Raw genomic sequence first — 54,586 nt, forward strand, 5'->3', positions numbered from 1 at the left:
GAGGCCCAGTGCGAGACCGACCTGGGGGATCGACCCGAAGAGCCCGCGCTTGCCCTTCGGGCTGTGCTCGACGGAGAGCAGCACCGCGCCCGCCCATTCACCACCGATCGCGAAACCCTGTGCGACACGGAGAATCAGCAGCAACAGCGGTGCCAGGACACCGATCTGCTCGTGCGTCGGGAGCACACCCATGAGCGCCGTCGCGATGCCCATGAGGAACATCGTGAGCGCCAGCGTCTTCTTGCGGCCGATCCGATCGCCGATGTGACCGAAGACGACACCGCCGATCGGGCGCACGACGAAGCCGACGGCGAACGTCGCGAACGCGAGCATCGTTCCGACGAACGAACTCTCGTCCGGGAAGAACAACTGGTTGAACACGAGCGCGGCGGCGGTCGCGTAGAGGAAGAAGTCGTACCACTCGACGGTCGTCCCGAGCAGGCTGGCGGCGGTGACGGTGCGGAGCCGCTTGCGGCGTTCGTACTCGCTCTCGCCCTCCGGCTGTGTGGACCGGGTGGTGACAGACATGGAAGGAACCTCGTCGGAGTCGGCGGGTGATGACCGGCCGACGCTACGAGTGCGTGTCTCCGCATGTCGAGAGTAGAAATCATCGTGAACACAACCCTCGCCTCGCGCGCGTCGGTGGTGGTCTCATGATCGGGTGTCTGCACATTTCCACTGGTTCCTGCCCACGTACGGCGACTCGCGCAATCTCATGGCCGGCGGCCACGGAAGCTCGATGTCCGGCGATCGCCCCGCGACGCTGCGGTACCTGAACCAGATCGGGGCGGCGGCCGAGGTGAACGGCTTCGAGGCCGTCCTCACGCCGACCGGTGCGTGGTGCGAGGACGCGTGGCTGACCACCGCGATGATGATCGACACGACCGAGACCCTGAAGTTCCTGGTCGCCGTGCGTCCGGGACTCATGAGCCCGACGCTCGCCGCGCAGATGGCCGCGACCTTCCAGTGGCAGTCGCGTGGGCGGCTCCTGGTCAACGTCGTGACGGGTGGCGAGGACCACGAACAGCGACAGTTCGGCGACTTCCTGGGCAAGGACGCGCGTTACGCACGGTGCGGCGAGTTCCTCGACGTCGTGCGTCGGCTGTGGGCGAGCCCGGATCCCGTGAGCTTCTCGGGCACGCACGTCACCGTCGAGAACGCGCAGTTGCAGCGTCGTCCCGACCCGGCCCCGCCCATCTTCTTCGGCGGGTCGTCGCCGGCCGCGGGCACGGTAGCGTCGCAGTTCGCCGACACCTACCTGACCTGGGGCGAGCCGCCGGCGCAGGTCGCGGGCAAGATCGCGTGGATCCGTGATCTCGCGGACGCCGCAGGCCGCACCCTCGACTACGGAATCCGTCTGCACGTGATCAGCCGAGACACCTCCGAGCAGGCGTGGGCCGAGGCGGACCGGCTGCTGTCGGCGCTCGACCCGAAGACCGTCGAGCAGGCGCAGGCGGCGCTCGCGCGCTCGGCGTCGGAGGGGCAGAAGCGCATGCTCGCGCTGCACGGTGGTGGCGAGGGTTTCCGCGCGGGCGTGGACGCGCGCCACTTCGAGATCGCACCCAACCTGTGGTCGGGCGTCGGGCTCGTGCGCGGCGGCGCGGGGACCGCACTCGTCGGATCGCACGAGGAGGTCGCGGACCGCATCGCCGAGTACGTGTCATCGGCCTCGACCACTTCATCCTGTCGGGATACCCCCACATCGAGGAGGCGTACCACTTCGGTGAGGGCGTGCGGCCGATCCTCGAACGACGGGGCATCGCCGCGCCGTCCGGCGTCGTCGACGAGTTCGGCGGTGCCGGGGCCTTCCTCGCGTCGTCGCGCTGACCGCGGCCTCGTCATCGAAGTATTCGGATATCTAGTTTCGTTGCTAGAGAGCTGAATACTCCGGTGTGTTCGGGGTCGGCTGAGGGTCAACCCCGAGTCGAAGACCGGGGCCGAGCCTGGATGCGGCGGGAATCCGCACGCACGACGCTGGATGAGTGCCCACTTCGGATCGTGTCAGCCGTTACCGGCCCTACGCGGCCGCCGTACTGACCCTCGCGGTCGTCGTCGGCGCGGGATGGTGGCTGTGGACGAGCCGCGACACCGTCGTTCGGGCGGTCGACGTCGTGCGCGGCGCGGGATGGCTGTGGATCGTCGCGTGCGCCGCTGCCGCGGCCGTCTCGATGATCGCTGCGGCGGCGGTGCAACGCCATCTGCTCGTCGCGGCGGGAGTCGTCACGCCGCGACGATGGAACGTCGGCCTGGTCTTCGCGTCCAACGCGTGGTCGGTGACACTGCCCGCAGGCGGGATCATCGGGACGGCGACGACCTTCCGCTTCACGCGCATGTGGGGCGCGTCGCGCGCCGTCGCGTCGTGGCAGGTGTTCGTCGCGGGGATCTTCTCGAGCGCGGCGCTCGTCGTGCTCTGCGTGGTCGGGCTGATCGTCCTCGGACCCGATCGGGGAGTCACGGCCGTCCTCGTCAGTGTGGCAGTGCTGTTCGCGCTCGTCGCGCCACTCGTGATCGTGGCTCGCCGGACCGCGGGCGTCCGCACCCTCGCGGCAGGTGGGGCCGTGCGCGTGGCGCGGTGGCTACGCCGGGACGAGGCGTCGGCGTCGGAGACGGCAGGGGCGTTCGTGGATCGGCTCGCCGAGGTCCGCGTTCCGATGCGGACCGGTGGTGCGGCGCTCGGGTGGTCGATGGCCAACTGGGCGTTCGACTTCGCGTGTTTCGTGTTCGCCGTCGTGGCCGTGACCCGGGCACCCGATCTCGGCGTGCTGGCCGTCGCCTTTCTCGCCGCCAAGGTGATCGCGTCGGCGCAGATCACACCGAGCGGCGTCGGTCCGGTGGAGACGGTGCTCACCTCGACGCTGATCGGCGCGGGTGTCGCGCCTGCCGCTGCGCTCGCGGGTGTCGCCGTGTATCGCGCCGTCGCGACCTTCGGCGTCGGGATCGTGGGGTGGGTGATCTACGTCGGGTGGTTCCGCGGGGCATGGCGCAGCACCGATGCGCCGGCCGTACCGGCGCGTGTGGCAGCGGCGCATCCGGAACCCGCGCCCGTCGCGGTGTGGGCTCACGCTGCGCACAGCGGTCCGTGCGCGGAGCGTGTCCGTCTCGGTGGCGGCTCGAATCGTGGTGGCGCGCCGGGGTCGATCGTGATGGACCATTCGCTGTGATGCAGGTGCCGGTGGTGGTGACCGCAGAGCAGCACCAGATTGTCCAGATCGGTGGAACCGCCGTCTGCCCAATGTATTACGTGGTGCGCGTCGCACCAGGGTGACGGTGCACCGCAGCCGGGGAAGGCGCATCCCTTGTCTCGGACGGTGAGCGCGCGGCGTTGTGCCGGGGTGACGAGGCGGTGTGTGCGCCCCATGGCCAGCGGGACTCCGCGATCGCCGACGAGCACCGGCGTCACCTGGGCGTCGCACGCGAGTGCGCGTGAGGTGCGGGGCGAGAGGGTCGTTCCCCAGTGCGTCCAGGGGAGGTCGCGCGTCAGCGTGTCTGCGACCGTCTCCGCGACAGGACCCTCGGGTGAGCGAAGGTCGCGATCGTCGACGATCAGAGTGACGTGGGGGCGTTCGCCGCCCTCGAATCCCGCAGCGCCGGAGGCGAGGAACGAGTTGCACACCTCGACCAGTGCGTCGGCGCGGCGTTTCGACGGCGTGCGGTCGTCGCGTGTGCCGCCGTCGGCGGGGCGCGGTGCGGAGAGCTTCGAGAGTGCCGTCTTGACGATGTCGCCCGCGACGGCGTCGAGGTTGCCGTGGATCACGACTCGCCCGTGGAGAGTGGTGCCGACGGAGAGTTCGTTGATCTCGTCGCGTTCCTTGGTCGTGGGCCCGGCCCCGGCCTCGCAGTCGAGGCGCTGTTCGAGCTTCTCCTTGGCGGTGCGGACCGTTCGAGTCGAGGTGGTCGGGCTGGGTGCGGCTGCGGCGAGCAGCGCGTCTCGGCATGCCGACCGCACGGCGTCGTACTCCTCCGGATCGGTGTTCTCGAGGGCCCGCAGGGCGGTGGGCGGCTTCTCGAAGAAGTGGCACAGGAGACGTGCGTGCTCGGGCGACAGTGCGGATTCGGCTACGGCAGCGGCGATCTCGGGCTCGTCGGCGAGGCTCCGGGCGAGGGTGACGGCAGCGCGTGCGGGACCGATCTCGAGGAGGGTCCGTTCGGTGAGCCAGGAGGCAGTGTCGCGGTGTCCGGCCTCACCGGCGAGGCCACGGCGGTCGAAGTCGCCGAGGAAGGCGATGCGCTTGGCTTCGAGGGCGGCGACGGCTGCGGACATCTCGAGGATCGCGTCGGCAAGTGCGGCGTCGCCGAGTCGTTCCGAATCCTCGGGCCACGACGCCACGTGCAGACCGGCGACGTGTGATGCCGCGATCCGCGATGCGTGTGATGTGTCCCCCGACCCCATGAAAGAACCCTACCTAGAACACGTGTTCGATGCAAGAGCTTTCTCGTTATGGTGGATGGCGTGGCTCCTCCGGTGTCTCGCCGTGACGTGACGGCGTTTCGGCTCGCGTCCCATGGTCTCACCGACCGGATCGGTGCGGGTGCGCTCGGGGACGCCGCATCGTCGTGCGGAATCCAGGACAGCCCACCGGGATCGGCACTACTCGCCCTGCATGCGCGTGTCGAGGACGTCACCGCCGCCGCCGTGGACGATGCTCTCGTCGTGCGTAAGTCGTTGCTGCGCACGTGGAGTATGCGGGGTGCGCCGTACGTCGTCCCCACCGCCGATGCGGCGGTGTTCACGACGGGCGTGTTGCCGCCGAACGAGAAGGCGCTGCGACGATTCCTCGCTGGCGTCGCGCCGGCGGTCGACGAACTCGGCATGACGATCACCGAGGCGGCCGCGCTCACCCGCGAGCACGTCGGCGCCGTGCTCACTGGCCGTCGGCTCGCGATCGGCGAACTCGGTGCCGAGATCGCGGAGCGGATCGCCGCGACGCTCCCGGCCGGGCAGCGTGCGACGTGGGAGCGTGAAGGTCCGTACGCCGCGGGGCAACCGCTCGGCGAGGGCGTCGTCCACTTCTGCCTCAGGATCCTGACCCTCGAGCAGGTCGTCTGTTTCGCCGAACGCGACGGCGGCACAGCACCGTTCGCCTTGACGGAGGAGTGGCTGGGTCACGCTCCGGCCGAGCTCGACCCGGCGGAGGCGCGCGCCGAACTGCTGCGGCGATATCTGCACTGCTGCGGCCCGTCGACGCGTGCGGGGTTCGCGGCATGGATCGGCATACGTGCGGGCGACGTCGAACCGTGGTGGAGCGCCGTCGCCGACGAGATGACCGAGGTCGAGTACGACGGTGCTGCATGGATTCTCGCCGACGACGCGGAGGAGCTGCGCTCGCCGCCCGCTCCGCGTGGCGTTCGGCTGCTGCCGCCCGCGACCCCTACACCCAGCTCCACGACAGGGCGACGATCGTGCCCGAGCGGCGTCGTCGCGACGTATGGAAGACGATCGGAGAGCCGGGGACCGTCCTCGCCGACGGTGAGATCGCGGGAATCTGGCGTCCCCGCAAGAAGGGGCGATCGCTCACCGTCACGGTGACGGTGTTCGGGACGCTGTCGAAGCGGCAGCGCGAGCTCGTGGAGCACGAGGCGGAGGCGGTCGGGGCGTTGCGCGGCGCGTCGGCCACGACCGTCGACATCGAGAAGGGCTGAGGCTCACGCCATGCTCCGGCGAGCGCGATGCCGGCGCACCGCGTCCCGGTTGGCGCAGCCGGGCGAGCAGTAGCGTTGTGCGCCGCCGCGAGAGGTGTCGGCGTAGACGCGAGTGCAGCCGTCCGCCGTGCAGCGGCCGAGCCGGTGCATGCCACGTCCGACGAGGTGCAGTGCCGTGCCGACGGAGAACAGTGCCGCGAGCACGTGGCCGAGCGGCTGGTGCTCGTCGCGATAGTGCAGATGCCAGCCGTCGCCGGCGTGATCGGTCATGCGGGGATACGCCGAGGCATCTGCGAGCATCGCGTTGACCGCGGTGGCCCGCTCCGCGTCGTCGGGCGCGTCCACGATCCCGAGCCAGCGCTCGACGACCGCAGCGCTCGTGGCGAGGTCGTCGTCGACGACGGGGAAGTCGATGACGAGGCCGGCATCGAGGCAGCGCTGCACCAACTCGTCCAGCGATTCCGGCGGCTCGTTGGCGAGTTCGGTGGCGAGCTTCACGGCGTACTCGCTGTAAGGGTTGAGCTGCACAATGCCATTACATCATCCTCGAGTCATGAACAGCATCCCCGCGACATCGACCACCCCGTGCACCCACCGCTGGCGGGAGGCGTCGCGTCACCGGACGAGCGAGGGCGTCGTCGTCTACTGGTCCTGCCCGTGCGGCGAGCAGGGCGTCACGCTGCGCCGGATGTCCGATGACGTCGTGACGCACGTCGGCCGACCTGCCTCGTGCTAGCGCCGTCGAGTCGTCTCTAGGACACGCGCTAGACGTCCGCAGAATCTCCGATGCGGGTTGTTACCGTCCCCGCATGGACCCGGTGCGCAACCCGTACGCCCCCGGCGCGGGGCAGCGTCCCCCCGAACTCGCGGGACGCGAGAAGCAGCTCGAATCGTTCGAGGTGGTGCTCGAACGGGTCGCGCGCGGACGCCCCGAACGCAGCGCGGTGCTCACGGGCCTGCGTGGCGTCGGCAAGACGGTGCTGCTCAACCAGATGCGATCCGCGGCGATCTCGCGCGGCTGGGGCACCGGCAAGATCGAGGCGCGGCCCGAACAGGAACTGCGACGGCCGCTGTCGTCGGCGCTGCACATGGCGATCCGCGAGATCGCCCCCGCCCACCGCGATCCCGACCGGGTGGAGCAGTTCCTCGGTGTGCTCAAGGCGTTCGCGCTGCGGGCCACCGCGGACAAGGGGATGCGCGAGCGCTGGCAACCCGGCATCGACGCCCCCGCCGTCAAGGGCCGGGCCGATTCGGGCGACATCGAGATCGACCTCGTCGAACTGCTTCTCGACGCGTCGTCGCTCGCCCGCGACGTCGGCGTCGGCATTGCGATCTTCATCGACGAGATGCAGGATCTCGGCCCCGCCGACGTGTCGGCGATCTGCGGTGCGTGCCACGAACTGAGCCAGGACGCGGCCCCGCTCATCGTCGTCGGAGCCGGACTGCCGCATCTGCCCGCGGTGCTCTCGGCGTCGAAGAGCTACTCCGAGCGGCTCTTCCGCTATCACCGGATCGATCGGCTCGATCGCGAGTCCGCCGATCGAGCACTCATCGCTCCCGCGCTGCGCGAGGACGTGAAGTTCGCGCAGGACGCCCTCGACGCGCTCTACGACAAGGCCGACGGGTATCCGTACTTCGTGCAGGCCTACGGCAAGGCGACGTGGGACGTCGCGGCGGGAAGCCCCGTCACGGCGGAGGACGTTCGCGTCGGCGCGCCCGACGCCGAGGAGGAACTCGCGGTCGGTTTCTTCGGGTCACGTTACGAGCGCGCGACGCCCGCCGAACGCGAGTACATGCGCGCGATGGCCGATCTTTCCGGTGACGACGGGCCCGTCGCGACGTCGGCCATCGCGAAGGAACTCGGCCGCAAACCGGCGTCGCTGTCGCCCGCCCGCGACGGTCTGATCAAGAAGGGCCTGATCTACTCCGCCGAGCGCGGGTCGATCGGGTTCACCGTCCCGCACTTCGGCAGGTACCTCCGCAGCCAGCACGATTGACGAATATCGCGAGTATCCGCATCTCTAGTGGATTTACTAGAGACGCGGATACTCGCCGATCGTTCGCAATCGCCGCAGCGAAACCCCACGGCGGCCCGCACCCATCTGCGACGCTGAAAGCGGAACCGGAGCGATTCCGGCACTACGCGAGGAGGCGCCATGCTGGGCTTGGGCATCATCGGGTGGATCATCATCGGCGGTCTCGCCGGGTGGATCGGCAGCAAGGTGATGGGCACCGACGAACAACAGGGGATCCTGCTGAACGTCGTCGTCGGCGTCATCGGCGGCCTGATCGGCGGCTTCCTGCTCGGGCTGATCGGAGTCGACGTCGAAGGCGCCGGCCTCATCTTCAGCTTCCTCACGTGCCTGCTCGGTGCCGTGATCCTGCTGTGGCTGGTCAAGCTCGTACGGCGCTAGTCCCGTACGTCGCTCAGTGCAGCACCTTGAGCCCGACGACGCACACGACGATCCCGCCGATGAGCAGCACTTTCGCGAGTGATGCCGCTTCGGCGCCGGTGATCATCGCGTAGGCGACGGTGAGCGTCGCGCCGATGCCGACCCACACCGCGTAGGCGGTGCCGGTCGGCAGGTCGCGCATCGCGAACGCGAGCCCCGCCATGCTCGCGACGAGCGCGACCGCGAAGACCGCGGACGGTGCGAGACGGGTGAATCCTTCGGACCGGCCGAGTGCGGTCGCCCAGACCGCTTCGAGAACGCCGGACACCACGAGAACGAGCCATGCCATGGGACGAGCCCTCCTTCACCAAGGGCACCGTCTTGTCGCTGGCCGGGTACGGTGCGCTCGTCCGGGGGCCGTATGAGCTCCGCCGTCGAGTGTACCGATTCCGCGCAGCGCAGGCCAAGCTGCGGAATCAGACTCTGGCGGTGCAGGACTCGGTTACCGTGAGCGAATGAACACGACACCCGTCCTCCTCGCGCAGGACGGCGCAGTCTCCGGCACTCCACGGCTGATCATCGCGGCGCTGATCGGCGTCGCCGTCATCGTCGCGCTCATCACGTGGCAGCGGTGGCATCCGTTCCTCGCCCTGTCGCTCGGCGCGATCGGAGTCGGGCTCGGCGCAGGTCTCGGCGCGAACGACGTACTCACGTCGTACGAAAAGGGATTCGGCGAGACGATGGGGAGCGTCGGCATCCTCATCGGTCTCGGCGCGATGTTCGGCAAACTGCTCGCGGACTCCGGCGGCGCCGACCAGGTCGTCGACACGCTGGTGTCGCGGTCGTCGCCGAGGGTGCTGCCGTGGACGATGGGCCTGGTCGGCGCGGTCATCGGTCTTCCGATGTTCTTCGAGATCGGCATCGTCCTGCTGATGCCCGTCATCATTCTCGTGACGCGCCGCTCCGGTCTGCCGCTCATGAAGATCGCGATCCCGACGCTCGCGGGATTGTCCGCGATGCACGGTCTCGTGCCGCCGCATCCGGGCCCGCTCGTCGCGATCTCGGCACTGGACGCGAACCTCGGGCTCACGCTCGCGCTCGGTGTCGTCGTCGCGATCCCGACGGTGATCATCGCGGGACCGCTGTTCTCGACGTTCGCCGCGAAGTGGGTCGACGTGCCCGCACCGGACCTCTTCGGCGCCACGGAGGGTGACGACGACACCGACCGCCGCCGACCGGCGTTCGTCGTCACCCTGATGACGATCCTGCTGCCCGTCATCCTCATGATGTTGCGTGCCTTCGAGGAGGTGATCTGGCCCGACTCGACGAGTGCCGCAGTGGCGTTCATCGGGTTCGTGGGCCAGCCGATCGTCGCGCTCGGCCTCGCCGTCATCGTCGGCATGCTCACGCTCGGCGTCGGCGGCGGAATGGACCGCTCGGACCTGCAGAAGACCTTCGGCAACGCCCTCCCGCCGATCGCCGGCATCCTGCTGATCGTCGGTGCCGGTGGCGGTTTCAAGCAGGTGCTCATCGACACGGGTATCGCGGACGTCATCGCCGACGCCGTCCGCGACAGCGCGCTTCCGGTGCTGTTCCTCGCCTGGCTGGTCGCGGCGCTCATCCGCGTCGCGACTGGTTCGGCGACGGTCGCGACCGTCACCGCCGCGGGCATCCTCGCGCCCGTCGCGGCCGATCTCTCGACGAGTCACGTCTCGCTCATGGTGCTCGCAATCGGGTCGGGCTCGCTGTTCCTGTCCCACGTCAACGACGCCGGATTCTGGATGGTCAAGGAGTACCTGGGGCTCACCGTCGGACAGAACCTCAAGACGTGGACCGTGCTCGAGTGCCTGATCTCCGTCGCCGGACTCGCGGGGGTGCTCGCCCTGAGCCTCGTACTCTGACCGCCACCCGACGAGTCGACACCGAAACGAGGAGACCATGTCCCAGAACGCCGAGCCGACCTGGACACCCCCGCAGCATCCCGTCGTCGTCCTCATGGGCGTGTCCGGGTCGGGGAAGTCCACGATCGCACTGCGTCTCGAGGAGGCGACCGGCTGGGACTTCCTCGAGGGCGACGACCTGCACCCGCAGGCGAACGTCGACAAGATGGCGTCGGGCACGCCGCTCACGGACGAGGACCGCTGGCCGTGGCTCGAGGCGATCGCGTCGTGGATCCGGGAGCACACCGCAGCCGGCCGGGCCGCCATCGTCACGTGCTCGGCACTCAAGCGCGCCTACCGCGACATCCTTCGCGTCGACGACAACGTCGTGTTCGTGTTCCTGCACGGCTCGGTGAACGAGATCGGCACGCGGGTCCGCCACCGCAAGCACCAGTACATGCCGCCGTCGCTGCTCGATTCGCAGTTCCAGACGCTCGAATCACCCGCGCCGGACGAACACGTCGTGACCGTCGACGTCGATCGCACGCCGCGCGAGATCACCGCGACGATCCTCGAGACGCTGCATCAGGATCCCGAGTCTCAGCCCTGACCTGCGGCGGGGACGCGGGGGCGCAACCACTCGACGAGGTCGCCGAGCACCGTCTCCTGCTCGGGTTCGTTGAAGACCTCGTGGTAGAGGCCGTCGTAGATCAGGACGGTGAGATCTTGCGACCCGGCGCCGTCGCGAATCAGTTCCGCCGCCGACACGGGTGCCAGCGTGTCGTCGCTGCCGTGCTGGACGAGGACGGGAAGCGTGAGCTCGGAGAGCCTCGCCGGGAACGATTCGCTCGCGCGGAGCAGGCCCGCCGCGATGCCGGCGGGGACGAGCCCGTGGTGTACGAGCGGGTCCTCGCGGTACGCCGTGACGACGGCCGCGTCCCGCGAGACGGCCGCCGCGTCGAGCTTCATGACGGGGACGCGCGGGGCGATCGCGCCCAGGACCTTGCCGATCTCGCGCACCGGACGCGGTGTCCCCGTCGTGACGTCGACGGCGGGCCCGGAGAGCATCAGCGCCTCGAGTTCGCTCTGGTGGTCCAGTGCGTACGAGAGCGCGATCGCGCCACCCATGCTGTGGCCCAGGAGGAATCGCGGTGCGCCGGGATGCTCGCGTGCGGCGATCGAGAAGAGGGCGCCGACGTCGCGCACGTAGTCGGACCAGTCGCGCAACAGCATTCGCTTGCCGCCGGAGCGGCCGTGACCGCGGTGATCGAGCGCGTACACCACGAGATCGAGTTCACCGAGCCGGGCGGCGACGTGGTCGTAGCGTCGTGCGTGTTCGCCGAGCCCGTGGCACAGCACCAGGACGCCGCGCGGCGGGCCGTCGGGCGTCCACACGTCGTAGACGATGCGCGTCGCGTCCGTCGATGTGAAGGCCGCCTCCGTGCGGTTCATCGCACCCTCCTCGTGTCGTGTGGGTGCATCATGGCACGGGAGTGGTGCGTGACACACCGATCGCGAGAGGCGACGGTCGGAGTCGGGCACATGCACCCGAGACGCGACGAAGGCCCGGAGGCTGAGCCTCCGGGCCTTCGTCAGTGGTAGCGGGGACAGGATTCGAACCTGCGACCTCTGGGTTATGAGCCCAGCGAGCTACCGAGCTGCTCCACCCCGCGTTGCGTTCTCCACTGTACACGACGTGACGAGTGGGTGACGCCAGGGTGACGTGGACGTCACCGACCTGCAGAGGTGACGGTCTCGGCGATCAGGGAGGCGAGCACTCCGGGCCCCTCGTCGGGAATCCAGTGCGACAGGCCGCGCAGCGTGACGAACCGGTAGGGCGCATCGACGTAGCGCGCCGTGCGCTCGGGCCCGGTGGCGTCGATCGCGGCGTCGCCGTCCGACCACACCATCGTCGTCGGGACCCGGACCTTCGCCGTCAGTGCGCGCGGCGACGACAGCATCATGGCGCGGTACCAGTTGACGGCGCCTCGGACGACGTCGCGATCCGACAGGAGTTCGGCATCGCGCTCGGCTTCGCGAGGGGCCTGCCCGGTGCGGACCAGAACCTTGCGTGCCAGCGCGGGGCGGGACAGTGCGAGTTCGGGCAGACGCGGGATCTGGAACGCGAGCATGTACCAGGACGACAGTGCCTGGCGCGGGTTCGTCCACGAGCGCGCCATCGCCGCCGGATGCGGCACCGACACCGCCGTCAGCGAGCGCACGCGATCGGGATGGCCCGCGGCGAGATGCCACGCGACGACCGCGCCCCAATCGTGTCCGGCGACATGGGCATTCGGGAGTTCGGCGGCGTCGAGCAGGGCGAGCACGTCTCCGACGAGCGCGCTCGCGCGGTAGTCGCGGATACGCCGCGGGCGCGCGTCGGGGGAGTAGCCGCGCTGTGTCGGGACGAGCGTGCGGAACCCGGCGTCGTGCAAATGGGCGGCGACGCCGTCCCAGCTACGGGAGTTCTGCGGGAAGCCGTGCAGCAGGACGACCGGAGTGCCGTCGAGCGGCCCCGAATCGCGCACGTCGAACCGCAGTCCGTCGTGCGTGAACGAATCCGTCCGCTGTGTCATCGCCGCTCCGTCTCGCTGTTCGTCCGGCATCGGTCGGCCGATGATGTCACGACAGCCGGAACTGGACCATGTCCACGGCGTTCTCGATGGTCTCCGCGACGGCGCGCATGCGTTCGTCGGCGCCGGGGGCCGCGAGTATCCCCTGCCGATCCGCATCGCCCATCGGCACGTACGAGGCGATCTCGTAGAGCCGTTCGCCGAGCCCGCCCGTGAACCGCGAGAGCTCCGGTGCCGCAGGAACATCCGAACCCGTCAGATCCGCGAGCCGGCCGAGGAGTCCGTACAGGTGGTCGAGTCGTTCGACGAGACCGGTCCACTCGTAGCTCGCGAGCGCCGTCCCCGTGTTCTCGTCGTCCCACACCTCGGCTCGCGCAACGGGATACGGGTCGTCGGGCAGCCACTCGAGGACGCGAATCCGCGAGCGCGTGCGGCAGAACAGTTCGTAACGTCCGTCGCCGGCGCGCACGTGCGCTTCGATCCGGGCGAGAGTGCCGACGTCGTAACGCTCGTCGCCACCGCCCACTTCGCTTCCGCGTGCGATGAGGACGACGCCGAAGGTGGGCTCGGCCGGGTTCTCGTCCAGCGCGTCCTCGACGAGACGCGCATAGCGTGGCTCGAAGATGTGCAATGGAAGTCGTTGTCCCGGAAGAAAACACGAACCCAGCGGGAACATCGGCAGCCGCTCGATCACGGGAGCCGCAATCGTGGCACGGGCAGCGGGGTCTGCAGCCGGTCGGCATCGATCTCGTACTCGACGTGTTCGAGCCACGTCGTGAGACCTGCGATATCGAGTCCGTACGGAGGATCGTTCTCGTACAGCCGGATTCGGGAGTGGGCACGGGCGAGCACGGTGCGCGCGCCGGTGACGTTGCCGCGCGCGATGTGCGTGACACCCACGGCGAGCTGGGCGAGTCCCTGCCACAGATCGCGTTCCTCGGGTGATGCGGCCTTCCAGACGCTCTCGAACACTTCGTGGGCGTGGAAGGGGCGTTCGTGATCGAGCAGGCGCTGGCCTTCGGTCACCGCCTCGTCGGGGTCGAGTTCGAGATCCTCCGGCATCGGCTCGACGCCGGGAGTGCCGTGCGGAAGCGGGCGGCCGAGACCGTCGCGCGGCCGCGCGTTGCGGGGCCGGCCGTCGTCGTCGCGATCCCGGTCGGGCATGAACCCACCCTAACGGGTCATTGCCATGCCGCCCGGGGTTCGGCGGGTGCGGCCGCGCCGCGAAGCGCGTTCGCGCAGCGAGTCGTCAGCTCCGCCCGGAGCGTCGATTCGTCTGCGCGTGTCAGCCGGACGAGATCGTCGCGGACGTACAGGTAGCGCCCGTCACCTGCGACGTCGAGCCACGTGAACTGGTCGCGGCAGGGCTCATCGGCGCCGTCGAACGGTCCGAGCAGCATCACGTACCCCGCGGCTTCGCGTCGGGCGACGATCCCGGCGAGGACGGGCGCGCCCCGCGAGTACGAGGAACGCAGGACACCCGCGGCGCCGGTCGCGGTGAGGTCGTCCGGGTGTGCGGTGACTTCGGCAGTCCGGCCGGGCGGGACGTTCGTGAGTCCGTGCAGCAGCGTGCCGGCGAGCCACGACAGGTCGGGGTCGGTGCGTCCCGACTGCGCCCAGACCGTGACGTCACCGGCGGCGTCGTCACCCTGTTCGACGACGACGACGTGACGCCCACGGATCGCGGCGCGGCGACGCAGTTCGGGAGTCGTCGCGGTGGGGGAGGCGATGAGCGACACCGACAGTTCGGCGTGGCGGAGGACGTCGATCGCCGACGCGAGCGCGGGGTCGTGGTGCGACGTCGTCCACGAGTTCAGTGCGCGGTCGATGTGCTGTTGGTCGTCGAGGGTCGCTGCCGATCCTCGGTAGTGCAGCGGATGTGGCACATGATCGAGGCCGGTGGCGCTCCAGAGGGCCGAGAACTGCTCGGACGTCAACGTCGTGTCCACGGGTCAGCCGCCGATCACCGGCGGTGAGACGGGGGCGAGGTCGCCGACGAGTTCGTTGCCGTTGTCGACGGTGACGAGGTAACTCGGCGTCTCGTGCTCGGTGTCCTCGGCGCCGTTCGCGCGCGCTCCACCCGGGGCGGCGGCCATCATCGGCGCACCCATTCCGATCGGCGGGCGTCCCATGCCGGACTTCACCATGTTCGCGCCTGCGGCTGCAGCGGCACCCGCTGCTGCACCGGGGATCGCGCCCGCGGCGGCGCCGGGGGCCGGTTCACGTTCGTCGCTCCTGCGCCGCGCCGCGCCGCCCGGTCAGCCGCCACCAGCGAAGCCGCCCCCACCGTTGTGGCCGCCGGTGCCGTAGATCCCGGCACTGTGGCTCGCGGTGCCGGGCGCTGCGGGGTATGCACCCGCCGTGCCGGCGGCCGTCGACGCCGCGGAAGTGGTGGCAGAGCCGAAGCCGCCCGCCGATCCACCCGTGGCATTCCCCGAGGAGCTCGCTGCACCTGGGGCGTCGGCACTCGCCGCCTGTGTGGTGGCGTCCTCACCGTGTGCGCCGTCGCGGGATTCGGAAATGCCGGAAGTGTTTGGCGTAGCGCCGCTTCCACCTCCCGGTGCGCCGCCGCCCGAGCCCTGTCCCCACGCCGGGGACCCGGAGGGTGTGCCGGTCGAAGCCGGGGAGACCTCGGTGGGGTGCGGCATGATCGGCACGTCCGTACCGGCGACGGTGTAGCCGGGTGCGTAGATGCTCGACATGATGCGTCGTGCCTCGTACGTTGCCGCCTGCTTGGCGGTCTCTGCGGCGGCGGCGTCGGTTGCGAGCAGCGGAAGTCGTTGTGGGGGAACGGGGATTGCGGGGATCCGAGTCTGGACTGCAGAGGCCGTCACCTCGGCGGCGATGAGCTTGCCGGTGATCTGATCGAGCCCGTCGGACAGTGCCGTGGCGTCCTGCCGGAGATTCAGCACCGAGGCGACTGCGGCCTGCTGTGCGTCGCCTTCCCAGCCTTCGGTCATCGTGGCGACGAGTGCTGCGAGTTCGGCGGAGATGTCGGCCTTCGCGGCGATCGATTTGTAGGCGTCCTTGACGGCGCCGATGTCGCCGGAGCGAATGGGCCCGGCCATCGACACGATCTCTTCGAGGGTCATGCCGATGAAATTGTCCATGTGCTGGATGTAGGGCGGATCGACCTCGCCGTCGAAGCCGCCGTCGCGGGCGCCCGACGCGTTCAGCCGCCCCTCGACGGCTGCCTCACTGTTGAGCAGGTGGGGGTGGAGCTTGACGAAGGTGTTGTCAGGGTCGGGTGCTTGAGCGCGCGCGCCCGGATCCTCGGTGCCCAACAGCCCGAACGGAAGCGGTGGCATGTCGGCCGCTGGAGTGTCCCCGGACATGTGCGATTCCCCCTGGTCGTCGGGCCCTCTCCCCGTGCCCGCTTCGCCCGATGCTACTGCACGTCACAGACAGCCGCGCTCGGGCGGTTGCGGTGTTCAGCGCGGCGCGTTCATCGCGTCGAGGATGATCTCGACGGTCTCGTCCATACCCGCGCATCGCTGTTCCGGCGTAGCGCCACCGGTCATCAGATTCTGGTCCAAGCGGTTGATGAGCACTGCTCCGAATTCGGTTGCGACGATGTCGGCGCACTCGTCTGGCATGTCGGGGTCGATCAATCTGATCGCCTCTGAACCGGCCACTGGTATCGACGTGGTGTGCTCCGAGAACCTTTCGCGTTGTTCGTCGGCGGTGAAATTGCTCGACAGCACAGTGATCCGATACTGGCGTGGATCCGTCTTCCACATGCAGCCGAGGGTCGTGTACGAGTCGGCGAGGAAATCGGTGCTCTCCTTGGTGCCAGGGTCGTAACCTGCGCTGCGCATGACTTCGTCGCCCAGGTGGTGACACGGATCGAAGGTGACGTGAGGGCGATCCGACATGTCGACATGCCGAGGCGCTTCCGTGGTGGTGGGTGTCTCGATATCAACCGCGTCTGGCGTACTGCTGCAAGCGATGGGCAGAGACGCCAGGGCGGCGATCGCACCAGCGCGCAGGACTGAGCGAATCATGACACCCGGCTCCCTGAAATGCTCCGAAGCTTGGTGCTTACGCTGCTGTCGGTATCGGCATACGCTTCGCCACCTGCGACGAAGGCTTCACGCATTGCGGTGACGGCGTCGATGAACCGGTCCAAGCATTCGCTCGTTTCGTTAGCTTTGGCGTTGTATCCAGCTGCCAGCTGATGGCTCGACACGAAGCCTCCGAAGGCACTTCCGATTTCGAGAGTTCGGGTCAGCGAGCGTGCGTCAACGAGCTTGTCGAGCATGTCGTCGCAGTGTGCGACGCATTTCTCGATGGTTCCTTCGTCGAGTCGTACTACAGCCATCGGTGCCTCCCCTGTGCCTCGGCCGTTCGGCCGCTCAGCCTAGCGTGGCGGGTTCGGCACCGACGAGTCTGGTGGCGAGGTCGGCATACAGCGTCGCGACGGCGTCGGGGTCCGTGTACGCGCCCGCCGGGAACCATCGGCACACGTCGACGCACAGCGACATCAGGGCGAGGGTCACGCCCTCGGCATCGGGGGAATCGAAATCGCCTGTCGTGATTCCCTTCTCGACGACGCTGCGGAAGAGCGCGGTGATGGATCGACGCACCTCGACCACGGTGAGGTAGTGCTCGGGGGTCAGCGCGCCGAGCTCGTACTGGACGACCTTGGCGAGGGCGTGATGCGCCGCCTGCCATCGCGTGAATGCCGCGATGAGCGATCGCAACCGGACGACGGGCTGTTCGCCGGGGAGATCCGACTCGGCGAGCACCTCCTGCGTCTCGCGGTGTCCCTCGTAGCTGATCGCGAAGAGGAGTTCTTCCTTCGACCGATAGTGCGGGTACATCGCCGCGGGGCTCAGGTCGAGGCGGGCGGCGATCTGACGCGTCGTCGTCCCGCCGTAGCCGTGTTCGGCGAATTCGGCGACGGCCGCCGCACGAATGCGCGCCGCGGCCTTCGACCTGCTCATCTCGGGTTCCATCGCGCCATCAGTCCTCTCCACGCATGCGCCGGCCTCGGTCGGCGACTGTTGACAGGAGGGTCGGTCGCGTCTCAGTATAAGCACACGCTTAGAAAATAAGCAGGTGCTTACAACGGCCCGCGGCTCGGCTCGCTGCCGGGCGACCCACGACGAAGGAGCGATCGATGCGACGCACCCTGTACGGACCCGACCACGAGGCGTTCCGCGAATCGGCACGCGAGTTCGTGACGCGCAACGTCACGCCGCTCGAGGAGAAGTTCATCGAGCAGCGGTTCATCGACCGCGACGTGTGGCTCGAGGCCGGCAAGAACGGCTTCCTCGGCCTCGAGGTCCCCGAGCAGTACGGCGGCAGCGAGGCGGGCGACTACCGCTTCAACGCCGTTCTCGCCGAGGAGCTCTCGCGCAGCAGCGCTGCGCTCGCATCGAGCTTCGGCATCCACGCGGACGTGTGCGCGCCGTACCTCGTCCAGCTGACGACCGAGGAGCAGAAGCAGCGGTGGCTGCCGCGCTTCTGCACGGGCGAACTGCTGACCGCCATCGGCATGACCGAGCCGTCCGGCGGCTCCGACCTCGCGGCCCTCAAGACGACGGCGGTGCGCGACGGCGACGACTGGATCATCAACGGCTCCAAGACCTTCATCACGAACGGCTACAACGCCGACCTCGTGATCGTCGCCGCACGGACGAGCCCCGAGAAGAAGGCGAAGGGCATCACGCTGTTCGCCGTCGAGAACGGCACCGAGGGATTCCAGCGCGGCCGCAAGCTCGACAAGGTCGGCCAGCCCGAATCCGACACGGCCGAACTGTTCTTCGAGGATGTTCGCGTCCCGAGCGAGAACATCATCGGTGAACTCGATCGCGGCTTCATCCACATGATGCAGATGCTCCCCCAGGAACGCGTCGGTGCCGCCGTCGCGAACATCGCGCACGCTGCCCCGATCCTCGAGGAGACGCTGCAATATGCGAAGGAGCGCAAGGCGTTCGGGCAGCCGATCGGCTCGCTGCAGTGGAACAAGTTCCTCTTCGCCGACCTCGTCACGCGCGTCGAGGTGACGCAGGCGTACGTCGATCAGTGTGTCGCCGCCCATGCCGACGGCGAGCTCACGGCGGTGGATGCCGCGAAGGCGAAGTGGTGGACCGCGCAGGTACAGAACGAGGTCCTCGATCACTGCGTCCAGCTGCACGGCGGCTACGGATTCATGAACGAGTACCGCGCCGCCCGGGCGTGGAAGGACGCGCGTGTCACCAAGATCTGGGCGGGCTCGAACGAGATCATGAAGGAACTCATCGGCCGCGACCTGGGCCTCTGAGCCACGATCGGACGGGCTCGTCGGCACCCACCGATGCGGTGAGCCCGTCCGGTTTGCTACACCTGTTGTGACCACGACTACACCGATGGAGTGTTGTATGTCCGTTCTCGACAAGTTCAGGCTGACCGACCGGGTCGTCGTCGTCACGGGTGCGTCGTCCGGGCTCGGTGTCGCGTTCGCGAAGGCGGTCGCCGAGGCGGGTGCGGACGTCGTGCTCGCCGCGCGCCGCGTCGACCGGCTCGAGCAGACCGCCCGCCTCGTCGAGGATGCGGGCCGCAAGGCGCTCACGGTGGCGACCGACATCGCCGATCCCGAGCAGGCCCAGCACATGATCGACGCCGCGATGGAACGCTTCGGCCGCGTCGACGTGCTCGTGAACAACGCAGGCATCGGCACCGCCGTCCCCGCGACTCGCGAGAAGCCCGAGGAGTTCCGGCAGGTCGTCGACATCAACCTGAACGGCTCGTACTGGGCCGCGCAGGCGGCGGGGCGAGTGATGAACCCGGGCAGCTCGATCGTCAACATCTCGAGCGTCCTCGGACTGACCACCGCGGGGCTGCCGCAGGCCGCGTACGCCGCGAGCAAGGCCGCGATCATCGGACTGACGCGAGATCTCGCGCAGCAGTGGGGCGTTCGCAAGGGCATCCGGGTCAACGCGATCGCGCCAGGATTCTTCCAGTCCGAGATGACCGAGACGTACAAGCCCGGTTACCTCGAGTCGATGCAGTCGCGCCTCGCGATCCCGCGTCTCGGCGACGCCGAGGAACTCGCTGCGACCCTCGTGTGGCTCGTGTCGTCCGCCGGCGGCTACGTCACCGGCCAGACCATCGCGGTGGACGGCGGCATCACCATCACGTGACCGTCCGCCCGTAGAGACAGCGGACGGCCGGAGCGGCACCACAACCGAGAGGAACCACATGAGTCAGCAGCGCAGGGTCGCGATCGTCACCGGATCGGCTCGCGGAATCGGTGCCGCCGTCGCGCAGCGCCTCGCCGTGGACGGAAACGCCGTCGCGGTACTCGATCTCGACGAAGCCGCGTGCGCGGGCACCGTCGATGCGATCAAGGCTGCCGGCGGCGAGGCGATCGCGGTGGGCGCGAACGTCGCGGACGAGGAGTCCGTCGCCGCAGCCGTCGAGAAGATCGCGACGGAACTGGGCGCGCCGACGATCCTCGTCAACAACGCCGGAATCATCCGCGACAACATGCTTTTCAAGATGAGCGTGGACGACTGGGACTCCGTCCTGGCCGTGCATCTGCGCGGCGCGTTCCTCATGGCGCGCGCATGCCAGAAGCACATGGTGGACGCGAAGTTCGGCCGCATCGTCAACCTGTCGAGCACGTCGGCGCTCGGCAACCGCGGGCAGGCGAACTACTCGGCGGCCAAGGCCGGGATGCAGGGCTTCACCAAGACGCTCGCGATCGAACTGGGCAAGTTCGGCGTCACCGCCAACGCGATCGCGCCCGGCTTCATCGAGACGGACATGACGGCGGCGACCGCCGCCCGCGTCGGCGTCCCGTACGAGGACTTCAAGAAGGGTGCCGCGTCGCAGATTCCGGTCAACCGCGTCGGCCAGCCCGAGGACATCGCCCACACCGCCTCGTTCTTCGCGAGCGAGGGCGCCGGATTCGTCTCCGGCCAGGTCGTCTACGTCGCCGGTGGTCCGAAGGACTGATCCATTGCGGGCGGGGCCGGGTGGGAGATCGTCGCCCGCCCGGCCCCGGCTCGTGTCACGGCACGCCGGATCGTCTCCACCGCGCCGGGCGCGTCGTCGAGCCACAGCAGAACTCGATCGATCGGCATCCGAGCACCCGGAGCCGAGAACGCCGGGGGGATTCGCGCCGACACCGGCTCGGTCAGCGTGATCTCGACGTTCGTTCCGTCGGTTCCGGCGAGCGTGAGGGTGCCGCCGTCGATGCCGGTCTCCGCCGACAGCGACCGGCGACGCACGACGCCGGCGAGCGAGCACACAGCGATCTCCGCGACGACCTCGCCGTGGCGTCGCAGCGTGAGTGCGGCGTCGTCGATCGTGTGCGGGTGGACGGCGTCGAGCGCGACGTGGCCCAGCAGCAACGCGACCGACCACAACGACACCCCTGCGAGAAGCACCGACAACCACAGCCACGGCACCACGAGATGGAGGACGGCGACCTCCACCGCCGTCGCCGCCGCGAACGCGGCCGGGACCGCCATCGATCCGGCGGCGCCGGGAAGCGCCACCGCCCCGGCCGCGGGACGGAACGATCTGCGCAGGGCCCACGACCACAGGGCGGCGAGCCTCCGCCACCACCCGGGCGTCGTCATCGTGCCTGCTCGCCCGCGGCGAGGATCGTGATCGCGCGTTCGATCACGGCCCGCTGCGCGGCGTCGGGTACGACGTCGGGGAGCGTGAATCCGGGAAAGCTCGGTGCCGTGTCGACGTCCGCGTGGCCAGGAATCAGTCCGTCGAGGTGCCCGGCGAGGTCGTGAGCGAGCAGCTCGATGTCGTCGGTGCGCTCGGTCGGGTTCCTTCCTTCGAGCTCGCCCCATCTGCGGAGCAGCGCCCGGTACGTCGCAGCGGAATCAGGATCGGCGAGAGCGCCGGCGAACCACGTGAACAGGTCGCTCGGTGCCTCTCCGCTGATCGCCAGCATCTCGACGAGATCCCGCTCGCGCGCGAGTGCGAGCGCAGCAGAAGGATCGGTGGCGGCCACCGACTGCTTGTCGAAGGCGTCCGCGAGGTCTCGGGGGAGTGCGGTCGGACGTCTGCCCTGGTCGACGGCGTCGAGGAGACGCTGGAGGCTGTCCAGCTTGCGTTGCAGCAGCGCGATCTGTCGGCGAGTGTCCGCGGTCAGCGCGAGCAGGTCCGTCCTGAGGTCGCCGTCGCGATCGGCATCGTCGGCGGCGCCGAGGACGGTCGCGACGGAATCGAGCGGGAGCCCTTCGGCGGCGAGCCAGCGAATGCGCATGAGCCGCGCGAGGTCGGCGATCGTGTAGTCGCGGTAGCCGTTCGAGGTCCGGTGAGGTTCGCCGAGCAGCCCCAGTCGGTGATAGTGCCGCACCGCGCGCACCGTGGTCCCTGCTGCCCGAGCCATCTGTCCGATTCGCATGCCGCCAGTCTCGACCCTGACGCTACGTCGGAGTCAACACTTGGTGCCGGTCGAATCACGAGCGATCGATCGGTCGGCCATGCTCTACCGTGAACCCATGACGACCGACCTGCCGGACTGGCGCGAGTACCGCGAGCAGGGGCTCTCGCGCGTGCTCGCCGCCGCGGCCTCGGCGTTCGTCGAGCGCGGATACGACGGCACGTCCATTCGCGAGATCGCGTCCCGCGCGGGGCTGTCGGTGCCGGGCCTGTACCACCACTATCCGTCGAAGCAGGCGCTGCTCGTCGGGCTCACCGACGCCGTCATGGACGATCTGCTGACCCGCTCGTATGCCGCGTCGGCGTCCGCAGGACAGGGGCCGAGCGCACAGTTCGACGCGATCGTCGAGAACCTCTTGCGGTTTCACATGTTTCGCCGTGAGAGTTCGCTCATCGCCTCGCGCGAGACCGAGAACATGGAGCCGGACGCGCGCGCTGCGTACATCGCGCGGCGCGACGAGCAGCAACGCATGGTCGACGACGTCGTGCGCGCCGGTGTGGCGGCGGGCGTGTTCGACACCCCCTTTCCCGAGGACGCGAGCCGCGCCGTCGTGACGATGTGCGTCGCCGTGTCGACCTGGTATCGCCCGGACGGGCCGCTCTCCCCGGACGAGATCGTGCGGCGGTATCTCGCGGTAGCCCGCAGCGCCGTCGGCGCTCGCTGACGCCAGCGCCGTCGCCACTCGCCGACGCCGAGGGATATCCCCGACCCTTGACGCGCACGGGTGGTCCGTGTCACTGTCGAAGACGACCGAGCGATCGTTCGGTCGGTCCAGTTTCGGACGACGACGCGAAGGATGGATATGGCGGTCGATCTGTCGGTACCGGTGGAGGTCCAGCGTCTGGTGGACCGCACCGAGGTCTTCGTGCGCGACGTCGTGCTCCCGGTGGAGGACGAGTTCGACGGCGACATCACGGTGGCAGGCGGCGACGACGTCCGCATCGACCTGCAAGGGCGGGCGAAGGCCGCCGGCATCTTCGCGCCGCACGCTCCCGCCGAGTACGGCGGGGGCGGACTCGGGATGTGCGACCGCGCGCCGGTGTTCGAGGCCGCGGGCTACTCGCTGTTCGGCCCGACCGCGCTCGGCATCGCCGCGCCCGACGAGGGCAACGTCCACATGCTCGCCGAGATCGCGACCGAGGATCAGAAGGCGGAGTTCCTCGAACCGCTGGCGCGCGGGGAGGTGCGGTCGGCGTTCGCGATGACCGAGCCCGCCCCGGGGGCCGGATCCGATCCGGCCGCCCTGACGACCCGCGCCGAGAGGGTGGCGGGCGGCTGGAAGATCAGCGGCCGCAAGCATTTCATCACCGGCGCCGACGGCGCCGCCTTCTTCGTGGTCATGGCGAGGACGTCGGGCGAGCCGGGTGACCGCGGCGGGGCGACGATGTTCCTTGCCCCCGCGCACCTGCCGGGCATCGCCGTCGAGCGGCACATCGGCACGCTCGACCGCGCGATGATCGGCGGCCACTGCGAGGTCGCCTTCACCGACGTTCTGGTTCCGGACGACGCCGTGCTGGGCGAGGTCGACGAGGGCTACCGCTACGCGCAGGTGCGCCTCGGCCCCGCACGCATGACCCATGTGATGCGCTGGCTCGGTGCCGCCCGCCGCGGCCACGACGTCGCACTCGGCTACATCGCACGTAGGAAGGGATTCGGGTCCGCGCTGGGCGATCTCGGAATGGTTCAGCACATGGTCGCGGACAACGAGATCGACATCGCCGCGACCCGCGCGCTCCTGCTGCGCGCATGCTGGGAGCTCGACCAGGGCCTCCCGGCCTCCGATGCGACGTCGATCGCCAAGACCTATGCCGCCGAGGCGACCTTCCGCATCGTCGACCGCTCGATCCAGATGTGCGGCGGCCTGGGCGTGTCCGACGATCTGCCGCTCGCGCGACTCTCACGTGAGGTGCGGCCGTTCCGGGTGTACGACGGACCGTCCGAGGTCCACCGCTGGGCGATCGCGAAACGTGCTGTGCGCGCGGCGAAGTCCGTGATGCAGGTGGCGCCGGGAACCGAGGAGAGCTGAGATGACCGAGACGACACTGCCGGGTCTCGAGCCGATCGCCCTGCGCCGCTTCCTCGAGGATCGCGGCTGCGCCGTCGCGGGACCGCTTCGGGCGAGCGCGCTCTCGGGTGGAAAGTCCAATCTCACCTACCGCGTGACCGACGGCGAGACGGTCTGGGTGGTTCGTCGTCCGCCGACCGCGGGACTCACGCCGTCCGCGCACGACGTCGGGCGCGAGTTCCGCGTCACCTCGGCGCTCCGCGACACCGGTGTTCCCGTTGCCGCGGCGATCGCGTTGTGCGAGGACGACTCCGTCATGGGTGCGCCGTTCACCGTCGTGGAGTGGGTGGAGGGGCGCGTCGTGCGCACCGCCGACGAACTCGACGGACTCGGGGAGGTCGACGACGTCGTGACCGAGCTCGTCGGTGTGCTCGCGCGGCTGCACGCCGTCGATCACGAGGCGGTGGGACTCGCCGACTTCGGCCGTCCGAACGGCTATCTCGAACGTCAGGTCGCGCTGTGGGCGCGGCAGTGGCAGCACGTCAAGGCGGCGGAGTCCGCGGACGTCGATCGGCTCCACGCGAGGCTCGCGGCGTCGATCCCGGCGCGGTCGGGCGCCGCGATCGTGCACGGCGACTACCGGATCGACAACACGATCCTGTCGACGGCCGATCCCGCGCGCGTCGCCGCCGTCGTCGACTGGGAACTGTCGACGCTGGGCGATCCGCTCGCGGACGTCGCGCTGATGTGCGTGTACCGCAATCCGGCACTGGACACCGTGCTCGGCGACCGTGCGGCGTGGACGAGCGATCGACTGCCCGATGGCGACGCCCTCGCCCATCGCTACAGCGAGGCGTCGGGCCGTGACATCCACGACTGGGACTTCCACCTCGGGCTCGCGAACTTCAAGATGGCGGTCATCGCGCAGGGCATCGACCATCGTCATCGCGCGGGGGCCGCCGGCGACGGGCTGGACACCGCGGGCTCCGCAGTTCCGCGTTTCGTCGCAGCGGGTCTCGACGCCGTGGGCTGAACTCGCCGCGCGTCAGTCGGCCGCGCCGCGGCGCTTGAAGAACTTGAAGCCGGGAACGCCCTGGATCGCGTGCCGCACGTCCTCGACCGTCGTGAGGAGCTGGTGGATCTCGGGCGCGACGGTGTCGAGGGTCGCGAGGATCGGGAGCACGGCGTTGGTCCGTGCGGTGAGCTCGGGGAGCTGATCGACCAGCGCGATCGCCGCCGTCACCTCCTCGTCGCTGAACTCGTCGACGAATCGCCGTGCCATCGGTGCGGCCTGCAGCGCGAGCGGCTGGTAGATGTCGAGTAGTTCCTGCGCGGCGGTGGACAGCTGCGCAGCGGTCTCGGTGATCGTGGCCGCGGCGTCGGTCACCTCGGCGGCGCGAAGATGGACCTCCGCGGCACCGGACGTGACGAGGTCGATCCGCTTGACCAGTAGCTCGATTTCGTCGAGCAGCACGGAGATCCGGCCCGGTAGCGACACGAGCAGGCCCGCCGTGCCCGCGACCCATGCTCCGACCGAGGTCACGGCTCGTACGACGTCGCGTGGGCCGGGCACCAGGACTGCCATTGCTCCATACTGCACGACCTGCCCGGGACCGTGGGCACGGCGACCTCACGATCCGGTTGCGCCGAGCGTCTACTCGAACGAGCGTCCGCACTACTGGAAGGATCACGCATCGTGGAGACGTTGCCGCCGTTCGAGAGCGTCGTCCGCACCCACGGTGCGACGGTGATGCGGGTGTGCCTCGCCGTCGTGGGTCCGAGCGACGCCGACGACGCCTGGTCGGAGACGTTTCTGTCGGCGCTTCGCGTGTATCCACGGCTCGATGCGGGCGCGAACGTCGAGGCGTGGCTCGTGACGATCGCGCACCGCAAGGCGATCGATGTCGTACGCGCGCGGGGACGCCGTGCGATCCCGGTCGACGAGGTGCCCGACGTGGGGTCGCCGGCGTGGCACGGCCTGGATCCGCAGCTGTGGGAGGCGCTCGCGGAGTTGCCGTTCACGCAGCGCGCCGCAGTCGCGTATCACCACGTGATGGGGCTGCCCTACAAGGAGATCGCGGCGATCCTGGGCAATTCGACGGAGGCCGCGCGGCGCGCCTCGAGCGACGGGATCGCTCGCCTGCGCGCCGACGGCAGGGTCACCGGGCGCCCGCCGGATCCGCCCGGACCTCGTCGTGATCCGGCTCGTTCTCGGGGTGCTGCGCCTTGTGGCGGCGATGGAGCCCCTTCCAGTCGTAGAAGGCCGTGACGGCGGCGCCGAGCACGAGCCCGAACACGAGCCCCAGCAGCGTCATCCACGCGCCGTGGAGCAGTCCGGACGCCGGATCGCCGTGGAAGAACAGGATTCCGCGCACGGCGAGATAGACCTGGTGCATCGGCGCGAAGTCCGCGAGCCACGTGTAGAGGGTGGGCGCGGCGTCGAGCGGCACGGTTCCGCCGGACGACGGCAGGCCGATGATGATGAACACGAACAGGTTCACGAGCAGCCCGACGTTGCCGAACGCCGCCATGACCGAGATCGACGTGACCCCGACCGCCGTGATCGCGAGCGCGCCGTAGAGCCACAGCGAGAACGAATCCGGTATCGGCAGGCCCATGAGATGCCCGATCCACACGTACAGCGCGGAGACGGTCATCCCGACGACGAGCATGATGATCCATTTGACGATCGTCGTCTGCAGCCGCGAGAGCCGCACCGACTCGTTGTGCAGGTAGAGCGGGCCGATCTCGGTCGGCGTGAAGCCGAGCAGGCCGTCGGTGAGCGTGTTGACGATCGTCGCTCCGGTGAATCCGGCCAGCACGAGCAGCAGTGCGTAGTAGAACGCGGCGAGACCGTATCCGGTCCCGTCCGGGAGCGGGTCGTTCTCGACGAAGCGGACGTCGATCGGCTCCGAGAGCACGATCCGCGACGCACCCGAGAGTTCGAGGTCGGGTGCCTGCGCGGCGAGCCGCTCGGTGACCTGCTGGGTGATCTGTTCGCCCACAGTGCGATTGACCTGGTCCATCGCGCGCGAGCCGATCTGGTCGGCGATGTTCGCGCCGAGCGTGCCGGCGCGTGGATTGGTGTGGACGGTGATGACGGGACGGTCCATCTCGCCGGGCACGACGGCGCCCTGCGCGAGGATGAGCAGCCGCTTCGTGAAGTCGCTCGGGATGACGATCGACCCGTACAGCGACGCGTCGTCGAGACCCGCCTGTGCCTGCGCGATCCCCATCTCGTGGAAGTCGATCGCGTTGGGGTCGACGGCGTCCTTCATCCCGTCCACGATCTGGTCGCCGACGACCATCCGCTCCGGCGGATCGGAGTCGGGGACGACGTCGCCCTCGTCCTGATTGACGACGGCGATGGGGAACGAGTTGAGGTTCTTCGTCGGATCGAGCAGTCCGCCCATGTACAGGGCCGCGAGCGAGGCCATCACGACCATCACCAGCGCGACGGGCGCGAGCCAGAAGCGTGCGGTCAGGAGAATCTCCTTGCCGACGCCCATCGGGCGGCCGGAGTCCTCGTCGCGCGTGGTCGTCGGCCCGCCGGACGACTCGGTACCTCGAGTATCGGTCACGGCAACAGCGTAGAGCGTGGCATCGCCCGCGCGGGTTGTCGGCGACGGATCAGGCACGGCGCGCTCGTACGTGAGCGCGCACACGTATAACTACGGCATGGCTGTGTCGATCGACGGGGACGGCGGAGATCCCGCCTCGCCCGAGCCCGAATCGCCGGATCCGCCCGCCTTCGCCTCGCCCGGCGGACGTCCACCGCCGCGCACGGCGCGAGGCGTCCGAACCCGGGCCGCCCTCGTGGCGGCGGCGCGAAGCGTGTTCGAGCGGAAGGGTTTTCTCGACGCGCGACTGCTCGACATCACGCGCGAGGCACAGTGCTCCGCCGGCTCCTTCTATACCTACTTCGACTCGAAGGAGGAGATCCTGGCCGCCGTCCTGGGCGAGGCCCAGGAGGAGATGCTGCATCCCGGGACGGAGCGGGTCGCCGCCGACGACGACCCGGCCGCCGTCGTCGCCGCGAGCAACCGGGCGTACTTCGAGGCCTACCGGCGCAACGCCAGGCTCATGGCGCTGCTCGAACAGGTCGCGCAGATCGATCCCGAGATCGCCGATCTGCGCCGCCGCAGGGCGGCCGCGTTCGTCGAACGCAACGCTCGCAGCATCGCCGACCTGCAACGCGCGGGGCGCGCCGACGCCGAGGTCGATCCGATGCTCGCGTCCGAGGCGCTCTCGGCGATGGTGAGCAGGCTCGCGTACGGCCACTTCGTGGGGCGTTCGGCCGGCGCCGCGAGCCTGCCCGGGCCGGGCGACGCCGAGTTCGAGGCGCTGGTGTTCACCGCGACGCGGCTGTGGGTGAACGCGCTCGGCCTCGACGGGGCGCGGCCGTGAACGCTCGCCACGAAGAAGGCTTGAACTTGAATCCGGATTCAACTTAGGATCGGGACACCATCGTCGTCAGGAGTCGTCATGTCGGAAAACGCCCGCGGCAGGGAGGCGTCGATCTTCGACGTGTCCGATCGAGCCGCGGAGTACCGCGCTCGCCTGCTCGAGTTCATGGACGAGCACGTCCTGCCCGCCGAGCGCGTCTACGACGAGCAGATGCGCGCCGCGAGCACCCCGCACTTCCAGCCGCCGGTGCTCGAGGAACTGAAGGCGAAGGCGAAGGCCGCGGGGCTGTGGAATCTCTTCCTGCCCTATCCCGAATGGGGACCGGGGCTGAGCAACCTCGAGTACGCGCCGCTCGCGGAGATCATGGGCCGTAGTCACATCGCGCCCGAGGTCTTCAACTGCAATGCGCCCGACACCGGCAACATGGAGATCCTCGCGCTCTACGGCACCGACGAGCACAAGCAGAAGTACCTGAAGCCGTTGCTGGACGGCGAGATCCGGTCCGCGTTCGCGATGACGGAACCCGCCGTCGCGAGTTCGGATGCCACCAACATCGAGACGGCGATGGTGCGTGACGGCGACGAGTACGTCGTCGACGGGCGGAAGTGGTTCGCGTCCAACGCGATGCACCCGCACTGCCGAGTCCTCATCGTCATGGGCAAGACGGACCCGACCGCCGCCGTGCATCGTCAGCAGTCGATGCTCGTCGTCCCGATCGACGCGCCGGGCGTCACCGTCGTGCGCAATCTGCCCGTCTTCGGTTATCAGGACCGAGAAGGGCACGCCGAGATCACGTTCGACGGCGTGCGGGTGCCCGCCACCGACATCCTGTCGGGCGAGGGCGAAGGCTTCGCGATCAGCCAGGCGCGGCTCGGGCCGGGCCGCATCCACCACTGCATGCGCGCGATCGGCATGGCCGAACGGGCGCTCGAAGCGATGTGTGCCCGCGCGACGTCACGGGTGACGTTCGGCAAGCCGATCGCGGAGCGGTCCAACATCCAGGACTGGATCGCCGAGGCGCGCATCGAGATCGATATGGCGCGGCTACTCACGCTGCAGGCCGCCCACATGATGGACACCGTCGGAAACAAGGCCGCGCGCACCGAGATCGCCGCGATCAAGGTCGTCGCACCGAACGTCGCGCTGAAGGTCGTCGATCGCGCGATCCAGGTGCACGGCGGCGCCGGCGTCACCGACGACTTCCCGCTCGCGATGGCGTACGCGCACCTGCGCACGCTGCGTCTCGCGGACGGACCCGACGAAGTGCACAAGCGCGCGATCGCGCGACAGGAACTACGACGCTATCTCCCGGCGAAGAACGCCGGGAACGAAGGGAAATGAGCATGGCCGACCTCACCGGACGTACCGCCATCGTCACCGGAGCCTCGCGGGGCATCGGTCTCGCCGCGGCACGTGCGCTCGTCGATGCCGGGGCGAACGTCGTCCTCACCGCGCGCAAGCAGGAGAACGCCGAGGCTGCCGCGGCCGAGATCGGTGACGGTGCCGTTGGATTCGGCGCGCACGTCGTCGACGAGGACGCCGCGAAGGCGTGTATCGACTTCACCCTCGAGCGGTTCGGCAGCCTCGACGTCCTCGTCAACAACGCCGGGACCAATCCCGCGTACGGCCCGGTGATCGACCAGGACCACGCGCGCTTCGCGAAGACCTTCGACGTCAATCTCTGGGCGCCCGTGCTGTGGACGTCGCTCGCGGTGAAGTCGTGGATGGGCGAGAACGGCGGCTCGATCGTCAACACCGCGTCGATCGGTGGCATGTCCGCCGAGCGCGGCCTGGGTACCTACAACGCGTCCAAGGCAGCCCTCGTTCATGTGACTCGTCAACTGGCTATGGAGCTTTCGCCGAAGGTGCGCGTCAACGCGATCGCCCCGGGCGTCGTCCGGACGCGGCTCGCGGAGGCGCTGTGGAAGGAACACGAGGGCTTCGTCGCCGCCGCCACCGCGCTCGGACGCATCGGTGAACCGGAGGACGTCGCGAAGGCGATCGTCTTCCTCGCGTCCGACGACGCCTCGTGGGTGACGGGCGAGACGATGGTCGTCGACGGCGGTCAGTTGCGCGGCAACGCTGCGATGTTCCGCTGACGCGACGCCTTCTTGCCGTTTTGCACCCCGAACGTCGTTCTGCACCCCTATCGGACGTCCGATAGGGGTGCAGAGTACGAAAAGGGGTGCAGAACGGCGGACGTGGGCGCCGAGGATGTCAGGCCGTGAGGAGCTTGGTCCATGCGGTGATGGTGGGCTCCGCGGCGAGGTCGACGATGTCGACGTCGACGCCCGCGGCGCGCCAGCGCTCCACGAGCGCCATGACGCGCACCGAGTCGAGTCCTTCGTCGAGGAGGTCGTCGGCGTCGGCGAGTTCGGCGGGATCGAGGTCGAGGACGTCCGCGATGTCGGCACGGACCCGATCTGCGGTCAGCGTGGAGGGCACGTGAGATCCTTTCGACGAGGGCGACCACCGCACGGGGCGGCTATCAGGTTAGCCTAACCATATTCATGTGGACGGCTGCCGACGGGAGCGAGGGCGAGATGGCCGGAGATGCTGCGACCGGGACATCGGACACGCTGCGATTCGTGCTGTCACGGCCCTCGGGAACTGTCGAGGGGTACGGCGTCCGCGCCCGGTTCACCGACCGCGGCGCCGCGGCCGACGCGGTGCGCAGCGGCGCGGGGGTCGTGGGTGCACTCGCGTTCGATCCGGACGGGCCGTGCGATCTGACCTCGCCGCAGCGCCGCGTCGTCACCGGCACGCCGTGGGCGCGCGACGTCGGACCGGCGGCTCCGGTGGAGGTCACCGAGTCCGATCCCGCGCGCCACGCCGAGCGGGTCCGTCGCGCACTGAAGCTCATCGCCGCGGGCGAGCTGGAGAAGGTGGTGCTCGCGCGGCACGTGACAGTCACCTCCGCCGCGGCGATCGACCCGGTCGCGGTCCTGTCCCGGCTCACCGCGGCCGATCCCGGTGGCAACGGCTACCTCGTGCGACTCGGCGACCCGGACGAGCCCTCGCCCGCGGTGCTCGTGGGATCCAGCCCCGAGGTCCTCGTTCGTAGAACCGGCACCACCGTCTCGTGCCATCCGCTCGCCGGCTCGGCGCCCCGCACGCCGGGTGACGACACCGCCGGCCGCGCACTGCTCGCGTCGGGCAAGGACCGGCACGAGCACGCCCTGGTCGTGGAAGCGCTGCGCCGCGGCCTGACGCCGCTGTGCAGCGAACTCGACGTTCCGGCCGAGCCGACTCTCGTCGCCACGGGGCAGATGTGGCATCTCGGGACGCCGATCGTCGGACGGATCGCCGACCCGGCGACGACGGCACTCGACCTCGCGATCGCCGTTCATCCGACGCCCGCGGTGTGCGGGTCGCCGTACGAACGCGCGTTCGATCTGATCCGGCGCGAGGAGCCCGATCGGGGCCTCTACACCGGAGCCGTCGGCTGGTGCGACGAGCACGGCGACGGCGAGTGGATGGTCGCGATCCGGTGCGCTCTCGTCGACGGAAGCCGCACGAGTGCAACGGCATACGCGGGTGGCGGCATCGTCGACGGCTCCGATCCCGATGCCGAGGTCGACGAGACCCGCGCCAAGCTCCGCACCGTTCTCGGTGCCCTCGGCGGCTAGGAAGCCTGCTCCCGCTCCCTGTCGACGCGGCCGTTCGTCAGCGTGACGATCCGGTCCGCAAGGGCTCGATGCTCCTCGTGGTGCGTCGCCATCACCACGGCCGCTCCCCGTCGCGCCTCGGCGGCGACGACGTCGTCGATCACGGCCCGGGAGGCCGCGTCGAGTCCGGTGGCCGGCTCGTCGAGCAGCACGACGTCGGCGCGCTCCACGATTGCCTGCGCGAGCAGGACGCGCTGGCGTTGTCCGCCCGAGAGATCGGAGAATCTACGACGAGCGAGTGTGTCGAGTCCGATTCGCGCGCAGGCGTTCTCGATCGAGCGCCGATCGTCGCGGCCGAGCCTGCGCCACCATCCGAGCCGGCGCCACGTGCCCATCTCCACCGCACCGCGCACGGTGAGGGGAAGGAGTTCGGGGACCCGGGTGTGCTGCGGGACGTAGGCGACGGAGCCGCGGACGCCGTGCACGGAGCCACTCGTCGGCGGGAGCGTTCCCGCGAGAACCTGCAGCAGCGTCGACTTCCCCGAGCCGTTGTGGCCCCACAGGACGGTGACGGCGGCGGGCTCGAACTCGGCGTCGACGGCGTCGAGGGCGGGTTGTGACGCGCCCGGGTAGCGGACGGTCAATTCGCGAACGATAATCATTGTCGTTACTGTAGCGCGTCATGGAATGGCTGCTCGACCCGTTCACCGTGTCCTTCGTGCGGCGCGCCCTCGTCGCGGGGCTGCTCGTGTCGGTGCTGTGCGCCGCCGTCGGGAGCTGGGTCGTGGTGCGGGGCATGGCATTCCTGAGCGAGGCCGTCTCGCACGGCATCCTGCCCGGCGTCGCGATCGCGTATCTGGCCGGCGTCAACGTCGTCCTGGGCGCGGCGGCGAGCGCCGTCGTCATGGTGCTCGGGGTGTCCTGGGTGACCCGGCGCCGCGGCTTCACCGCCGACACCGGGATCGCGCTGCTGTTCGTCGGGATGCTCGCGCTCGGCGTCGTCATCGTGTCGCGAGCGAGGTCGTTCGCCGTCGACCTCACGGCCTTTCTCTTCGGTGACGTCCTGTCGGCGACGACCGCCGATCTCGTGTGGCTCGCCGTCGCGACCTGTGTCGCGGTGGCGCTCGCACTGCTCTGTCATCGGCCGTTCACGGCGCTCGCGTTCGACGAATCGAAGGCTGTCACGCTCGGGATGCGGCCACGCCTCGCCCACCTGCTCATGCTCGGCACCGTGGTCCTCGCGGTCGTCGCGTCGTTCCGCATCGTCGGTACCCTGCTGGTGCTCGGGCTGCTGGTCGCGCCGTCGGCCACCGCCGCGCTCGCGCGCCGCTCGATCCTGCCGACGATGCTCCTGGCGGCGGCCCTGGGCTGGTCCGCGGTCGTCGTCGGGTTGCTCGTCTCGTGGCACGCCGACACCGCGGCCGGCGCGACGATCGCCGGGATCGCCGTCGTGCAGTTCTTCGTCGCGGTCGCCGTCGCGAAGCTCTCCCGGGCGGTGCGGTGGCGAGCGAGTGTCGGCCCCGCCGCGCCGAGCGCCGCTGCGTGACCTACCATTTGTTGAAAACGATTGTCGATGTCATGAAGGGTGCCGGTATGCGGAGCGGGACGTGGATCAGGTGCGCTGCGGTGGTGGTCGCGGTATCGCTCGCGGGCACCGCGTGCGGCAGCAACGACGGCGAGGCTGCCGGCGGTGACGAGGCGGGCACCGCGCGGGCGGGCAGCGATCTGGCCGCCGATCCCGGTTCGACCGAGGTGGAGGGTCCACAGCCGCGACTCGTCGTCACCGACCGCGACAGTGGCGCCGTCTCGATTCTCGATCTCGCGACGACCGACGAACTCGCGCGGTTCGACTACGAGGGAGCGGGCGCGGCGTCGATCGTGAACGGACGCTATGTCTTCTCGGTGGATCAGCAGGCCGGCGAGGTCCACGTCGTCGACGCGGGATCGTGGACGATCGACCACGGCGACCACACCCACTCCTACGTCAGGGACCCCGTCGAGCTCGGGACGCTGACCGGCACGAAGCCCGCGCACGTGACCACGGGAGATCGGCGGGCCGCGGTCTTCTTCGACGACGACGGCCGCAGCGACCTCGTCGATGTCGCGGACCTGCGCGACGGCGAACTCTCGCCGCGCGAGATCCCGGCGCGGGCGCCGCACCACGGCGTCGTCCTCCCCGTCGCCGGGCACGTGCTCGTCTCGACGCCCAGCGAGGATCCGGACGACAACCGGCCGAACGGCTTCGAGGTGTACTCGGCGGACGGCGACGACGCCACTCTCGACGCCGCGTGCCCGCGGATGCACGGCGCGACGGTCGTCGGCACCACGGCGATCGGGGCGTGCGACGACGGACTCCTGCTGGTGAGTGCGCAGGGCGAGGAATGGTCCGCCGAGAAACTCCCGTACCCGGAGGGCATCACGCCGGAATCGCGACCCGCCTCGCTGTACGGCCACGATCGGCTCCCGCTGGTCGTGGGCACCGCGGGGGCGCCCGCGAGCAACGACGGCGTCGTGGTGCTCGACGTCGCGAACCGCAGCTGGACGCACATCCGGACTCCGGAACCCGCACTCGCAGCGGAACTCTCAGGCGACGGCACCACCGTCTTCGCGGTTCTCGCCGACGGCACCTTCGCGACGTTCGACGCGGCGACGGGCGCGAGCGCGGCGTCCTCGCCCGTTCTGGAGCGACCGTTCGACTGGTCCGACACGTCGGCGACTCGCCCCGCGATCGCGGTCGGGGGCAGCCGCGTCTACGTGTCCGATCCCGAGGCCGGGACGGTCGCGGAGATCGACTACCGCGACGATGCGCGCGTGGCACGCACGTTCGACCTCGGCGGCACGATCTCGTCCGTCGGCGTGGTGGGCTCGTGACGCGGAGGCGGTGGATCGGCCCGTGCGCCGCGCTGCTCACCGCACTGTTCGTCGTCACGGCATGTGGAGGAGCGATCGCCGACGACAGACCGACCATCGTCGTGACGACGGACATCCTCGGTGATGTCACCGAGAACATCGTCGGTGACGAGGCGGACGTTCTCGTCCTCATGCCACGCGGCGCGGATCCGCACTCGTTCGAGATCTCGGCCTCGGACGCCGCGCGCGTCGAGCGGTCGAGCCTCGTGATCGCCAACGGATCGGGTCTCGAAGAGGGCGCTCGAAGCACGGTCGACGCGGCGCGCGCCGACGGGGTTCCCGTGCTCGAGGTCGGTGATCGGGTGGACCCGCTCGTCTACGACGCAGGCCGAACGCGGGGAGCGCCCGACCCGCACTTCTGGACCGATCCCGGGCGAATGGCTCTCGCGGTGGACGCGATTCGCGCGTCGATCGAGGAGAACCTGGAGGCGAGCGTCGATCGCGGCGCCCTGGCAGCTCGGGCCGACGACTACCGCACGCGGGTCGAGGGGACGGCGGCGGCGATGCGCGAGCAGTTCGAGCAGATCGCCCCGCCGGACCGGAAGCTGGTGACGAACCATCATGTGTTCGGTTATCTCGCAGACCGATTCGGATTCGAGACGATCGGCGCCGTGATTCCCAGCGGCACCACACTCGCGTCGCCGAGCGCGTCCGATCTCGCCGACCTCGCGGGGGTGATCCGCGATGCCGGTGTGCGTGCGATCTTCGTCGACTCGTCGCAGCCCGAACGGCTGGCGCAGGCGCTGGCCACCGAGACCGGAACCGACGTGGCGATCGTGTCGCTGTTCACCGAATCGCTCGGTGACGAGAACTCGGGCGCCGGAACCTACCTCGACATGATGCGATCGAACGCGACCGCGATCGCCGGGGCGCTCGCGACGTGAACTCATGCACATTCAACACTTTGACAATGATTGTCGACAAGGGTACTTCTTCCTCATGATCACAACGAAACGAGTAAGCGCGACAACGAGTCTGGCCGCCCTGAGCCTGACCGGACTCCTCGTGACCGGATGCTCTTCCGGTAGCGCAGACAGCGACTCCGCCTCCCGGGCAGGCGCCACTGCGGCCGACGCCACCGTCGTCGACTCCGCGACGCCGCGACTCGCCGTGTCGTACGACGGCGGCATCCTCGTCCTCGACGCCGACACGCTCGACGTCGTCGGGCAGGAGGACGCGGAGGGCTTCGTCCGGATCAATCCAGCAGGGGACGGACGCCACGTGTTCGTCAGCGGTGCAGACGGATTCACGGCGCTCGACACGGGGACATGGACGGACGGTGGAACTCACTACACCGCCGATCCGTCGCTCACCGGCATCACGTTCGGCGCGACCACGCCCGGCCACGTCGTGCGGCACGACGGCAGGACGGTTCTCTTCGACGACGGCACCGGTCGCGTCCTCGTCCTCGACCCGGCCGAACTCGCGTCCGGCGACGCGGCCGTCACCCGCGAATACACCACGCCCGAAGCGCATCACGGTGTAGCCGTGGAACTGTCGGACGGCACCCTGATCACCACCGAGGGCAACGAGGACGAGCGGCACAGCGTGGTCGCGCGGGGCCCGGGCGACGAGGAGATCGCCCGCACCGACGACTGCCCGGGCGTGCACGGCGAAGCAGTGGCCGACGGCGAGACCGTGATCGTGGGCTGCGAGAACGGACTGGTGCTCTACCGTGACGGCGCGTTCCGGAAGGTGTCCAGCCTCGATCCCTACGGCCGCATCGGAAACCAGGCCGGCGACGAGGAGTCCGCGTTCGTGCTCGGCGACTACAAGGTCGACCCCGACGCGGAGCTCGAGCGGCCCGAGCGTGTCTCGATCACGAACGTCCGCAGCGGTGAGCTGACGCTGGTCGATCTCCCCGCGAGTCACACGTTCCGCTCCCTCGCCCGGGGGCCGCACGGTGAGGCGCTGGTGCTGGGCACGGACGGCGCCCTGCACGTGATCGACCCCGAGACCGCGCGGGTGACCAGGTCGATCGAGGTCGTCGACCCCTGGACCGAGCCGGGGAAGTGGCAGTCGCCGCGGCCGGCGCTGTTCGTCGCCGATCACACCGCCTACGTCACCGACCCCGCGACCGACTCGCTGCACGCGGTCGACATCGAGAGCGGTGCCGTCACCGCGTCCGCGACGCTCCCCGAGACGCCGAACGAGATCACCGGCGTCACCGGCTAGCGCTTCGCTTTCTGTGGTGGGCAGGGCCTCGATCGATACATTCCTGAATCGATTCGTGTGCAGTTAGAGTGATCGCATGTCCGACGAGCAGCAGCGACCCCTCGACTTCTGGTCGTTCATCGCGCTCGCGCACGGACGGCTGAAGACGGAGTTCGGGAGCACGCACGAGCTCGCGACCGAGGTCCTGCTCACCCTCAACCGCGCGTCGAACGTCGTCACGTACGACTTCGAGAACGCGGTGCACCGTCCGCGCGGTCTGTCGTGGTCGGCATTCCGGCTGTTGTTCGTCACGTGGCTCGCGGGCCCGATCGAATCGAAGCTCGCCGCCACGCTCACCGGGATGAGCCGCGCGGCCGTCTCCAATCTCACGAAGGGCCTGGTGGAGAGCGGTCTCATGCACCGTGAGATGGACGAGCGCGACAAGCGCTCGGTGCGCCTGTCGCTCACCGACGAGGGCGTCGCGAAGGTCAGTGACGCCTACCGCGCCCAGAACGAGCGCGAGTACGCGTGGGCGAGCGTCCTCACCGAAGCCGAGCAGCGTGTCCTCGTCATGCTGCTCGACAAGCTCATCACCAATCGCAGCCAGTTCGACGTCCGCGGCCGCACCTGAGCGTGCGCCGGGGCGCTTCCACGGCTCTGCCGGTCACCATCACAGGAAATCCGAGGTTGTCGCGCGCCTTCGAAATAGTTAAGGTGTGTATCAATAGGAGTGATGCGAGGCACACGCGACACCGCCCGAGGAGGCTGACATGGCGTTCTACCGCCAGGCCGGGACGATCCCGCCGAAACGGCACACGCAGTTCCGCGACGACGACGGCAAGCTCTTCTACGAGGAGCTCATGGGCGATGAGGGCTTCTCCTCCGACTCGTCGCTGCTCTATCACCGCGGCATCCCGTCCGCGATCGTCGACGCGACGGTGTGGGAGATCCCCGACGTCACGACCGTCCCGAACCACCCGCTCACACCGCGCCACCTGAAGCTGCACGACCTGTTCGCGAACGACGATCCCGCGACGATCGACGTCGTCACCGGCCGCCGGCTGATCCTCGGCAACAACGACGTCCGCCTGTCGTACGTCGTCGCGGCGGCGCCGTCGCCGTTGTACCGCAACGCACTCGGCGACGAGATGGTCTACATCGAATCGGGTGAGGCGACCGTCGAGACGGTCTTCGGCACCCTCGAGGCGAAGCAGGGCGACTACGTCCTGATCCCGACGTCGACGACGCACCGGTGGCTCCCGCACGGCGAAGAACCGTTGCGCGCGTACGCGATCGAGTCGAACAGTCACATCGTGCCGCCGAAGCGCTACCTCTCGCGGTTCGGGCAGTTCCTGGAGAACGCGCCGTTCTGCGAACGCGATCTCGTCGGCCCCGGTGAGATCCCGGTCGGCGAGGGCACCGACGTCGAGGTGCTCGTCAAGCACCGCACGTCGCACGGCATCGTCGGCACCCGGTTCGTCTACGCCGAGCACCCGTTCGATGTCGTCGGCTGGGACGGCTGCCTGTACCCCTTCACGTTCAACGTCTCGAACTTCGAGCCGATCACGGGCCGCGTGCACCAGCCGCCGCCCGTCCATCAGGCGTTCGAGGGCAACAACTTCGTCATCTGCAACTTCGTGCCGCGCAAGGCCGACTACCACCCGCTCTCCGTTCCGGTCCCGTACTACCACTCGAACGTCGACTCCGACGAGGTGATGTTCTACTGCGGCGGAAACTACGAGGCGCGCAAGGGATCCGGAATCGACATCGGTTCGATCTCGGTGCACCCGGGCGGCCACGCGCACGGTCCACAGCCCGGTGGTGTCGAGCGGTCGCTCGGCGTCGAGTACCTCGAGGAACTCGCCGTCATGGTGGACACCTTCGCGCCGCTCGAACTCGGCCGCGCGGCATTCGCGTGCGAGGACGAGTCGTACGCGTACTCGTGGGTGACGAAGTCCGAGGTGAAGGCGTGATCGCCGCGCTGCTGACCGGTCTGTGCGACGACGCCGCGCTCTTCCCGCCCGGTGACGCACCGATGCCGGCGGCCGTCGTAGCCCACGCCGGCTACCGTTCCGGCGATGTGTCGCCGCTCGTGGGTCCGTTCGTCGTCCCCGTCGGGCGCCTCGGCGAACTCGCCGAGCAGCGGCCCGCCGCCATCGACCTGAGCGTCACCTTCCCCGCGGGGCCGGCCGAGCTGATCGCCGGGCTGGACGCCGCACGTGCGATCGACGGTGTGCGCGTCGCGGCCGTCGAGATCGCCTCCGGCGCAGAGCTCTCCGCATCGGACTTCGCGGCGGCCGTGACCGCCGCCGCGGATGCGCTCGACGGCGTCGACGTGTACGTCGAGATCCCGCGCGGCGAGCGCCGTCCCGGCTACCTCGCCGTGGTCGCCGAGAACGGCTGGCGCGCGAAGTTCCGCACCGGCGGCGTCGTCGCCGAGGCGTACCCGGACGAGGCGGAACTCGCGGCCGCCGTCCACCGCGTCGTGGCGAGCGGTGTTCCGTTCAAGGCGACTGCGGGGCTGCACCACGCGGTCCGCAACACCGACCCGGTCACGGGCTTCGAGCAGCACGGCTTCGTGAATCTGCTCGTCGCGACGGCCGACGCACTCGCGGGCGCGACTCCCGCGGCCCTCGTCGACGTGCTCGGTGAGCGCGACGGCGCCACCCTCGCGGCGCGGCTGAACGACCTCGACGACGACACGGTGCGCGCGGTGCGCGGCGCGTTCCGCTCGTACGGCACCTGCAGTATCGCCGAACCCGTGGCGGACCTCACGGACCTCGGCCTGCTCGAGCTCGATGCCGAGCTCGTGGCGAACTCGGAAGGACAATCATCGTGACCACCATCGACATCCCCGAAGGATCGCTGTTCGGGATCGACAATCTCCCGTACGGCGTCTTCGAGGCCGACGGCGCAGCGCCGCGCGTCGGCGTCCGCGTCGCCGACACCGTCGTCGATCTGGCCGCCACCCTCGGCGACGACGTGTTCGCGCAGCCGTCGCTCAACCCGTTCATGGCGCAGGGCAAGGCCCGCTGGGACGAGGTGCGTTCGCGCATCGTCGAACTCGTGCAGGGAGACCTCCCCGCCGAGGCGCTGCACGCCGTGTCCGACGTGACGATGCGGCTGCCCTTCGACGTCGCGGACTACGTCGACTTCTACGCGTCGGAGAACCACGCGACGAACCTCGGCAAGCTCTTCCGGCCCGACAGCGCCCCGCTGATGCCCAACTGGAAGCACCTCCCGGTCGGCTACCACGGCCGGTCGAGCACCGTGATCGTCTCGGGTGTCGACGTCGTGCGGCCCTGTGGTCAGCGCAAGCTGCCCGGCGACGACGCACCGACCTACGGCCCGTCGGTCCGGCTCGACATCGAGGCGGAGATGGGCTTCGTTGTCGGCGTTCCCTCGCCGCTCGGGTCCCCGATCGCGCCGGACGAGTTCGCGGAGCACGTCTTCGGCGCCGTGATCGTCAACGACTGGAGCGCACGCGACATCCAGGCGTGGGAGTACGTCCCGCTCGGGCCGTTCCTCGGCAAGAGCTTCGCGACCTCCGTCTCGCCGTGGGTCGTCCCGCTCGCCGCGCTGGATGCCGCGCGCGTCGCGACGCCCGTGCAGGACCCGACGCCGCTGCCGTACCTGCAGGGTGAGCAGAAGTGGGGCCTCGACATCGATCTGGCAGTCGAGTGGAACGGTGACGTCGTGACGCGTCCGCCGTACGCGGGGATGTACTGGTCGCCCGCGCAGATGCTCGCACACACCACGATCAACGGCGCGGCGTCGAGCACCGGCGACCTCTTCGCGTCGGGCACCATCTCGGGACCGGAGAAGGACCAGCGCGGTGCGTTCATCGAATTGACCTGGGGTGGCAAGGAACCCGTCGAGGTCGCGGCCGAGCAGCGGACCTTCCTCGAGGACGGCGACGAGATCGCGATCTCGGCGACGGCGCCGGGCGCGTCGGGCGGCCGGATCGGGTTCGGCGAGGTCCGCAGCCGCATCCTGCCCGCGACGGAGACCGGCCGGTGAGCGGAAAGGTCCGCGAGTCGGCGGCGGAGGCCGTCGCCGGCATCGCGTCGGGCTCGACGCTCGCGGTGGGTGGTTTCGGCCTGTGCGGGATCCCCGATGCGCTGATCGGCGCGATCGCGGACACCGGGGCGTCGGAGCTCGAGGTGTTCTCGAACAACTGCGGTGTCGACGACTACGGTCTGGGAATCCTCTTGTCGGCCGGTCGGATCGCGCGCGTCACGGCGTCGTATGTCGGTGAGAACAAGGAGTTCGCGCGGCAGTATCTGGCGGGCGAACTCGAAGTGGAACTCACTCCGCAGGGCACGCTCGCCGAGCGGCTGCGTGCCGGCGGTGCGGGAATCCCCGCGTTCTACACGCCTGCGGGCGTCGGGACGCCGATCGGCGACGGTGGGCTGCCGTGGCGCTACGCGCCCGACGGCTCGGTCGCGGTCGCGTCGCCGCCCAAGGAGATCCGTGAGTTCGGCGGCAAGCGTTACGTTCTCGAGGAGGGCATCGTCGCCGACTTCGCGCTCGTGCACGCGGCGGTGGGCGACACCGAGGGCAATCTCGTGTTCGAGAAGTCCGCGCTGAACTTCAATCCGCTCGCGGCGATGGCGGGTCGTGTCACGATCGCGCAGGTCGAGCGGCTGGTGGAGCCCGGCGAACTCGATCCCGGCAGTGTGCATCTGCCCGGTGTCTTCGTGCAGCGGATCGTGGAGTCGGGACAGCAGGACAAGCGCATCGAGAAGCGCACCGTGCGGCAGGAGGTTCCGGCATGAGCTGGTCGCGTGACGAGATGGCGGCGCGGGTCGCGCTCGAGCTGAATCCCGGCGAGTACGTCAATCTCGGTATCGGGTTGCCGACGCTCGTCCCGAATCATCTGCCGTCGGGCGTCGACGTCGTGCTGCACAGCGAGAACGGGATTCTCGGCACAGGTCCGTACCCGAGCGACGACGCGGTCGATGCGGATCTCATCAACGCCGGCAAGGAGACCGTCACGGTCAACCCCGGTGCGGCGTTCTTCGATTCGGCACTGTCGTTCGGGATGATTCGCGGTGGTCACATCGACACCGCGGTCCTGGGCGGCATGCAGGTGTCGCGAGGCGGAGACCTCGCGAACTGGATGGTGCCCGGCAAGATGGTCAAGGGTATGGGCGGGGCCATGGATCTCGTGCACGGCGCGCGTCGCGTCATCGTGCTCATGGAGCACACCGCACGAGACGGATCGCCGAAGATCGTGGACCAGTGCACACTTCCACTCACCGGTCAGGGCGTGGTGCACCGGGTCGTCACGGATCTCGCCGTCCTCGACATCGAGCCGGGCACTGCGGGCGAGGGGCGGGTCGTGCTCGTCGAGACCGCTCCCGACGTCACCGTGGACGAGGTGAAGGCCGCGACGGGCACCGACCTGGTCGTGTAGGCGCTTCGCGCTCGTGAGTGACCTTCCGGTGTGGGGGCCGGAAGATCACTCACGAGCGGCGTGCCGCCTACAGCTGTAGATCCTTGGCGATGATGGTCTTCATGACCTCGTTCGTCCCGCCGTAGATGCGGGAGACACGGGTGTCGGCGTAGAGACGCGCTATGGGGTACTCGCGGATGTAGCCGTAGCCGCCGTGCAGTTGCAGGCACTTGTCGATGACGCGGCCGGCCGTCTCCGTCGTGAACAGTTTGACGCGTGCGGCATCGGGGACGGTGAGCTCGCCGCGGTTGTGGAGTTCGATCGCGCGGTCGGTCATCGCCACGATCGCCTCGACGTCGGCCGAGCACTCGGCGAGCACGAACTTCGAGTTCTGGAACGACGCGACGGAGCGGCCGAACACGGTGCGCTCCTTCGTGTACGCGAGGGCGTGCTGCAGCGCCGCGGCGGAACTCGCCGCCGCACCGATCGCGATCGCGAGCCGCTCCTGCGCGAGATTGTGGGTGAGGTAGGAGAATCCGTCGCCCTCGTTGCCGAGCAGATCCTCGACCGGGACCTTCACGCCGTCGAACGAGAGCTCCGCGGTGTCCGACGCGGCGAGCCCGATCTTCTCGAGCTTGCGGCCCACGGCGAATCCCTCCGCAGTGGTGTCGACGACGAGGATCGAGAGCCCCGCCCGGCGGTTCTCGGGATCGAACGGCGTCGTGCGACACACGACGAGAATGCGATCCGCGAGTGCGCCACCCGTGATGAACGTCTTGGCGCCCGTCACGACGTAGTGCGAGCCGTCGGCGGAGAGCTTGGCCGTCGTCGCGATGTTCGCGAGATCGGAGCCCGTGCCGGGCTCGGTCATCGCGATGGCGAACATGATGTCGCCCGAACAGAATCCGGGAAGCCAGCGCTGCTTCTGCTCGTCCGACGTGTACTCGAGCAGATACGGGAGAATGAGATTCGTGTGTACGGACTGACTTCCGAACGACACTCCCGCCGCCGCCGTCTCCTCGGCGATGACGAGCGAGTAGGTGATGTCGTCGGTTCCGCCGCCGCCGTACTCCTCGGGCACCTGGATGCCGAGCACACCGAGCTCACCGAGCCGGTTGTAGAACGCGCGCGGCGGGTGCCCCTGCTTCTCCCACTCGGGATACACGGGAACGACTTCCTTCGCGATGAAGTCGCGGATGGTCTTTCGGAAGACCTCGTGGTCCTCGCCGAACACTGTGCGCTGCACGTCGATCGTCTCCTGTCTAGTTGTCGCGGTACTCGCGAAGCAGGCCCTTCGCGATGATCTGCTTCTGGATCTCGCTCGTTCCCTCGCCGATGAGCAGGAACGGAGCTTCGCGCATGAGCCGTTCGATCTCGAACTCCTTCGAGTACCCGTAGCCGCCGTGGATGCGGAAGCTCGCCTGCGTCACCTCGGCGCAGTATTCGCTCGTGAGGTACTTGGCCATGCCGGCGGCGACGTCGTTGCGTTCGCCGGAGTCCTTGAGCCGTGCGGCGTTGACCATCACGAGGTGCGCCGCTTCGACTTTCGTCGCCATCTCCGCAAGCGAGAACGCGATCGCCTGATGTTCGGCGATGGGCTTGCCGAACGTCCGCCGCTGCTGCGCGTATCGGACGGCGAGTTCGAACGCACGCTGAGCGACGCCGCACGCACGTGCCGAGACGTTGACGCGCCCCACCTCGACGCCGTCCATCATGTGCGCGAAGCCCTTGCCCGGTGTGCCGCCGAGGATGTCGCACCCGCTCGCGCGGTAGCCGTCGAAGAGCAGTTCGGTGGTGTCGATGCCCTTGTAGCCCATCTTGTCGATCTTGCGGGGAATCGTCAGCCCCGGCTTCACCTCGCCGAACCCGGTCGGCTTCTCGACGAGGAATGTCGTGAGTCCGCGATGCGGCCGTTCGGCGTCGTGCTCGGTGCGGACGAGCGCCGCGACGAGCGTCGAGCTGGCGCCGTTGGTCAGCCACATCTTCGCGCCGTCGATCGTGTAGTCGCCGTCGTCGCCGAGCTTCGCGCTGGTCCTGATCGCGGCGACGTCCGAGCCGAGTTCGGGTTCGCTCATCGAGAATGCGCCGCGCACCTCGCCGGTCGCCATGCGCGGGAGCAAGCGCTGCTTCTGCTCGTCCGTCCCGTGCTGTCGCAGCATGTGGGCGACGATGAAATGGGTGTTGACGACGCCGGACACGCTCATCCAGCCGCGCGCGAGTTCCTCGACGCACAGCGCGTACGTCAGCAGTGATTCGCCGAGACCGCCGTACTCCTCGGGGATCGTCAGCCCGAACAGCCCCATCTCCCGCATGCCCTCGACGATCTCGTGCGGGTAGGTGTCGGTGTGTTCGAGTTCTTGTGCAGCGGGGATGATCTGCTTGTCGACGAAACGCCGCACGGTGTCGACGATCTCGGTCTGGAACTCGCTCAGTCCTAGCGTCTGCGCGAGGCGCGTCATGGCATTCCCTTCGTCCGGCGTCGTCCGATTCAGCATGCCCCCGGGACGGGCGCTCCCACCACGCCTCGTCGGCTATCGGACCGATAGCGGGAGCCAATGAACACCCGGCTCGGCGGTCCGAGCGCGACACATAGGAAGTGGCGATCGGTCGGATCGCAGAACTCTCTTTGCGGCGTGACCGCTCCGCGCCGTTCAATCGATGTGATGCAGCGCACTGCTGCAGTGTGGGTGTGACCCGACGGCGTTTCCGGAAAGGAACAGCAATGACCACTACCGACGCGAGGTCGACGGGGTCGTCGCGCGACGAGCCTGCCTCGTCCGCCGACGCGGACACCCGGACGATCGTCGCGCCCGGCAGCGAATCGCGCCGCACGGCGTGGGGCTTCACGGCGCTGCTGGTGACGCTGTACGTCGTCAACTATGCCGACAAGGCGGTTCTGGGCATCATCGCGCAGCCGCTCATGGCCGAGTTGGGGATGGACAACTCGCAACTCGGGCTCGTGGGAAGCCTGTTCTTCCTGACCTTCACGATCGGCGGATTCTTCGCGGGTGCCATCAACCGCTGGTTGTCGCTGCGGTGGGCGATCCTGATCCTCGCCCTGTGCTGGGCGGCCGCGATGCTGCCGCTGGTCGCGGTCGCTGCCTTCGGCGTTCTCGTCGCGAGCCGCCTGTTCCTCGGTCTCGCCGAGGGCCCGAGTTCCGCGCTCATCCACACCGCGGCCTACTCGTGGCATCCGCCGGCGAAGCGTGGGCTGCCAGGTGCGCTCATCGCGGGCGCGGCGTCGATCTCGAAGATCGCGGTCGCGCCGATCCTCGCCGTCGTCACGGTGAGCCTCGGATGGCGTGCCGCGCTGGTCACGCTCGCGATCGCCGGCGTGCTGTGGTGCGTCGTGTGGCTCGCGACGTGGCGCGAGGGGCCGTACATCGCACGGGCCGCGGGTGCCGACGCGACGCCGGCGGCGACCGAGCCGGCCGTGCCCTGGCGCACCATCTTCCTCTCGCGGACCTTCGTCGGGGGCGTTCTTCTGGTCATGAGCGTGTACGCGCTGGTCACGGTCGTCCTGACCTGGCTGCCGTCCTACTTCGAGGTGGGCCTCGGCTACAGCAGGCTGCAGGCGGGCTCGATGTTCGCCTTCCCGTCCATCGCGGGTCTCGTGCTCATGTTGCTCTCCTCGTCGATCGGCGATCGCCTCATCGGCCGGGGTGCGACGTCGCGCGTGGTGCGGATCGTCGTCCCGTCGATCGGTGTTCTCGTGTGCGGTGCGATCCTGTTCGCGCTCCCCTCGATCTCGGCGCCGGCCGTCGCGGTCGCGGTGGTGTCGATCGGGTACGGCTTCTCGTCGTCGGTCTTCCCGCTTCTCAACGCCGCGGTCTCCGAGATCTGCCCGCCGCGCCAGACCGCGGGCACCCTCGGAGTCTTCATGGCGCTCATGGCGATCGGTGGACTCGTCGCGCCGTATGCGACGGGCATGATCGTCGACGCCGCAGCGACGCCCGCCGCGGGATACGCGAGCGCCTTCCAGATCCTGGGCCTCGTCGCCGCGGTGTGTGCCGTCGCCGCGCTGCTGCTCGCGAACCCCGAGCGAGACAAGGCCCGTATCCGGGGCGTCGTGGCGTCCGCATAGGACCGGGCTCATCGACCGTGAGCGGAAAACACATTGTGGCCCCGCGCAATTCGTGGTCGATTCGATACGAGTGAACCAACGACAGGACACCGAAACACGTGGCGCGAGCCGCGGAGAGAAGAGGACCCCATGCGCGATGCAGTGATCGTCGACGCCGTCCGCACCCCGATCGGACGCCGCGGCGGCGCCCTCTCGGGCATCCATCCCGCCGACCTGTCGGCGCACGTACTCGAAGCGTTGACGGAGCGAACGGGGCTCGACCCGGCCCGCATCGACGACGTGATCTGGGGGTGCGTCAGCCAGGCGGGCGAGCAGGCAACGAACATCGCCCGCACGGCGATACTCGCGGCAGGCTGGCCGGAGACGGTCCCGGGGACCACCGTGACCCGTGCGTGCGGGTCCAGTCAGCAGGCCGTCGGAATGGCTGCCGCAGCGGTGATCTCGGGACAGCTCGACATCGTCGTCGCGGGCGGCGTCGAGTCGATGAGCCGGGTGCCGATGGGGTCCGCCGCGAAGGCGGGCGAGAACTACCCGGCGACGGTGCTGGACCGCTACGGCATCGACGGTTTCAGCCAGGGCACGGGCGCCGAGATGATGGCCGAGAAGTGGGGTCTGACCCGCACCGTGCTCGACGAGTTCTCGCTGCGGTCGCACGAACTGGCGGCGGCTGCGAGCGATCGGGGCGCGTTCGACGGGCAGCTCGCGACGGTCCCCGGGGTCATCGAGGGCGACGAGGGCATTCGCCGCGGCGGCACGCTCGAGAAGCTCGGGTCACTGAAGACCGTGTTCAAGGAGGACGGCGTCATCCACGCCGGAAACGCGTCCCAGATCTCCGACGGTGCCGGTGCGCTGCTCGTGATGTCGAGCGAGACCGCGGCCGAGAACGGGCTCACCCCGCTTGCGCGGGTCCACACCTCGGTGGTCGCGGGCGACGACCCCGTGATGATGCTCGCGGGCCCGATCCCGGCGACCGAGAAGGCACTGAAGCGCTCGGGGCTGTCGATCGACGACATCGGAGCGTTCGAGGTCAACGAGGCGTTCGCGCCGGTTCCGCTGGCGTGGCAGATTGAGACCGGCGCCGCGAGCGAGCGTCTCAACCCGCTCGGCGGCGCGATCGCCGTCGGCCATCCGCTCGGCGGTTCGGGCGCGATCCTCATGACGCGGCTCGCACACCACATGCGGGACAACGACATTCGCTACGGATTGCAGACGATGTGCGAGGCAGGCGGTATGGCGAACGCGACGATTCTCGAACTCCTCTGACCATCAGCGAAAGGAACCACATCATGGAACTGGCCGGACACTCGATTGCCGTCACCGGCGGCGCCTCGGGACTGGGACTCGCCACGGCGCGCCGCATCGTCGACGCGGGCGGTGCCGTCACGCTGATCGATCTGCCCACCTCGGACGGCGAGGTCGCGGCGAAGGAACTCGGTGAGGCGGCGCGGTTCGCGCCCGCCGACGTCACAGATCGTGAGCAGTTCGCGGCGGCACTCGACGTCGCCGACGAGCAGGGCGGTCTGCGTGGGCTCGTGCACTGCGCGGGAGCAGGGCGGCGCATGCGCATCCTCGACAAGGAGGGCAACGCCGGGTCGGCCGAGGACTTCGAATTCGTGATCCGGCTGAACCTCGTCGGGTCGTTCCACGCGCTCTCGCTCGGCGCGGAGCGGATGGCGCGGCAGTCCGATCTCGACGGCGAGCGCGGATCGATCGTCCTCACGGCGTCCGTCGCGGCGTTCGAGGGGCAGATCGGCCAGATCAACTACGCGGCCTCGAAGGCAGGCATCGTCGGCATGACGATCGTGGCGGCACGCGATCTCGCGAGCAAGCACATTCGCGTCAACACGATCGCTCCGGGAACGATGGACACGCCGCTGCTGAGCCGGTTGCGTGACGACGTGCGCGCGTCGCTCGCCGCGTCGATCCCCAATCCGTCGCGGCTAGGGCGGCCGTCCGAGTTCGGGCAACTCGCCGTCTCGATCCTCGAGAACAGTTACCTCAACGGCGAGACGATCCGGCTCGACGGCGCGATCCGGATGGCCCCCCGGTGACCACGACCGGTACGGCCGCCGATACGGCGGCGACGCTCCTCCACTACCCGCGCACGAGCGTCGGCGCGCTGCCGACGGCGATGGCAGCCGCGTACGGCGACCGGGCGGCGATCGTCGACGGCGAGCGCACCACCACCTACCGCGAACTCGACGAGCGCTCGGGCGCGGTGGCGGCGGCCCTGCACGAGAAGGGCGTCGGACGCGGATCCGTCGTGCTGCTGCATCTCGGCAACAGTGCGGAATTCGCCGTCGTGTACTACGGGGCGCTGCGCGCGGGCGCCACGGTGACGCTGACCAATCCGCTGCAGCCGGTGCCGGGTCTGCGCTCCCAGATCGCGGAGACCGGTGCGCGCGTGGCATTCTCGGAGAACGAGGGCTACGGACGTGTACTCGATGCCGCCGACGGCACGGACCTCGCCGTCGTCGTCGTGGGTGCGGAGGCCGCCGAGCGTGGCGCCGTCACGCTCGCGGAGTTCACCGCCGGCGCAGGTGCGTCGCCGCCGCTCGCGATCGAACCCGACGACGTCGCGCATCTCGCGTACACGGGCGGCACCACCGGAGCGTCGAAGGGCGTTCGTGTGCTGCACCGCAATGTGATCGCGAACGTCACGCAGATGATCGCGTGGCGTGCCGGGCACGCCGTCGTCGAGGACGCCGAGGGCATCGTGCATCTCGAACCGCGTGACGACGCCGGTGTGCGGGGTGTCGATCCGGGTGCGGCGGCAACCGTCGTCGTCTCGCCGTTGTTCCATGCGCACGCCCTGATCAACATGTCGTTCCTGTTGCTGTGCGGCGCGACTCAGGTGCTCGCGGGTCGTTTCGATCCGGGCCGGATGCTCGAACTCGTCGAGCGACATCGCGCCACGTACATCACGGGCAGCCCTGCGATGTGGCACGCTCTCGCGACGCATCCCGACGTCCGGACCCGAGACCTGAGCTCGGTGCGCGTCGTGTCGTCGGGCGCGGCGCCCATCGACCGCGTGACGCTCGAAGCACTGGCCGCAGCGTTCCCCGGCGGCTCGGTCGTCGAGGGGTACGGACTCACCGAGGCGACGTGTCTCGTGGCGTCGGCGCCGCTGACCGCGGACGGCGAATACCGCATCGGCAGTGTGGGATTGCCGACCTTCGACACGGAGATCGAGATTCGCGAGGTCGGCGGGTCCGGCCCCGCGCTCGGCCCGGGTGAGCGGGGCGGGCTGTGGGTGCGTGGCCCGCAGGTGACGGACGGCTATCTCGGGCATCCGGAGATCACGGCGCATCAGTACGTCGACGGGTGGCTCGACACCGGCGACGTCGCGTACAAGGACGAGGACGGCTACGTCTACATCTGCGACCGTGCCAAGGACATGCTGATCTACAAGGGCTACAACGTGTATCCGCGCGAACTCGAGGAGATCCTCGTGACGCACCCGGACGTCTCGGAGGCCGCGGTCGTCGGCCGCGAGGTGGGGGCCGTGGGCCAGGAACCGGTCGCGTTCGTCGTTCCCGCCGCAGGACGGGCGATCGACGAGGACAAGCTCATGGCCTTCGTGGCAGAGCAGGTCGTTCCCTACAAAAAGGTGCGGGACGTGATCGTGGTGCCGTCGCTGCCGGTCTCCGCCGCAGGAAAGATTCAGAAGGTGGAGTTGCGTCGAAGAGTGAGCTGAATCACTACGAAATGCAACGGTGCGTTGCATTTCGTCGCTACGGTGGAGGTATGAGTCCCGAGACCGGCGCACGATCCCGACCGTCTGTGCTGCCCACACCGCGAATGCTGCTGTCGTGCAACCCACGCACCGACGAACCGGTCGGCGAGGTTGCGGCGGCGGACTCTGCGGCGGTCGCCACTGCCGTGCGGGGCGTCCGCGCAGCAGCACCGGCGTGGGCGGCGCTGGACACCGCTGCGCGTCGTCGTAATCTCGACCGGTGGCGCCGAATCATGGCTCGGCGCTCCGGTGAGCTGCGACGTCTTCTCGCGGAGGAAGCGGGCAAGGCGCCGGCCGACGCGCTACTGGAGTTCGACCTCGTGCTCCACCATCTCCAGTGGGCGGCAGCGAATGCACGCCGTGTGCTCGCCCCACGCCGGGTCGGTTCGGGGTCGATGATGCTCGGTCACCGCAGCACGCTGATCCGGCGCCCCTATGGCGTCGTCGGCGTGATCGGCCCGTGGAACTATCCCGTCTACACGCCGATGGGCTCCATCGCGTACGCCCTCGCGACGGGAAATGCCGTGGTGTTCAAGCCCAGCGAGTACACACCGCTGACCGGTGCGTGGCTCGCGGAGACGTTCGCCGAGGCGGTGCCCGATCACCCCGTGCTCGTGTGCGTGCACGGCGGTGGTGAGACGGGAGCGGCGCTCGTCGCGGCGGGAGTCGACAAACTCGCCTTCACCGGATCGGCCGGGACCGGCCGGAAGGTGATGGCGGCGTGTGCGGAGTCGTTGACTCCCGTGCTGATGGAACTGGGTGGCAAGGACTCGGCGATCGTCGACGCCGATGCCGATCTCGAGGCCGCTGCCGACGCCATCGTGTGGGGCGGGCTGATGAACTCCGGTCAGACGTGTGCAGGCGTCGAGCGCGTCTACGTCGTCGGAGACGTCTACGACCGCATGCTCGCTCTGATCGCCGATCGGGCCGAAAAACTCACGGCAGGAGTGGAGTACGGCGCCATCGCCATGCCCGGCCAGATCGACGTGATCGCCCGTCACATCGACGCCGCGCTGGCCGACGGTGGCCGCGCCGTCGTCGGCGGGCGTGAGTCCGTCAGGCCGCCGTTCGTCGATCCCGTGGTGCTCGCCGACGTCCCCGAGACCTCCGAGGCGGTGCAGTCCGAGACGTTCGGCCCGGTGCTGGTCGTCAACCGGGTGACGGACCTCCAGGAGGCGATCGACCGTACCAACGCGAGCCGATACGCGCTGGGAGCCGCAGTGTTCGGGAAACGGCGCGCACGATGGGCGGCGTCCCGGTTGCGCGGTGGCATGGTGGCGGTGAACGGTGTGGTCGACTTCGGGGCGGTTCCAGGGCTACCGTTCGGTGGCAACGGCGCATCCGGGTTCGGCCGCATCCACGGGATCCCCGGGCTCGAGGAGTTCACGACGTGTACGTCGATCACCGAGAAGCGGTTTCGATTGCCGATCAGGCCGCAGCGTTTCGGCCGGAACGCCCTCGACCTCCGCGCGCTCGAACTACTGCTGATGCGGCATCGCCGAGGGCGTGGATGAAGCGGCAGCGGCCGAGGCGTGCCGACGAGATATTCGACGTCGCGGTCCGTCTGCTCGTCGAGCGCGGGTACGACGCCGTCACGGTCGAGGACATCGCGCGTGATGCGGGCGTGGACAAGACCACCCTGTACCGCTGGTGGAGCGGCAAGGACGAGTTGCTCTCGGACGCGTTGCGGCGAGGTGATCTCCTCGCGCTCACCGTCCCCGACACCGGCACGCTGCGAAGCGATCTCGTGGCGATGCTCGGCCAGATCGCCACGCTGCTCGAATCACCCGCGACCCGAACTCTTCTCGCATCGCTGATCGGCGGCGGCCGTCCTGCCCTCGCCGTGCTCGCAAACGAATTCGTCGACGATCGACTCGGCGCCCACACCGAGATTCTGACGCGGGCCGTCGACCGCGGCGAGGTCGACTCCGGCACCACGGCGGAGGAACTGTTCCATCCGCTGATCGGCGCGGTGTGGATTCGGGTGCTGCTGCGGGGGCGGTCGGCCGACGAGGACTTCGTATCCGACCTGGTCGACCGTGCGCTCCGCGGCGTCGCGCCTGGGTGAGGGAGCGCCGGGTCGTCCCTCAGGGCTCATCTACTGCGGACGGCGGTCTGGACGGTGGTCTCCCACACTGCGAAGATGGCGAGCCCCACCGCGGCGAGTGCCCACCGCGACAGACCGGACGTGACCTCCAGGCCCACCGTCACCGCGAGCACGACGAGAAAACACACCGGCCAGGTTCGCCGTCGAATACGCCGTCCGAATTCCGGAGACTCGTCGGTGTTCGGCACTGGCCGCATCGGCTCGGTCCTCATGAATGTTCTCCCCTGTCCGCCGCAGCACGACGCGCCCAGCGTAGCCGGAACCAGCCATGGTCGTGCGCAATCGAATTGGCGGATGCCGTGATCGTCCGCTCCGTCCGTCTCACGCCCGCTGGGGGCGGTCGGCTGGGACGGCGCCCGCCGCAGCGTGGAGCGACGTGACCGGGCCAGCCGCCCACGACTACACCTTCGTCGACTGGATCTACGGTCCGACGGCGCTGCGCGCTCGTGCGTGACTTTCCGGCCCCTGCACCGGAAGATCGCTCACGAGCGGCGTGCCGCCTTGACCAGGCCGCGGCCGATGATGAGCCGCTGGATCTCGCTGGTTCCCTCGTAGAGCCGTAGCAGCCGGACGTCGCGGTAGATCCGCTCGACCGGAACCTCGCGCATGTACCCGCTGCCGCCGTGGATCTGGACGGCGAGGTCGGCGACCTTGCCCACCATCTCGGTGCAGAACAGTTTGACGGCGGACGGGGCGATCCGGCGGTCGGTCCCGTCGACCCACGCCCGCGCGGCGTCGCGCACCATCGCCCGTCCCGCCATCACACCGGTCTGCTGATCGGCGAGCATCGCCTGCACGAGCTGGAACTCGCCGATCGCGGTGCCGCCCTGCGTCGCGGTCGCGGCCCAGGCGACGGACTCGTCGAGCGCGCGCTGCGCGGTGCCGACGGAGAGCGCCGCGATGTGGACGCGCCCGCGTGCGAGCGACGTCATCGCCGCGCGGTAGCCGACGTCCTCGCTGCCGCCGACGAGCGACGCAGCGGGAACCCGGACGTCGGCGAAGTGCACGTCCGCGGTCCAGGCGCCCTCCTGTCCCATCTTGCGGTCCTTCGCCGCGAGGGTGATGCCGGGGGCGTCGGCGGGCACGAGGAAAACGGCGATGCCGGTGCCGCTGTCGTCGGCGGGCCGCGTGCGCGCGAACACGACGAACAGGTCGGCGATCGGCGCGTTCGTGATGAACCGCTTCTCGCCGGAGATCACCCAGTCGTCGCCGTCACGGACCGCCTTGGTGCGCAGCCCTGCGGGGTTCGAGCCCGCGCCGGGCTCGGTGAGCGCGAACGACGCGACGACCTCGCCCGACGCGATGCGTTCGAGCCACTGCTCGCGCTGCTCGTCGGTACCGAATCCGACGAGGACCTGGCCGGCGATCCCGTTGTTGGTCCCGAACATCGAGCGCAACGCGAGCGAGGTGTAGCCGAACTCCATCGCGAGCTCGACGTCCTGGGTGAGATCGAGCCCGAGCCCGCCCCACTCCTGCGGAATCGCGTATCCGAACAGTCCCATGTCCTTCGCGGCGCTGCGGACGTCCTCGGGGATCGCGTCGGAGTCGAGGATCTCCTGCTCGCGCGGGACGACGACGTCGCGCACGAACGAGCGCGTCTGAGCGAGGATGTCGGCGAAGTCCTCGGCTGCCACCTGGGACTTCGCAGGGCTCTGGGCAGTGGTCATGGTCCCCACTGTGCGCTCGGCGGACGACCGCGTCCAATACGAGATCGAGCACGGTTCCATAGTCACTGCGAATGGATCGGACGGGGTCGATCCCGGCATCTGCGGGTTAGATTTCCGGCAACGGACCCGCAAGTCGTCGAAAGGCCACCGAGCATGCCGCAATTGTTGGACGGACGTACCGCTGTCGTGACGGGTGGTGCGCAGGGCATCGGATTCGCGATCGCTCGCGAGTTCGTCGACGCCGGTGCGCGTGTCGTGCTCGGCGACCTGAATCTCGATGCGGCACAGGCGGCTGCCGACGAACTCGGTGGATCGGCCGTCGCGACGGCGGTCCGCTGCGACGTGACGGCCTCGTCCGACGTCGATGCACTGCTGGCCGCCGCCGTCGACGGGTACGGAAGCCTCGACGTCCTGGTGAACAACGCCGGCATCACCCGTGACGCGACCATGCGCACGATGACCGAGGACGACTTCGATCTCGTGATCGACGTGCACCTCAAGGGGACGTGGAACGGAATCCGCAAGGCCGCTGCCGTCATGCGCGAGGCGAAACGCGGTGCGATCGTGAATCTCTCGTCGCTGTCGGGCAAGGTCGGCATGGTCGGCCAGACCAACTACTCGGCGGCG

At 69.2% G+C, this 54,586-nt stretch carries 57 protein-coding genes, 1 tRNA gene, 3 pseudogenes and 1 riboswitch (2 of these 62 only partly in view); of the genes and pseudogenes, 37 read left to right on the forward strand and 24 right to left on the reverse strand.

The genetic code is table 11. The features are described from left to right. Positions 1–528: the beginning of an MFS transporter gene (locus RR1_RS06555; protein WP_010837718.1), read on the reverse strand. Its footprint begins 807 nt before the window's first position; only the first 528 of its 1,335 coding nucleotides appear in the window; it begins with the start codon at positions 526–528; its stop codon lies beyond the left edge, outside the window. A 133-nt stretch (positions 529–661) separates the two neighbouring features. Here RR1_RS06555 and RR1_RS06560 point away from each other — a divergent pair. Next, positions 662–1,827, forward strand: a pseudogene (locus RR1_RS06560) (LLM class flavin-dependent oxidoreductase). Between the two features lie 155 nt (positions 1,828–1,982). Next, a complete protein-coding gene (locus tag RR1_RS06565) occupies positions 1,983–3,161 on the forward strand; it encodes a lysylphosphatidylglycerol synthase transmembrane domain-containing protein (RefSeq protein WP_040772655.1) in 1,179 nt (392 codons plus the stop codon). On the opposite strand, the gene RR1_RS06570 is transcribed toward RR1_RS06565, so the two are convergent. Continuing rightward, positions 3,059–4,390, reverse strand: coding sequence for an HNH endonuclease signature motif containing protein (locus RR1_RS06570; RefSeq protein ID WP_010837716.1), 1,332 nt, complete (start codon positions 4,388–4,390; stop codon positions 3,059–3,061). The two genes, RR1_RS06565 and RR1_RS06570, sit on opposite strands and share 103 nt — an antisense overlap. Positions 4,391–4,438: 48 nt before the next feature. Here RR1_RS06570 and RR1_RS23190 point away from each other — a divergent pair. Together RR1_RS23190 and RR1_RS23195 are read left to right on the forward strand one after the other, a co-directional pair. Beyond that, a pseudogene (locus tag RR1_RS23190) lies at positions 4,439–5,071 on the forward strand (DNA glycosylase AlkZ-like family protein); the annotation flags it as partial. Between the two features lie 23 nt (positions 5,072–5,094). Further along, positions 5,095–5,640 carry a DNA glycosylase AlkZ-like family protein gene (locus RR1_RS23195; RefSeq protein WP_255312190.1) on the forward strand — a complete coding sequence of 182 codons (546 nt, stop codon included), beginning with the start codon at positions 5,095–5,097 and terminating at the stop codon, positions 5,638–5,640. 3 nt (positions 5,641–5,643) lie between these two features. On the opposite strand, the gene RR1_RS06580 is transcribed toward RR1_RS23195, so the two are convergent. Beyond that, the gene (locus RR1_RS06580; RefSeq protein WP_010837713.1) at positions 5,644–6,168 is read right to left on the reverse strand and encodes a CGNR zinc finger domain-containing protein; all 525 of its coding nucleotides are present in this window, start codon (positions 6,166–6,168) and stop codon (positions 5,644–5,646) included. 25 nt (positions 6,169–6,193) lie between these two features. Here RR1_RS06580 and RR1_RS06585 point away from each other — a divergent pair, with 25 nt between their 5' ends. The 3 genes from RR1_RS06585 (at position 6,194) to RR1_RS06595 (ending at position 8,054) form a co-directional block, all read left to right on the forward strand. After that, on the forward strand, positions 6,194–6,376 hold the full coding sequence (locus RR1_RS06585; RefSeq protein WP_010837712.1) for a hypothetical protein: 183 nt from the start codon (positions 6,194–6,196) through the stop codon (positions 6,374–6,376). Positions 6,377–6,449: 73 nt separating this feature from the next. Further along, complete coding sequence (locus RR1_RS06590) at positions 6,450–7,637, forward strand: DUF8462 domain-containing protein (protein ID WP_010837711.1); 1,188 nt, start codon at positions 6,450–6,452, stop codon at positions 7,635–7,637. Positions 7,638–7,796: 159 nt separating this feature from the next. Further along, positions 7,797–8,054, forward strand: coding sequence for a GlsB/YeaQ/YmgE family stress response membrane protein (locus tag RR1_RS06595; RefSeq protein ID WP_010837710.1), 258 nt, complete (start codon positions 7,797–7,799; stop codon positions 8,052–8,054). Positions 8,055–8,067: 13 nt separating this feature from the next. Here RR1_RS06595 and RR1_RS06600 read toward each other — a convergent pair whose 3' ends face one another. Continuing rightward, a complete protein-coding gene (locus RR1_RS06600; RefSeq protein WP_010837709.1) occupies positions 8,068–8,382 on the reverse strand; it encodes a DMT family transporter in 315 nt (104 codons plus the stop codon). A 21-nt stretch (positions 8,383–8,403) separates the two neighbouring features. Then, a riboswitch (guanidine-III (ykkC-III) riboswitch) is annotated at positions 8,404–8,465 on the reverse strand. Between the two features lie 83 nt (positions 8,466–8,548). Here RR1_RS06600 and RR1_RS06605 point away from each other — a divergent pair. Continuing rightward, positions 8,549–9,934: a GntP family permease gene (locus RR1_RS06605; RefSeq protein WP_010837707.1), complete on the forward strand. Its 1,386-nt coding sequence runs from the start codon at positions 8,549–8,551 to the stop codon at positions 9,932–9,934. 37 nt (positions 9,935–9,971) lie between these two features. Then, on the forward strand, positions 9,972–10,523 hold the full coding sequence (locus tag RR1_RS06610) for a gluconokinase (protein WP_010837706.1): 552 nt from the start codon (positions 9,972–9,974) through the stop codon (positions 10,521–10,523). Here RR1_RS06610 and RR1_RS06615 read toward each other — a convergent pair. The 11 genes from RR1_RS06615 to RR1_RS06665 form a co-directional block, all read right to left on the reverse strand. Then, entirely contained in the window at positions 10,514–11,365 is an 852-nt protein-coding gene (locus RR1_RS06615; protein ID WP_010837705.1) for an alpha/beta hydrolase, read from the reverse strand. The two genes, RR1_RS06610 and RR1_RS06615, sit on opposite strands and share 10 nt — an antisense overlap. A gap of 144 nt (positions 11,366–11,509) precedes the next feature. Continuing rightward, positions 11,510–11,586: transfer RNA gene (locus tag RR1_RS06620), tRNA-Met, on the reverse strand. Positions 11,587–11,643: 57 nt separating this feature from the next. Next, positions 11,644–12,489 carry an alpha/beta fold hydrolase gene (locus tag RR1_RS06625; RefSeq protein ID WP_040772689.1) on the reverse strand — a complete coding sequence of 282 codons (846 nt, stop codon included), beginning with the start codon at positions 12,487–12,489 and terminating at the stop codon, positions 11,644–11,646. Positions 12,490–12,535: 46 nt separating this feature from the next. After that, a complete protein-coding gene (locus RR1_RS06630) occupies positions 12,536–13,177 on the reverse strand; it encodes an LON peptidase substrate-binding domain-containing protein (RefSeq protein WP_143153740.1) in 642 nt (213 codons plus the stop codon). Next, positions 13,177–13,650: a DUF309 domain-containing protein gene (locus RR1_RS06635; RefSeq protein ID WP_010837702.1), complete on the reverse strand. Its 474-nt coding sequence runs from the start codon at positions 13,648–13,650 to the stop codon at positions 13,177–13,179. Before RR1_RS06635 ends, RR1_RS06630 begins: the two co-directional genes overlap by 1 nt. A 17-nt stretch (positions 13,651–13,667) precedes the next feature. After that, positions 13,668–14,435 (reverse strand): ESX secretion-associated protein EspG, encoded by a 768-nt coding sequence (locus tag RR1_RS06640; protein WP_010837701.1) that lies wholly within the window; start codon positions 14,433–14,435, stop codon positions 13,668–13,670. Positions 14,436–14,438: 3 nt separating this feature from the next. Further along, positions 14,439–14,633: a hypothetical protein gene (locus RR1_RS06645; protein WP_010837700.1), complete on the reverse strand. Its 195-nt coding sequence runs from the start codon at positions 14,631–14,633 to the stop codon at positions 14,439–14,441. 111 nt (positions 14,634–14,744) lie between these two features. Further along, positions 14,745–15,821, reverse strand: coding sequence for a WXG100 family type VII secretion target (locus RR1_RS06650; RefSeq protein WP_040772653.1), 1,077 nt, complete (start codon positions 15,819–15,821; stop codon positions 14,745–14,747). 96 nt (positions 15,822–15,917) lie between these two features. Continuing rightward, positions 15,918–16,490: a DUF3558 domain-containing protein gene (locus RR1_RS06655; RefSeq protein WP_071990721.1), complete on the reverse strand. Its 573-nt coding sequence runs from the start codon at positions 16,488–16,490 to the stop codon at positions 15,918–15,920. After that, positions 16,487–16,807 carry a hypothetical protein gene (locus RR1_RS06660; RefSeq protein ID WP_010837697.1) on the reverse strand — a complete coding sequence of 107 codons (321 nt, stop codon included), beginning with the start codon at positions 16,805–16,807 and terminating at the stop codon, positions 16,487–16,489. Before RR1_RS06660 ends, RR1_RS06655 begins: the two co-directional genes overlap by 4 nt. 34 nt (positions 16,808–16,841) lie before the next feature. Beyond that, positions 16,842–17,432 (reverse strand): TetR/AcrR family transcriptional regulator, encoded by a 591-nt coding sequence (locus RR1_RS06665; protein ID WP_238558965.1) that lies wholly within the window; start codon positions 17,430–17,432, stop codon positions 16,842–16,844. Positions 17,433–17,608: 176 nt separating this feature from the next. On the opposite strand from RR1_RS06665, the gene RR1_RS06670 reads away from it, so the two are divergent. The 3 genes from RR1_RS06670 to fabG (RR1_RS06680) all read left to right on the forward strand — a co-directional run bounded on the left by RR1_RS06670 (position 17,609) and on the right by fabG (RR1_RS06680) (position 20,430). Next, positions 17,609–18,754 (forward strand): acyl-CoA dehydrogenase family protein, encoded by a 1,146-nt coding sequence (locus tag RR1_RS06670; RefSeq protein WP_010837695.1) that lies wholly within the window; start codon positions 17,609–17,611, stop codon positions 18,752–18,754. Between the two features lie 97 nt (positions 18,755–18,851). Next, a complete protein-coding gene (locus RR1_RS06675; RefSeq protein WP_010837694.1) occupies positions 18,852–19,613 on the forward strand; it encodes an SDR family NAD(P)-dependent oxidoreductase in 762 nt (253 codons plus the stop codon). 58 nt (positions 19,614–19,671) lie between these two features. Next, a complete protein-coding gene (gene fabG, locus RR1_RS06680) occupies positions 19,672–20,430 on the forward strand; it encodes a 3-oxoacyl-ACP reductase FabG (protein ID WP_010837693.1) in 759 nt (252 codons plus the stop codon). Here the strand turns inward: fabG (RR1_RS06680) and RR1_RS06685 are convergent. Then, positions 20,403–21,059: a hypothetical protein gene (locus RR1_RS06685; protein ID WP_010837692.1), complete on the reverse strand. Its 657-nt coding sequence runs from the start codon at positions 21,057–21,059 to the stop codon at positions 20,403–20,405. The genes fabG (RR1_RS06680) and RR1_RS06685 overlap by 28 nt on opposite strands. After that, the gene (locus tag RR1_RS06690; protein WP_010837691.1) at positions 21,056–21,844 is read right to left on the reverse strand and encodes a MerR family transcriptional regulator; all 789 of its coding nucleotides are present in this window, start codon (positions 21,842–21,844) and stop codon (positions 21,056–21,058) included. The genes RR1_RS06685 and RR1_RS06690 overlap by 4 nt, the downstream gene beginning before the upstream one ends. Positions 21,845–21,941: 97 nt before the next feature. On the opposite strand from RR1_RS06690, the gene RR1_RS06695 reads away from it, so the two are divergent. From RR1_RS06695 to RR1_RS06705, 3 genes are all read left to right on the forward strand, one after another. Beyond that, the gene (locus RR1_RS06695) at positions 21,942–22,547 is read left to right on the forward strand and encodes a TetR/AcrR family transcriptional regulator (RefSeq protein ID WP_081634123.1); all 606 of its coding nucleotides are present in this window, start codon (positions 21,942–21,944) and stop codon (positions 22,545–22,547) included. Positions 22,548–22,685: 138 nt separating this feature from the next. Next, on the forward strand, positions 22,686–23,909 hold the full coding sequence (locus RR1_RS06700; protein ID WP_051111111.1) for an acyl-CoA dehydrogenase family protein: 1,224 nt from the start codon (positions 22,686–22,688) through the stop codon (positions 23,907–23,909). A gap of 1 nt (position 23,910) precedes the next feature. Next, on the forward strand, positions 23,911–24,921 hold the full coding sequence (locus RR1_RS06705; protein ID WP_010837688.1) for a phosphotransferase family protein: 1,011 nt from the start codon (positions 23,911–23,913) through the stop codon (positions 24,919–24,921). Between the two features lie 12 nt (positions 24,922–24,933). On the opposite strand, the gene RR1_RS06710 is transcribed toward RR1_RS06705, so the two are convergent. Continuing rightward, entirely contained in the window at positions 24,934–25,473 is a 540-nt protein-coding gene (locus RR1_RS06710) for a hypothetical protein (protein WP_040772651.1), read from the reverse strand. 93 nt (positions 25,474–25,566) lie between these two features. Here RR1_RS06710 and RR1_RS06715 point away from each other — a divergent pair. Next, positions 25,567–26,034, forward strand: a pseudogene (locus RR1_RS06715) (RNA polymerase sigma factor); the annotation flags it as partial. A 13-nt stretch (positions 26,035–26,047) separates the two neighbouring features. Here RR1_RS06715 and RR1_RS06720 read toward each other — a convergent pair. Next, positions 26,048–27,397 (reverse strand): YhgE/Pip domain-containing protein, encoded by a 1,350-nt coding sequence (locus RR1_RS06720; protein ID WP_051111114.1) that lies wholly within the window; start codon positions 27,395–27,397, stop codon positions 26,048–26,050. A 169-nt stretch (positions 27,398–27,566) separates the two neighbouring features. Between RR1_RS06720 and RR1_RS06725 the strand changes: the two genes are divergently transcribed. From RR1_RS06725 to RR1_RS06735, 3 genes are all read left to right on the forward strand, one after another. After that, on the forward strand, positions 27,567–28,295 hold the full coding sequence (locus tag RR1_RS06725; protein ID WP_040772647.1) for a TetR/AcrR family transcriptional regulator: 729 nt from the start codon (positions 27,567–27,569) through the stop codon (positions 28,293–28,295). Positions 28,296–28,373: 78 nt separating this feature from the next. Continuing rightward, on the forward strand, positions 28,374–29,636 hold the full coding sequence (locus tag RR1_RS06730; RefSeq protein WP_010837684.1) for an acyl-CoA dehydrogenase family protein: 1,263 nt from the start codon (positions 28,374–28,376) through the stop codon (positions 29,634–29,636). After that, positions 29,633–30,394, forward strand: coding sequence for an SDR family oxidoreductase (locus tag RR1_RS06735; protein WP_040772645.1), 762 nt, complete (start codon positions 29,633–29,635; stop codon positions 30,392–30,394). The genes RR1_RS06730 and RR1_RS06735 overlap by 4 nt, the downstream gene beginning before the upstream one ends. Positions 30,395–30,512: 118 nt before the next feature. On the opposite strand, the gene RR1_RS06740 is transcribed toward RR1_RS06735, so the two are convergent. Continuing rightward, entirely contained in the window at positions 30,513–30,740 is a 228-nt protein-coding gene (locus RR1_RS06740; RefSeq protein WP_010837682.1) for a phosphopantetheine-binding protein, read from the reverse strand. Positions 30,741–30,883: 143 nt separating this feature from the next. Between RR1_RS06740 and RR1_RS06745 the strand changes: the two genes are divergently transcribed. Then, the gene (locus RR1_RS06745; protein ID WP_238558964.1) at positions 30,884–31,924 is read left to right on the forward strand and encodes an isochorismate synthase; all 1,041 of its coding nucleotides are present in this window, start codon (positions 30,884–30,886) and stop codon (positions 31,922–31,924) included. Here RR1_RS06745 and aztA read toward each other — a convergent pair. Further along, positions 31,921–32,565, reverse strand: a complete 645-nt coding sequence (gene aztA / locus RR1_RS06750; protein ID WP_010837680.1) for a zinc ABC transporter ATP-binding protein AztA — start codon at positions 32,563–32,565, stop codon at positions 31,921–31,923. The two genes, RR1_RS06745 and aztA, sit on opposite strands and share 4 nt — an antisense overlap. Before the next feature lie 20 nt (positions 32,566–32,585). On the opposite strand from aztA, the gene aztB reads away from it, so the two are divergent. The 10 genes from aztB (at position 32,586) to RR1_RS06800 (ending at position 42,386) form a co-directional block, all read left to right on the forward strand. Beyond that, entirely contained in the window at positions 32,586–33,449 is an 864-nt protein-coding gene (gene aztB / locus RR1_RS06755; protein ID WP_010837679.1) for a zinc ABC transporter permease AztB, read from the forward strand. An 80-nt stretch (positions 33,450–33,529) separates the two neighbouring features. Beyond that, complete coding sequence (locus RR1_RS22605; RefSeq protein ID WP_238558963.1) at positions 33,530–34,774, forward strand: ABC transporter; 1,245 nt, start codon at positions 33,530–33,532, stop codon at positions 34,772–34,774. Continuing rightward, positions 34,771–35,697 carry a zinc ABC transporter substrate-binding protein AztC gene (gene aztC / locus RR1_RS22610; RefSeq protein ID WP_010837677.1) on the forward strand — a complete coding sequence of 309 codons (927 nt, stop codon included), beginning with the start codon at positions 34,771–34,773 and terminating at the stop codon, positions 35,695–35,697. The genes RR1_RS22605 and aztC overlap by 4 nt, the downstream gene beginning before the upstream one ends. Positions 35,698–35,752: 55 nt before the next feature. Continuing rightward, on the forward strand, positions 35,753–36,988 hold the full coding sequence (gene aztD, locus RR1_RS06770; protein ID WP_040772643.1) for a zinc metallochaperone AztD: 1,236 nt from the start codon (positions 35,753–35,755) through the stop codon (positions 36,986–36,988). Between the two features lie 76 nt (positions 36,989–37,064). Beyond that, positions 37,065–37,598 (forward strand): MarR family winged helix-turn-helix transcriptional regulator, encoded by a 534-nt coding sequence (locus tag RR1_RS06775; RefSeq protein ID WP_010837675.1) that lies wholly within the window; start codon positions 37,065–37,067, stop codon positions 37,596–37,598. A gap of 139 nt (positions 37,599–37,737) precedes the next feature. Then, entirely contained in the window at positions 37,738–38,940 is a 1,203-nt protein-coding gene (locus RR1_RS06780) for a homogentisate 1,2-dioxygenase (protein ID WP_010837674.1), read from the forward strand. Continuing rightward, positions 38,937–39,806: a hypothetical protein gene (locus tag RR1_RS06785; RefSeq protein WP_010837673.1), complete on the forward strand. Its 870-nt coding sequence runs from the start codon at positions 38,937–38,939 to the stop codon at positions 39,804–39,806. The genes RR1_RS06780 and RR1_RS06785 overlap by 4 nt, the downstream gene beginning before the upstream one ends. Next, positions 39,803–40,987 (forward strand): fumarylacetoacetase, encoded by a 1,185-nt coding sequence (gene fahA / locus RR1_RS06790; RefSeq protein ID WP_010837672.1) that lies wholly within the window; start codon positions 39,803–39,805, stop codon positions 40,985–40,987. Before RR1_RS06785 ends, fahA begins: the two co-directional genes overlap by 4 nt. After that, the gene (locus RR1_RS06795; RefSeq protein ID WP_010837671.1) at positions 40,984–41,745 is read left to right on the forward strand and encodes a CoA transferase subunit A; all 762 of its coding nucleotides are present in this window, start codon (positions 40,984–40,986) and stop codon (positions 41,743–41,745) included. Before fahA ends, RR1_RS06795 begins: the two co-directional genes overlap by 4 nt. Further along, positions 41,742–42,386 (forward strand): 3-oxoacid CoA-transferase subunit B, encoded by a 645-nt coding sequence (locus RR1_RS06800; protein ID WP_010837670.1) that lies wholly within the window; start codon positions 41,742–41,744, stop codon positions 42,384–42,386. Before RR1_RS06795 ends, RR1_RS06800 begins: the two co-directional genes overlap by 4 nt. 67 nt (positions 42,387–42,453) lie before the next feature. On the opposite strand, the gene RR1_RS06805 is transcribed toward RR1_RS06800, so the two are convergent. Together RR1_RS06805 and RR1_RS06810 are read right to left on the reverse strand one after the other, a co-directional pair. Then, on the reverse strand, positions 42,454–43,611 hold the full coding sequence (locus tag RR1_RS06805; protein WP_010837669.1) for an acyl-CoA dehydrogenase family protein: 1,158 nt from the start codon (positions 43,609–43,611) through the stop codon (positions 42,454–42,456). Positions 43,612–43,627: 16 nt separating this feature from the next. Next, on the reverse strand, positions 43,628–44,824 hold the full coding sequence (locus RR1_RS06810) for an acyl-CoA dehydrogenase family protein (protein ID WP_040772672.1): 1,197 nt from the start codon (positions 44,822–44,824) through the stop codon (positions 43,628–43,630). 263 nt (positions 44,825–45,087) lie between these two features. On the opposite strand from RR1_RS06810, the gene RR1_RS06815 reads away from it, so the two are divergent. The 6 genes from RR1_RS06815 (at position 45,088) to RR1_RS06840 (ending at position 52,253) form a co-directional block, all read left to right on the forward strand. Further along, entirely contained in the window at positions 45,088–46,449 is a 1,362-nt protein-coding gene (locus tag RR1_RS06815) for an MFS transporter (protein ID WP_040772640.1), read from the forward strand. A 129-nt stretch (positions 46,450–46,578) separates the two neighbouring features. Beyond that, the gene (locus RR1_RS06820; RefSeq protein WP_010837665.1) at positions 46,579–47,712 is read left to right on the forward strand and encodes a thiolase family protein; all 1,134 of its coding nucleotides are present in this window, start codon (positions 46,579–46,581) and stop codon (positions 47,710–47,712) included. A gap of 23 nt (positions 47,713–47,735) precedes the next feature. Next, a complete protein-coding gene (locus RR1_RS06825) occupies positions 47,736–48,500 on the forward strand; it encodes an SDR family NAD(P)-dependent oxidoreductase (RefSeq protein WP_010837664.1) in 765 nt (254 codons plus the stop codon). 80 nt (positions 48,501–48,580) lie between these two features. After that, complete coding sequence (locus RR1_RS06830) at positions 48,581–50,146, forward strand: class I adenylate-forming enzyme family protein (RefSeq protein ID WP_081634122.1); 1,566 nt, start codon at positions 48,581–48,583, stop codon at positions 50,144–50,146. A gap of 50 nt (positions 50,147–50,196) precedes the next feature. After that, entirely contained in the window at positions 50,197–51,699 is a 1,503-nt protein-coding gene (locus RR1_RS06835; RefSeq protein WP_051111110.1) for an aldehyde dehydrogenase family protein, read from the forward strand. Next, positions 51,696–52,253: a TetR/AcrR family transcriptional regulator gene (locus RR1_RS06840; protein ID WP_010837661.1), complete on the forward strand. Its 558-nt coding sequence runs from the start codon at positions 51,696–51,698 to the stop codon at positions 52,251–52,253. The genes RR1_RS06835 and RR1_RS06840 overlap by 4 nt, the downstream gene beginning before the upstream one ends. Positions 52,254–52,774: 521 nt before the next feature. Here RR1_RS06840 and RR1_RS06845 read toward each other — a convergent pair. Further along, on the reverse strand, positions 52,775–53,959 hold the full coding sequence (locus RR1_RS06845) for an acyl-CoA dehydrogenase family protein (RefSeq protein ID WP_040772670.1): 1,185 nt from the start codon (positions 53,957–53,959) through the stop codon (positions 52,775–52,777). Between the two features lie 153 nt (positions 53,960–54,112). Between RR1_RS06845 and fabG (RR1_RS06850) the strand changes: the two genes are divergently transcribed. Beyond that, on the forward strand, positions 54,113–54,586 hold the 5' portion of the coding sequence (gene fabG, locus RR1_RS06850) for a 3-oxoacyl-ACP reductase FabG (RefSeq protein WP_010837657.1). It continues 270 nt past the right edge of the window; 474 of the gene's 744 nt are visible here — the first part of the coding sequence; it begins with the start codon at positions 54,113–54,115; its stop codon lies beyond the right edge, outside the window.

Source organism: Rhodococcus rhodnii NBRC 100604 (genome assembly GCF_001894925.1).
Taxonomy (GTDB): domain Bacteria; phylum Actinomycetota; class Actinomycetes; order Mycobacteriales; family Mycobacteriaceae; genus Rhodococcus_F; species Rhodococcus_F rhodnii.

Excerpts from the sequence above, each read along its gene's own strand:
- RR1_RS06570 (WP_010837716.1), bottom strand. The coding sequence starts at position 4,390 with ATGGGGTCGGGGGACACATCACACGCATCGCGGATCGCGGCATCACAC.
- RR1_RS06585 (WP_010837712.1), top strand. The coding sequence starts at position 6,194 with ATGAACAGCATCCCCGCGACATCGACCACCCCGTGCACCCACCGCTGG.
- RR1_RS06590 (WP_010837711.1), top strand. The coding sequence starts at position 6,450 with ATGGACCCGGTGCGCAACCCGTACGCCCCCGGCGCGGGGCAGCGTCCC.
- RR1_RS06595 (WP_010837710.1), top strand. The coding sequence starts at position 7,797 with ATGCTGGGCTTGGGCATCATCGGGTGGATCATCATCGGCGGTCTCGCC.
- RR1_RS06600 (WP_010837709.1), bottom strand. The coding sequence starts at position 8,382 with ATGGCATGGCTCGTTCTCGTGGTGTCCGGCGTTCTCGAAGCGGTCTGG.
- RR1_RS06605 (WP_010837707.1), top strand. The coding sequence starts at position 8,549 with ATGAACACGACACCCGTCCTCCTCGCGCAGGACGGCGCAGTCTCCGGC.
- RR1_RS06610 (WP_010837706.1), top strand. The coding sequence starts at position 9,972 with ATGTCCCAGAACGCCGAGCCGACCTGGACACCCCCGCAGCATCCCGTC.
- RR1_RS06615 (WP_010837705.1), bottom strand. The coding sequence starts at position 11,365 with ATGAACCGCACGGAGGCGGCCTTCACATCGACGGACGCGACGCGCATC.
- RR1_RS06625 (WP_040772689.1), bottom strand. The coding sequence starts at position 12,489 with ATGACACAGCGGACGGATTCGTTCACGCACGACGGACTGCGGTTCGAC.
- RR1_RS06635 (WP_010837702.1), bottom strand. The coding sequence starts at position 13,650 with ATGCCCGACCGGGATCGCGACGACGACGGCCGGCCCCGCAACGCGCGG.
- RR1_RS06645 (WP_010837700.1), bottom strand. The coding sequence starts at position 14,633 with ATGGTGAAGTCCGGCATGGGACGCCCGCCGATCGGAATGGGTGCGCCG.
- RR1_RS06650 (WP_040772653.1), bottom strand. The coding sequence starts at position 15,821 with ATGTCCGGGGACACTCCAGCGGCCGACATGCCACCGCTTCCGTTCGGG.
- RR1_RS06655 (WP_071990721.1), bottom strand. The coding sequence starts at position 16,490 with ATGATTCGCTCAGTCCTGCGCGCTGGTGCGATCGCCGCCCTGGCGTCT.
- RR1_RS06660 (WP_010837697.1), bottom strand. The coding sequence starts at position 16,807 with ATGGCTGTAGTACGACTCGACGAAGGAACCATCGAGAAATGCGTCGCA.
- RR1_RS06665 (WP_238558965.1), bottom strand. The coding sequence starts at position 17,432 with ATGAGCAGGTCGAAGGCCGCGGCGCGCATTCGTGCGGCGGCCGTCGCC.
- RR1_RS06670 (WP_010837695.1), top strand. The coding sequence starts at position 17,609 with ATGCGACGCACCCTGTACGGACCCGACCACGAGGCGTTCCGCGAATCG.
- RR1_RS06675 (WP_010837694.1), top strand. The coding sequence starts at position 18,852 with ATGTCCGTTCTCGACAAGTTCAGGCTGACCGACCGGGTCGTCGTCGTC.
- fabG (WP_010837693.1), top strand. The coding sequence starts at position 19,672 with ATGAGTCAGCAGCGCAGGGTCGCGATCGTCACCGGATCGGCTCGCGGA.
- RR1_RS06685 (WP_010837692.1), bottom strand. The coding sequence starts at position 21,059 with ATGACGACGCCCGGGTGGTGGCGGAGGCTCGCCGCCCTGTGGTCGTGG.
- RR1_RS06690 (WP_010837691.1), bottom strand. The coding sequence starts at position 21,844 with ATGCGAATCGGACAGATGGCTCGGGCAGCAGGGACCACGGTGCGCGCG.
- RR1_RS06695 (WP_081634123.1), top strand. The coding sequence starts at position 21,942 with ATGACGACCGACCTGCCGGACTGGCGCGAGTACCGCGAGCAGGGGCTC.
- RR1_RS06700 (WP_051111111.1), top strand. The coding sequence starts at position 22,686 with ATGGCGGTCGATCTGTCGGTACCGGTGGAGGTCCAGCGTCTGGTGGAC.
- RR1_RS06705 (WP_010837688.1), top strand. The coding sequence starts at position 23,911 with ATGACCGAGACGACACTGCCGGGTCTCGAGCCGATCGCCCTGCGCCGC.
- RR1_RS06710 (WP_040772651.1), bottom strand. The coding sequence starts at position 25,473 with ATGGCAGTCCTGGTGCCCGGCCCACGCGACGTCGTACGAGCCGTGACC.
- RR1_RS06720 (WP_051111114.1), bottom strand. The coding sequence starts at position 27,397 with ATGGGCGTCGGCAAGGAGATTCTCCTGACCGCACGCTTCTGGCTCGCG.
- RR1_RS06725 (WP_040772647.1), top strand. The coding sequence starts at position 27,567 with ATGGCTGTGTCGATCGACGGGGACGGCGGAGATCCCGCCTCGCCCGAG.
- RR1_RS06730 (WP_010837684.1), top strand. The coding sequence starts at position 28,374 with ATGTCGGAAAACGCCCGCGGCAGGGAGGCGTCGATCTTCGACGTGTCC.
- RR1_RS06735 (WP_040772645.1), top strand. The coding sequence starts at position 29,633 with ATGAGCATGGCCGACCTCACCGGACGTACCGCCATCGTCACCGGAGCC.
- aztA (WP_010837680.1), bottom strand. The coding sequence starts at position 32,565 with ATGATTATCGTTCGCGAATTGACCGTCCGCTACCCGGGCGCGTCACAA.
- aztB (WP_010837679.1), top strand. The coding sequence starts at position 32,586 with ATGGAATGGCTGCTCGACCCGTTCACCGTGTCCTTCGTGCGGCGCGCC.
- aztD (WP_040772643.1), top strand. The coding sequence starts at position 35,753 with ATGATCACAACGAAACGAGTAAGCGCGACAACGAGTCTGGCCGCCCTG.
- RR1_RS06775 (WP_010837675.1), top strand. The coding sequence starts at position 37,065 with ATGTCCGACGAGCAGCAGCGACCCCTCGACTTCTGGTCGTTCATCGCG.
- RR1_RS06780 (WP_010837674.1), top strand. The coding sequence starts at position 37,738 with ATGGCGTTCTACCGCCAGGCCGGGACGATCCCGCCGAAACGGCACACG.
- RR1_RS06800 (WP_010837670.1), top strand. The coding sequence starts at position 41,742 with ATGAGCTGGTCGCGTGACGAGATGGCGGCGCGGGTCGCGCTCGAGCTG.
- RR1_RS06810 (WP_040772672.1), bottom strand. The coding sequence starts at position 44,824 with ATGACGCGCCTCGCGCAGACGCTAGGACTGAGCGAGTTCCAGACCGAG.
- RR1_RS06815 (WP_040772640.1), top strand. The coding sequence starts at position 45,088 with ATGACCACTACCGACGCGAGGTCGACGGGGTCGTCGCGCGACGAGCCT.
- RR1_RS06820 (WP_010837665.1), top strand. The coding sequence starts at position 46,579 with ATGCGCGATGCAGTGATCGTCGACGCCGTCCGCACCCCGATCGGACGC.
- RR1_RS06825 (WP_010837664.1), top strand. The coding sequence starts at position 47,736 with ATGGAACTGGCCGGACACTCGATTGCCGTCACCGGCGGCGCCTCGGGA.
- RR1_RS06830 (WP_081634122.1), top strand. The coding sequence starts at position 48,581 with ATGGCAGCCGCGTACGGCGACCGGGCGGCGATCGTCGACGGCGAGCGC.
- RR1_RS06835 (WP_051111110.1), top strand. The coding sequence starts at position 50,197 with ATGAGTCCCGAGACCGGCGCACGATCCCGACCGTCTGTGCTGCCCACA.
- RR1_RS06840 (WP_010837661.1), top strand. The coding sequence starts at position 51,696 with ATGAAGCGGCAGCGGCCGAGGCGTGCCGACGAGATATTCGACGTCGCG.
- RR1_RS06845 (WP_040772670.1), bottom strand. The coding sequence starts at position 53,959 with ATGACCACTGCCCAGAGCCCTGCGAAGTCCCAGGTGGCAGCCGAGGAC.